This window comes from Bartonella sp. AP20NXHL (assembly GCF_042196165.1).
Classification (GTDB): Bacteria; Pseudomonadota; Alphaproteobacteria; order Rhizobiales; family Rhizobiaceae; genus Bartonella.
This window is the reverse complement of sequence record NZ_JBHIPV010000004.1, coordinates 107,935-156,189: the sequence shown is the minus strand read 5'-3', so window position 1 is coordinate 156,189 and position 48,255 is coordinate 107,935. Positions and strand designations below refer to the sequence as shown.

The following is a 48,255-nucleotide window of genomic DNA, read 5'->3' as shown; positions in this document are numbered from 1 at the left end:
TGGCGATCACGCCCCTCATGTCATACGACAACGCTTCAAACCAAACACACTCAAATTCAAGACACTTTGGTTGCCAACTCACATGCGTGTTTTAAAGAAACATCTCTCAAAACCCTCAAGCCCATTTTGCGAAAGCACCTACAAGAATATAAAATCTATAGAGCACCATCTCTACACTTCATAAAAGTGCAAGCTGGCACCATCCATCATACACTTTACCTCCAATGATGCCCTTGAAACGGCATAAGAGGCATTTTTATTCATTTTTTGTAAAATTTCACTCCACGCGAGCTCATCTAGCTTGTAACGTACGAGCGACATGATTTTGGTTGATTTACTATAAGCAGACTTGAAATGAGAGAATCCTACGGTATTCGAGGTTTTTCATTCAACATGCAAAACATTGAACACGGTCTATAAATCCCATGTTTTATAAATCCCCCCATGTTTTATAAATCCCATGTTTTATAAACCAAAGTGATGCGCCATAACAGGATCAAGGGAAATATTTATGAAGTGGTGCGGGTGGTCGGACTCGAACCGACACTCCTCTCGGAACCAGATTTTGAGTCTGGCGCGTCTACCAGTTCCACCACACCCGCACACTTTTATAAAAGACAGGACTATAAAAGATAGACTTGTCGATTATTCCTTTGCACTATATGAAGAAGCACAGATTCGTCAACAGAAGACTTCTCATTTTTTAAGAATTCATATCATTTTCTTATCTATTTTATGGAATATTTTCTTTATTGGATTTCTCTACCGGATTTATAGCAATCTCATTTGTAAAGTCTTTACCTCTTAAACTTATAAAAAGCCTCATGATATTAAACAAATTAAAGCTTTGGACGATTTCTTTAGCAAATCGGCGTACAGCACCACACTGGCTTGGTTTCATTGCCTTTATTGAAAGTTCTGTTTTTCCAATTCCCATAGATGTTTTATATATTCCGATGCTTCTTATCCATCAAAAGCGGGTTTATCGCTATGCTTTGATTGCGACAATCTGTTCTGTATTAGGAGGCATTGCCGGTTGGTTTATCGGACATTTTGCCTATGATACCCTTGCCAAACCCATTTTAGAAATTTATGGTAAGGTTGAAAGTTTTGAATCTCTGAAAAATAGTGCAACCCTGCAATTTCTAATCATTTTACTGATAACATCAGGTTTTTTTCATCTTCCCCCCATCAAGATTGTCACAATTTTGGCCGGTGTAATGAGTGTACGTCTTGAACTTTTCATGCTTATTTGTATTTTTTCTAGAGGCGCTCGTTTTTATCTTCTCGCGTGGCTGATTAAACATTTTGGACAAAAAGCAATGAATTTTTTAGTACAGCATTTCAAATGGATTGTTCTCATTGGTTGTGTTAGCCTCCTTTTAATTTATGGGATTTTCATAGCTTTTTTAAACAGGAAGCTTTTATAAGGAACAGACTTAATGGCATGCGTTTTGTCTTCTCACCCACTTTTACACAAGCACCTTCATCTTGAACCCAGCAGAAAAGAACAAAGTTTGTGGGCTTTTTTTCTTGCTTTTTGCTTGTCTGCCACAATAGGTATTGCCCTTGGTTTTGAACATTTCGGAGGGTATCTTCCTTGCGATTTATGTCTCATAGAGCGTTTCCCCTATTATGGTGCCATACCATTTTTGCTTTTAGCAGGTTTTGGGGCATATTTTTTTCGCATAACTGCTTGGGTACAACTTTTATTTTTGTGTGTTTTTGTCTTAATGTGCATCAGCCTTGTTTTAGCCATTTATCATGCGGGTGTTGAATATGGCTTTTGGGCTGCTCCCCTCAGTTGTGGTTTAAGCGCAGTCAGAAAAACCTCAGACATTAACCAGCTGCTCAGCCAATTAAACAACATTCATCCCCCTTCTTGTTCTGAAGCATCCGCACGCTTTCTTTTTCTTTCATTTGCCGGTTGGAATGTCGTCTCAAGCCTATTTTTCAGCCTTATAAGCCTCTATATTACTTCAAAAGGCATTCTTTCAAGCAATAAAAAACTCTAACCATAAAATAGAAACGAAACCGCGTTCACTCGTTCTCTCCAATCGCTTCCCCCCTAACCAACAACTCTCCAGTCACCAATCCCCACCCAAAACCACCCCACCGCCAAACCAACCCACCAACACCAACGAGTCACCAACATCCCTCCTCTAGCGTTGTACTCATAAAGACAAAAATAAGCAGATACATCCATTTTATGGTTTCACCTCTCTGTACTTATAAGCAACATTTTGATAAAAACTCGTGATAGAAAAGCCGTAAAATAATAAGTGAGGGGACCAATAAATATAAATGGTCTGCTATGGCTGAAGATAAGAATACAGAGCCTTCTACCCTATCACCTATTTCCTTAGATATAACCAAACTTGAAGAACCATGTGTTATGATGGAACATGATCATAATGCATGGCGTGAGCATATAAAAGAAAGAGATTTAAATGCGCCTTACGAAAAACCACCTCATATAAAACCACGAATCAAATCGGCACCACGCATCAGGCAAGTTTTTTGGTGCGATTTTCCTCATGATTCGATACTCCCTGAATTTTGGAAAAAGCGGCCTGTTTTAGTGCTTTCTAAGAATGCAAAATTATATGGAAATGTGACAGTTTTACCTTTTTCAACGAAATCACAACCCAATAATCCCGCTGCGTATCCAATACAATCTCCCATAGAGAATAAAAAAGCGTGGATTATCTGCAATTATGTCACAACAGTTTCTGTAAGTCGTTTAAGTTGCTCACGTACCGTTCCAAGGTTATCCTGCGAAGATTTTCATAAAGTTGTAGCTCTAATGCTCAAATATTTACCGCATTTACAGTATTGACTTTTGAGAAAAATAAGTGTACCTATATCAGCATACACGGCATCAGTAATGGTGGCCGCTTCCCCGCAAGGGGAGATAGGAACGAAGGAGTGGGAAACCGCTCCTTTCGTCATTTTTAGTATTTTTTTGAAAACTGCCATTTTTTGCAACCTTCCCTAGAACATATCCAACATTCATTCTCCACCGTTGTTGTTTTGCTCCACCGTTGTTGTTTTGAAATATCTGCGATTTGGGGTAAGCAGAAGACAATATCCACACCTTGGATCCGGTAAAGTTTCCCATGGAGATTACCGAGATATTGTACATACTTATCATTTCATTGCACAAAAAATCGTGCTGCCGTTGCTTAAACTTTATATGATTTTCCGCAATGGGAATATCTTTCCAAGATTGAAAAAAAGCTTCGCTTTATATGACCACACCTCAAACGATCGTATTTGACGAGATAACAAAGAAAATTCTCTAATAAACCAGAAATCAACACACGACCGATTTCTATCTCTTCACCAAAAACAATTGTTTATTGCCCTAACCACATTATTTCACCGGTCACATGACCTAACATAGTTTTTGCAGATAGATTTTCTTCCCTGTTCTCCTAGAAACGATCTATGCTATTTTGGGATTTACTGCTGAATTGCTTATGCTTGCACTTTGAATGCCTTTTTTCTCACCATATAAAAGGTAGATAAAAAAATAATTTCGTTTATCAGCTTTATTTTAAAGACACACCTATTTTTACAGGATACGTTTTCCTTTCTATCAGCCCTATCGCGTTCAATACACTTGTCGTTTCTAAACATGAACCACCAAGCATCACAATGGAGCAATAGACATCCATCACTTTCATGGGCACTTGCATTGACAAGAGATAAACAAGAGTATTGATCATCACACACGGAGCAAAAATCTATAGCGACTACGCCATAGACTTTCGCCACGCACGGGTTATTCTTAAAGCATATTTATGATGAGATAATCATTTATGACATCCTTTTTGTTACACCACAAAACGGGTTTTGCTAACGAGTTTTGCTATTGTGCAAATTTTTCAAGAGAAATCCTCACTCGCTCATAGATGACAAGATTTCTTTATGGAGAAAGCGTATGGCGCTCAGCTTTGACCTTTTCCATAACAAGGATAAGTTCAAACTTTAACCAACACGACAATACACCTACTCTAAACGATTTACGCACCACCTCATCGGCAACAGGCTGCTTCAATATTGGTGCATTTATCGGTGCATTGACTTGAGGATTTTTTGCACTTCCACGCACCGTAAAAAAAGAAAATATTTTTATCATTTTCAACTCCATTTTAATTGATTTGGATTTTAAAAATGACCAAAAAAATCAAACAAAAATAGAGAGGTAAGTTACGAAAACTACAGGGTAAATTTTACTGCCCCAAAATGTCTATTTTCCCCCGCCTGAACAGTCAGAGGAACACTATAAAAATTATTTTCATTGAAAAACAATTACTTATAATCTAGGGAAGAAAAGTAAAAATCTCCCCCAGAAAAAGAGATTACCTTCAAAATTATCAAAAAAAGCAGCACAATTTTAGTGATCTTTTTATTTTTTTTTGATAAAATTAATTGGCAGGTGTCTTAGGCGCCCCTCCGATAGGTTTCCAATTCGCAACAGCCGCTAATTCCTCAATAAGCTTCTCTCTTGGTAAATTATTATCATCCACCAACTTGTACTGAACGGCATTTTCACTAAGCCACTTTATAAGCGTTCTTTTAACAGTTTTACCACCCTCAGCCTCACTCACCGCTTCCCATGCCGCAACAATAGCTGCAAGCTTTGGAGCATAACGTGGATGCGTTGGATCTTGAAACTTATATTTTTGATCCTTAGTCTCAGCAGAATTATCCTCAGGGAAAAAAAATGGAGGGTACAGACCACGCGATGAAAGCCATTCTTTTAAATCTTCAACGAGAACATATGAGGAATCTGCATCTATATAACCAAAAGGAGCATACGACAATTTCATCTTTAATTGCCCTTCTTTTCCCGCTTGAACGATGGCATTATAAGCTCCTCGGAAATGAGCAGTTTTATCAAACGGTATTTGCCGCCCTCCTTCGTAAATACCACTTTTTTCTGGTTTTATTTCATTGTCAAACAGACATTTTCCTGGATTCAAGCCCGCTATCAATAACGCTGCCTGCAATAACGTTAGTTTTTCAGAAAGCCGCCAAAATTTCAAACTTTCATCAATTTCCATATATGCTCCCTTTTTTTCTGCACAATTTCGCTCTTTTTTAAAAACATCAAAAACGTTTGTTAACGCGTAGAGATTATGCACTTTTCACATTTCAACTCATCCCATACTTTAAATAAAAACACAGCACCCACACCCTTCCTTGTGATCCACAAGAAAATGATTTGAATTGCTTCAATATAAGAAGTTTTGAAATGAGAGAATCCTACTGAATTTTGGGCTTTCATACAAGATATCAGGCAAGTTACAAGGCGATAAATGCCCCTTCATAAAGTGTAAATTTTTATGCGTGATCAAACAATTTGATATGATAATATCTCTGTCATTTATACACTCCCACCCTTAAACCTGCCCCTGTAATTACAGCACAAAAGATAATTCGTTACACGCTAACAAATCCACCTAAATGCAAAAGCTGTAACAACGCTAAAATGCGCGTAAATATCATAAGAATACTGTCTTACACCTCCACAAGCAGAATGAGTGGCGTAAAACTGTACAATAAAATGCCATGCCTATAATGAACCGTGCTAAAGACTGTCGCAACACTGGGAGCTAAGGTGTATGATGATGCCAGCTTGCTCTTTTATGAAGCGTAAAGATTAAGAAGACTCAATGGAGTTTATATTATTTCATGGAAATTTTGCGGCTCTACCCTTCTATACTCTTCACGGGGGCCCCTCGCGAAATGGGCTTTTATCCCTTGAATAAAGATCTCCTTTAAAAGAATCATTTCAAATTCTAAGAGCTGTTACAGTCTTTTGAACGCATCAAATGAATGATGATGCTAGCTTATTCCTTTCCTATATTCTCGAGCATCAATACATTAGAATGCTCCATTCAAACGCCCCTGTAGCAAAATAAAGCACATTGTCTCTTAAATTTTTTCACGTAATTATTTCTTTCATGCACCCCTGTCGTCTCCATTTGATAAATCTCCTTGTACTTTCTCAACATCCCAGCACCTTTTTTCTCAGTGCAACCTTTTTGTAATTTGTCAGTTTTTAACTTTTAGATTGACTTTCGGTTTATTTTTCTTATGTTTTAGAATTATTCTAAAGTGCAGAGGAACAGAAAATGTTGAGATCGTTTTTTTCATTTGTACAACGTAAAGCTCTGTCCTTTCGTTCAGCACAAAACGTGATACTTAAAGCGCTCAAATTAAAAGAGCAACATGCGGCGCTCTATTTAAAATATGCAAAAGCTCTAGAACCTTATTCCTCTAAGGAAGCCGCGGTTTTTACCGCTATGGGGCTTCAAGAGCTTAAAAATTATAAGCAACTTTTGTGCCTTTCTTGTCATAATCGTGCAAACACTATCGGTTCATTATGTGACAAAACTTCTCTTGTGAAAGGAAAGAGCCGCCATCCCTCCCAAAAAACAACAGCGGCAAATCACACCATAAAAAAACCTTCAAAAATGCAAAGACAAACACTTTTGACTTGGATTCAACCAGGTCTTGCAGGATTAATGGATGGCTCTGTCTCTACCCTTGCCCCCATTTTTGCCGCAGCTTTTGCCACGGGAGACACGCATCAAACTTTTTTGATAGGGCTCTCAGCTTCAATTGGTGCGGGACTTTCAATGGGTTTTACAGAAGCAGCCCATGATGACGGCAAATTATCAGGGCGTGGTTCGCCATTAAAAAGAGGTCTTGCCAGCGGCATCATGACAACATTAGGAGGACTAGGTCATACTCTTCCCTATTTGATCAACTCTTTTTATGTAGCGACAATTATTGCTTTTATCATTGTTTTTTTCGAACTAGGCGCCATCGTCTGGATTCAGAACAAATTCATGTCCACTCCCTTTTGGCGCGCCTCTTTACAGGTCATCATTGGTGGTGCTCTGGTTTTTGCCACGGGTATTCTTATCGGTAGTATCTAAAAAATCTTATCTGTAACCATAATTTAGATCTCAAATAAGTGCATGCCCCTAGGCATAAGCCATCCTTGATGATGCCATTATTGAAAAATGCCATTGATAATGTTAGGTGGTGTTGTGGAATATTTTAAGTCAGTAAGAGATGATAAGCAAGCTCTGGGGACAACCTATATCCACACACCTTTATCGACTTGGTTTTATAGATATCTTTTGTTAAAGTATCATTTTCTTCTAGACCTCATATTTTGGAAATGCCTTGATCATGTCGCACACTGAAACCAACGCCTCTCTAAACAACCATCCTGTCTCTTCTCAATCTTCACGTGCCCAGACTTTATTTGTTCAGCGTCTTGCACACGGACAAGGTTTAGAACTTCCTTGCTACGCGACAGCAGGTTCTGCGGGTCTTGATCTACGGGCAGCAATTGGAGAAGAAGAAACGCTTGTTCTTGCCCCTGGGCAGCGGGCACTTATTCCAACAGGTCTCATTTTTCATTTATCTCTTGGGTTTGAAGCACAAATACGTCCACGCTCTGGCTTAGCCTTAAAACATGGCATCACATGCCTCAACACTCCAGGAACGATTGATAGTGACTACCGTGGTGAAGTCAAAGTCCTTCTTATCAATTTAGGACAAGAAGACTTTTCAATCCAACGGGGCATGCGCATTGCCCAAACAGTCATCGCCCCCGTATCTCAAGTTAATGTTTGCGCCATTGAACCAGAGCAAAATACCCAAAGCCATAACGAGAGCCGTGGAACAGGAGGTTTTGGTTCAACGGGACACACTTAAGAAGCTCTGAAAAATCGCTCCTCTCAAAATAACACATACTTATTCCAACCACTCTTTCACTTAAAACCCCTTGGGCTTTTAAAGTGCAGAAGGAGTGCGCATTTGCTTTCAAAGTTTTTTCACTAAACGCACCTCTAAACAATCATCTCTCAATTACGTCTCGTGCGCTATACAAAACTTCATTAACACCAGATACCCCTCCCCCATAACAAAAACATTGGCATTAACCATTGAGCGTTCACACACTGCTTGTAATGTCGACAATCTATACATCATATTGATTTATAATAATAATGAATTGTCTTTCAACTTAAATGAGAGATCTCAATACTGTAAGATTGTTTCATGGCAAGCCTATTTATATTAAATCAATCAAAAGCATGTTTCTCACATTCCAAACGTGGTTAGCATACAGATAAAAACTGAAAAAATGCCTACAATGAATACGTATATTAACACTGTCTTGGGAAAAAAATATAAATACGATAATGGTGCTCGCTTACTCTTTTATTAAGCATAAAGAGAGTGAGGTTCGATAGATTTTTTGATTATTTTACGGGGGCTTTACGGTTATACCATTTATGAACACCGCCGCAAAAAGGGCTTTAAGATGTATTAAGACACACAACAATCGCCTCTGCTGTTTTCTTGATCGCACCTCTTGCGGCAAGATGAGTAGTGCTTAATCCTAAAAAACCGATTCAATATATGAATCCCCTGCATAATATCAAACCCATGCGTATTTGGTTTAATAAATCCACGGAACCCTCATCAATTTCACTCTACGACTTTGAGTAATATGCTTTGCTTCCTGCAACAAAGGCTGTTTTTTATCACTGATCAGAGACATCGGCTGGAATATTAGCGTTTCCCGTAGTGCTCGTTGTTACGGCATCCACATGCCCCACAACGTTACCGCCCGCTCCATCGACAGCAGCGTTCGCTACCCCTGTTGTTTTATTATTGATCTCACCTCTTGAGACAAGATTGGTAGAGTTTTGCAATCCTACAAGACCGATTTTATGATATCCAGCCATGCGTATTTGATTTAATAAATCGATGACAGCACCATAATCAATTTCGCTATCCGCTTTGATTAAAATTTTTGTCTCTAAATTTTGCGTCGTTTCCCTCAACAAAGCTTCTCTCAAAGCTGCTTGTTCTACAAGATGATCACCAATGTAAAGAGAACGATCTTTTTGCAACGTAACATAAAGAGGTTCATCAGACTGAACCACTGAAGGTGCTTGAGTTATAGAAGGAAGCTGAACGGAAATGGCAGATGTTGCCAAAGGCGCTGCAACCATAAAAACAATAAGCAACACCAATACAACATCAATAAAAGGGGTCACATTGATTTCGCTTTGCAACCCACTCTCGTCTATATCCCAATCATTATTAAGGCTTGCTTTCATTTTTTATGACTTTTCTGTTGTCTTTGTCTATCAAGTTCACGGCTCAAGAGCCTTTCAAGAGCAGCAGCGATATCACCTAAATCACTACGATAACCACTCAAAGCACGCATAAGGCTATTATACATAACAACGGCGGGAATAGCCACAAAAAGCCCAACAGCCGTTGCGAATAAGGCTTCAGCAATTCCAGGCGCCACCACATCAAGTCGCGTTGTTTGAGACTGAGCAATCCCAATAAAAGAATTCATAATTCCCCAAACAGTTGCAAAAAGACCAACAAAAGGAGCAATTGCGCCAATAGTTGCAAGAACAGCGCTTCCACATGCAACACGGCGTGTAGCAGCCAGCAAGCAGCGTGACAAAAGTGAATGAACCCTTTCTTTTAAACCTTCATGAACATCACGAGCCTTAGCATCGCGAACATCGCGGGAAACATCTTCATATTGATTGCTCTCCTCATAAAAGAGAATATCTTCAATCGTTTGTGCCCTTTCCTCTGTACTGGTTTTTTCACCAGAGCTTTCGTTTATCCCTTCAGGAGCAGAAAAATGAACCTGTTGTGCAGAAAGATACACCTCTTTAAGGACTTCTTTGAGAAAAAACACACCAGCCCCTTTGCTTTCTTTCAAGCTCGCTGCCAAACGCGTAAGAGTTTGAGCATTTAGAACCAATTGAAGTTCATGACGTACTCTTCGTTTTACCAAAGTGATCTCAACAATTTTCACAAAAGCAATTGTCCAAGACATAAGAGAAGCAAGTAACAAAATAATGATAACGGCTTTCACCACCCAATCAGCAGCCATAAACATAGAAAGAGGAGAAAAATCATGCACTGTCAATACAGCAGACATATTATCTAAAGGGACTGTTTTATCTAAAGGGACTGTTTCAGATTCCATTTTTATCTCACATTCTTGTGCTCTTATCTTTATTTATGAGCTGGATCGTCACCCCGCATAGCATCACTGTTCCAAAATGCCACTACCCTTTTAACGTCACTTGTGTATTCCTCTTAAGAAAGAAAACTTGATAAATCAAGTATAGTTTTATTCCACAAGCTCTCTCTTAATTTTAAAGAAATTACTCAAGAAATTTTTCTCTAACAATTCAACAAGTTTATCTTACCCAATCAATTTATTGCATAAATTAGGCAAAATGATAAACTTACAAGAAGTATCGCATATAATATTTTAATTTATAAGAATAATTTATCATCGTTCCTGTTAAATAAATCTCTCATATCGCAAAGTTTCTCTCATTTCAGCGGCTCTTTTAAAGCCAACAAAATATTTTCTTACATGAAACAAGCAGCAAAAATATCATAAAACTCTTGAAGAAAAGGATACGCACATCTCTAAAAACCCGTGCACTGAAGTCCCTATCCTAAAATAAAAATATACCTTACGTTTAAAAAAAGAACTATCGCAATATCTTAAACTGACCAAAAGTATCATGGGGAGCGCGTGTTGCCCCCAAATACATAGAGAGCAAAGAGCCGCAATATTATTTTCTTTTTCTTCTGCAAAAGCATAAAAATGACATTATTTCTGCCGCAAAATCGCAACAACGATGTTTTTTACCTGTCACAAGCCTAAAAAATAAACCTCAACAGGCTTTTTAAAAAACTTTTATAAAAAACTGCGCCACGAGAAACTGAAGAATGGTGCTAAATTGCTGCAAAAGCATAAGACAATTCTCAACAGATGCGACCCTTTACAGACAAAGCATATCGTATAGGAAAGATTTATTTTATCAAAAACAGTTTTAAATTCGACAAAATGAAAGGAACCAAAAAAAGCTTTTGGCGTTACTCAAGCAGTGAAAATTTTCACTCCAATGCAAATGATCACTATGAACACACCAATACAAATATAATGAATCAAGAGGGAAAAATACCATGGCCCATAATAAAACAACACAGCACGATAAATCAGCCGTAGAAAAAGACCAACAAAAAGACCTACAAGGACAATTAGAAACGTTACGCACTGAAATTTCAGGGATTACCTCAACCCTAACAGATCTTGGTGCAAACAAATTCAACGCCGCCAAAGACAAAGCGGAAAAACTATATCACTCAGCGAAAGAAAGTGGTGAAGACATGATGTCTCAAGCAAAAGACAAAATCAGTGATCTTGAACAAACCATGAATCAATGCGTTCGCAAAAATCCTGGCAAAAGCGTTTTGTTTGCCGCAGGGGTTGGTTTTATTCTTTCTCAATTACTGCGTCGTTAAGCAATGCATAAGTTTATCGCGCCTCTTTTAAACCATCTTGTCGGTGGAGGGCTTAAAAGCACAGTCAAGCAAGTACGCCTTCAAGCAATTTTCTATGGGTTTATTGGCATTTCATTCTTCATGTCTTTGCTTTTTTTATGTACCATCGGTTTTATTGCGTTATGTTCTGTTATGAAGCCTCTTGCTGCCGCCAGTATCATGTTTTTAATTTGTCTTTCTCTTGCGGGATTAGGTCTTATTATCAGTCGCGTTCTCAAAACTTATCAACGCTATGACCAACAAAAAAAGACAGAAGAACAACGCCACAAACTCATGACAGATGCGACCGTTTCCAGCCTTGCAGCTCTCAGTCAACATCTCCCTTTTGCCAAATTGGGTGTTCCCATTCTCGGACTTGCAACTTATTTTTTGTGGAAAAAAGATAAAAAAGACCGCTTTTCAAAGTAAAATATGTAAAACTGTCACTCTAAATTCCCCCTCAGTGTGCTTTCTTTTATAGCAAAAGAAAGCACATTTTTTTCCTCATAGTCTCTTTAGCTTCTTCAAAAGCCTGAAAAAAAATCCCCTTCATTTTGCTAAAAATTCCATAGAACCGCTACACTCTCTTTCAGATTGCAACCCATATTTCATGAACATAACAACATAAGGCAAAACTTACATTAAAAATTCTGGTTTGATTTGAAGCAATTGGTTGTTTTTTGAAGGCAAGGTGTTTTCAGTTTTACCTTTTCTCTATTTTTTCATAAACCTTTTTTCATGACCATAGGTCACATCAGTAGTTTGCATGTGTTCAGATTTTTCTGAACACTCATGTTTGTTACAATGACTATTTTGTTTAGGGGAAGGAAACGCGCTCTCCCATAGCGCTGTAGTGAGCAACCTATATGCGTAAGCGAGCTTTAAACACAACAATTTTCCATAACGAGCGTTGTCCACCAAGGACTGTGTGGATTATAATTAACTTTTTTCTGATAAGATTTGCAGTAGAATATTGTCTTGATTTTTAAATAGCGCTTGAGAGAACGCTTTATCAATAATGGTCAATATTAATTATGGTCAATGGGATTATAGCTTCCATGATCTCTTCGCCAATCTTCTGGTTGTTGAAATTGGCTCGACCATAAACCATTTTGTGCTTTTTGAGCAGCAGATTGTAGGGTTTTATAGTCTGCTGGGGATGGAAAATGATGCTGATCTTTTGTCAACACCATCAACCCTTCAGCAAGCCCCAACCGCGCCAGATCAACCCCATCTACAAAACATTGTGCATAATGAACCTGTTGAACGACACGTGCTTGCCGACAAGTAACCTTTTTATCAATTGTTTTTGAAACAAGCCAAGCCGTAACAAAAGCACCGCAAGGCCACTTAACTCCGTTGCGTGAGGCAAATTGCCTCATTTCACAGCTTTCCACACCATATAAGCGGATATCACGGATGATCTTTTTTCTCCACCCATCATCTACAAGCGTAATCATTTTAAAGGTCACACCACTTGTAACCTGTATAGCACCGGAATAGACCGGCACATTTTCTTCATAAAATTGTGATGCGAGTGGTTCTGGATGCAATACCACATTTTGTTGGTTTACGTCTTGTTGGTTTGCATAATCTATCAATTGTGACTTCGGATTTTGAACGGGGTTTCCAATTGTCTTTTCTGATCCTTTTAAAAAAGAAGTTTGAGTAAGTTGTTCATTATGTTGACTTAAATAAAAGTATCCTAAAATAATAATACAAATTAAGATAATATATTTAGGCGCTGATCGAAGATATTTTAAAAGTATCATTTTGAATATTACTATATTTTTGTTCATTAAATAATAAAAGATTAAATATTATTAATTTATCGATAGAAAAATTTATTTTTTTCATTTATATGATTCCCGATTAATATTTTGAATATTAATTTTATGATCAACTTAAACATAAAGCGGGGGAATTTTCATGAAAAACATGAATAATTCGTTCATTAATGAACATACCTTACAAAAAACTATTCTATCCAACACACAAAAGAAATGGTTAACAGCAGCATTGATGCTGTTTATTGCCTTCATCGCACTGAGTGAACCAGCATTTGCCGCAGGTGACTTTGGAAAAATTGAAGGCGCTCTTGATAAATTAGTCAAAGCTTTAACAGGAAACATTGCAAAATCGATTGCGACGATTGCGGTTGCTGGTATTGGGCTTGCATGGATTGCTGGTTATGTTGAAATGCGTAAAGCTTTCTTTGTTTGTGTTGGCATCGGCATTGTTTTTGGTGCACCACAAATCGCATCAATGTTTATGTCTTAATTCGCTTAACTTTAGCCTTTCAAAGCCATGAAAGAGCACGACAAGCTAACAGAAGATACGTTATTTCTTGCTTGCACGCGCCCTGCAATGATCGCAGGCGTGACGGTGGAAGCTATGGGATTAAATGCGATAGGAACGATGATGTTGTTTATTATGACAGGCAATATTTTTCTTCTAACCTTTGGTGTGATGCTGCATTTCATATTCAAGGAAATCCTAAAGCATGACCATAACAAATTTCGTATTCTTCTGACATGGCAAAAGACATCTATTTTTGCCAGAAATTCGAGTCTATGGGGTGGGGGAAGTATTTCTCCATTACGATTAATTCGTAATTATGAGGAATTATAATGAATAGAACAGAGCGCAAACGTGAAAAGCAGCCAGAGGCGATCATTCCTTATGTGCGCCATGTCAATAAACACATCATTGCGCTGGATTCACGCGCTCTCATGAGCGTTATTAAACTTGAAGGCATTAACTTTGAGACAGCGGATATTATTGATCTGAATGTGCTTCACGAACAGCTCAATAATCTGTTTAAAAACATAGCGGATGAACGGATAGCGCTTTATAGCCATATTATCAGAAAGCGTGAAACTGTTTATCCGGATGGGACTTTCAGATCGGCATTTGCCAAGCAATTAGATGATAAATATCGCGACCGGATGATTTCACAGGAGCTTTATCGCAATGAGCTTTATCTTTCGATTTTGTGGAATCCACACGTTGATCAAACGGATAAATTAGTGGAGTTTTTCAAACGTTTAGGCAAAGCCAAGCAAGAAAAGACAGAAGTTGATGCAGAGTCCATTCGCAAGCTTGAAGATATTACAACAGATCTTATTCAAAATTTAGAGCGCTATGGTGCAAGAAGATTGAGTCTTTATGAACATGAAGGCAATATTTATTCGCAGCAAAGTGAGTTTATCCACCAATTGGTGGGAGGTCGTCGTGAACGTATCCCTCTCACATGGGGGACGATAGCTTCAACTGTTTATTCAGACCGTCTCATTTTTGGGAAAGAGATCATAGAAATACGCACCGAGGCGGCACAGCGGTTTGCGGGCATGTTTGGTTGGAAAGAATATCCAGCAAAAACCAGGGTAGGCATGGCGGATGGTTTGCTCACCCTTCCCTTTGAGTTTATTTTCACCCAATCTTTTATTTTCAAGAGCAAAAATGCTGCCAAGCAGATTATGGGGCGCAAACAAAACCAAATGGTCAATGCAGGAGACCGTGCGGGCTCACAAATTATGGAACTTGATGATGCGCTTGATGATCTTGAATCCAATCGTTTTGTTTTAGGGGAGCATCATTTATCATTGGCAGTTTTTGCTGATACGCCGCAAGAGTTAGCGGATAATCTTGCCAAAGCGCGTTCTCGTCTTACAGATGGTGGGGCTGTCATTGCGCGGGAAGACTTAGGGTTAGCGGCGGCTTGGTGGGCACAATTGCCTGGCAATTATGCTTATCGCACCCGCTCTGGTGCAATAACAAGCCGCAATTATGCAGCGCTTTCTCCTTTTCATTCTTTTCCGGTTGGGAAAATAGATGGCAATGTGTGGGGACCAGCGGTAGCCTTGATGAAAACCTCTGCTGGTTCACCATTTTATTTTAACTTTCACTTTGGTGATTTAGGCAATACGTTTGTTTGTGGTCCCTCTGGTTCTGGGAAAACGGTTATTGTCAATTTTCTTTTAGCGCAACTTCAAAAGCATGATCCCAATATGGTCTTTTTTGACAAAGATCGGGGCGCAGAACTTTTTGTCAGAGCGGGTGGCGGCACTTATATGCCCTTGAAGAATGGTAGACCGACAGGCATAGCACCGCTAAAAGGCTTAGACTATAACAATCCAGCAGATAGAGTTTTTTTACGCCAATGGATTATAAAGCTTGTTTCGTCTGAAGATCAAAAGATCAGTGAATCAGAAAGACAAGATATTTCTGCTGCTGTTGACCAACTTGCCTTGTTGCCAAAAGAACAACGGACGATCTCCGCCTTACAAATGTTTTTTGACACCACGCACAGGGAGGGGATAGCGGGTCGTTTAGAAAGATGGTGTAAAGGCAATGCCTTAGGGTGGGTTTTTGACAATCCTGATGACGACATTGGCATTGATGCAAAATTTATTGGTTATGACATGACGGATTTTTTAGACAATAATGAAATTCGTCCCCCCTTAATGATGTATCTTTTTCATAGAATTTTGTCTCTGATTGATGGGCGTCGTATTATCATTGTCATTGATGAGTTCTGGAAAGCCTTAGAGGATGATTCCTTTAAAGCCTTTGCGCAAGACAGGCTGAAAACTATCCGTAAACAAAATGGTTTGATGTTGTTTGCAACGCAATCTCCCAAAGATGCGATCAATTCGACCATTGCCCACACCATTATAGAGCAATGCCCCACACAGATTTATTTTCCCAATCAAAAGGGCAATCATGGGGATTATGTAGAAGGTTTTAAATTATCGGACAGAGAATTTAACCTGATACAATCAGAATTAAGCCGTGAGTCACGGCGTTTTCTCATCAAACAAGGACAAAGTTCAGTTGTAGCAGAGCTGAATTTACGCGGCTTTGATGATGAAATAGCCATTTTAAGTGGCACCACCAAGAATATTGAACTCCTAGAGACCATTATGGATGAAGTTGGACAATCTCCAGAAAAATGGCTTCCTATTTTTCAAGAAAGGTCAAAGCAATGAAAAAACTTTTATTGGCAACAACCGTCTATGCAGCTTCATTTGGCTTTCAAACAAATGCATTCGCTATCATGGTATATGATCCCGCGGCTGTAGGACAAATAATGAAACAAGTCCAGCAAGGCACACAACAACTTAACAAATTGCAAGAACAAATTCAACAAGGTGCACAACAGCTTGACCAATTAAAGAGCCAACTCGATCAAGCGAAACAGTTATATAACTCCTTAAATGTCAAGCCTGACATTTCGGGATTGAAAGAGATGTTTAACAAGCAAGGGAGCAGTGGCGCCCTTCCTTCAGATTTTAACCACTTTCAACAATCGATGGGCAGCGGCGGTGGTGGCGGTGGCGGCAGCAAAAACACGCAAAAATGGCAAGAAGAACTCTTATACAAAGAGCCCGCGGGGGGTGCAGGATCAAAAGAAGCAGTAGATGCTTTTTACGCACAAGAAGTGAAAAAAGCCGAACAGGACACGGTAGGACAGGCAGCCAAAGGCCAAGACGTCTACGAAGAAGCCAGTGAAACACAAAAAAACATTACCAAGCTCCTTGACGAACTTGGAAGTACTAAAGATGCGGGTAAAATTCAAGGCATTCAAGCACAATTATCAGCGGTACAAGCAGACCTCCAAGCAAAAATACTCCAAATGCAAGCCGCCATGATGATTCAACAAGCAGAAGAAAAAGCTGCAAAACAACGTGAAATGGAAGAATTTAAAGCGCGATACAAAGCTTTAGCCAAAACACTGCGTGGTCAATAAACGGGAGAAAAGAGGGGCTTGAATATGAACAAGATCATCATAACAACATTGCTACTTTGCACAGGGCTCATCACCACTGGATGTGAAAAAACCCACAGCGTAGAAGAACTTAAAAAAAATAAAAAACTGATGGAAGAAGTATTACTGAAATGTTTGACGTCAGGGGATTTGAATTCGAAAAATTGTAAAAATGCAGAGCAAGCTGAACTTGAAACCCGTAAAAAATGGGGAGGCTTTGGCTCAACAAATGACGATAAACAAGAATCTGAAAAGAAACAGGACAATAAATAATGAATAAAGTTCTCGTAACAACATTGCTACTTTGCACAGGGCTGATCACGGCTGGTTGCGAAAAAACCTACAGCGTAGCAGAATTTAAAAAAGATAAAAAATTGATGGAAGAATGGGGTGCAAGATGTGGATGGTCAGGAACTTCAAAAAATTGTGAAAACCTAAGAGTAGCAGCTTTAGAACTTGAAAAGGAACGTCGGAAAAAAGCTGAAGAAGAAAACCGTAAACTAGATGAAAAATTTAAAGCTGAACAAAAAGCTTGGATTGAAAAAATGAGAGCTGAGAATGAAAAATTCCGAGCCGAACAAGAAGCAAAGCGACGCGCTGAAGAACAACAAGAAGCAAAAGAGCGCGCTGAAGAAGAACAAAAAGCAAAAGAACAAGCCGAACGAGAAGCAGAAGAGCGCGCTAAAGCTAAACAACAGGACAATAAATAATGAATAAAGTTCTCATAACAACATTGCTACTTTGCACTGGAATTATCGCTGCTGGATGTGAAAAAACCTATAGCGTCGCAGAATTTAAAAAAGATGAAAAATTACGCCTAGAATGGGATGCTAAATGTGGATTCGCAGGAACTTCAAAAAATTGTGAAAACTTAAGATTAGCATTTTTAGAACTTGAAAAAGAATATGAAGCAAAAGCAGAAGAAAGAGAGCGTCAAGCGGAAGAGAACAATCGCAAAAGAGATGAAGAATTTATGGCTAAACAAAAAGCTTGGATTGAAAAAATGGAAGCTAATACTAAAAAAAAATTAGCAGAACAAAGAGCAAAAGAACGCGCTGAAGAAGAACAAGAAGCAAAAGAGCGCACGGCAGAAGAACAACAAAATAACCATTAAAACATAATGAAGAGCGGAGCATCTCAATGGCAGTAGTAACCAAAGGTGTATTTACTTGGATAGATAATACTGTAATGCATTCCCTTACAAAAATAATGGATAGCACCATTACACATCGCTATTGCGCTTTAGCTGCTCCACTTAAAGAGCTTTGTACACTCTATAATATATTTATGGCAACATTATGTCTCTGCCCTAGATTTATCATCACTGGTTATAAAAACCGATAACACAAGCATAATTTAAAGATTGTGCTCAAACCTTGTAAAACTGAAAGGAAAAAGGGGAAATACTATGAATAAAGTTCTCATAACAACATTGCTACTTTGCACAGGGCTCATCACCGCTGGATGTGAAAAAACTTATAGCGTCGCAGAATTTAAAAAAGATAAAAATTTACGCTTAGAATGGGATGCTAAATGTGGATTCGCAGGAACTTCAAAAAATTGTGAAAACATGCGGTTAGCATTTTTAGAACTTCAGAAAGAACGTCAGGCACAAGATGAAGAAAGCGATCGTAAAGCAATAGAGCGCTTCAACAAAAAGATGGAGGAACTTGTGGCCAAAGAAAAAGCTGAAACTAAAAAATTACAAGCCGAACAAGAAGCGAAAGAACGAGCCGAAAGAGAAGCAGAAGAGCGCGCTAAAGCTAAACAACAACAGGATAATAATTAAATCAGAAGTAATCATATTTACAAAAATTTGATGGAATGGATATGCAATGGCATTTGAAAATGTAACTGTATTTACTCAGATGGATAATGTTGTAATAGCGTCTCTTGAAAAGATAATGACCAAAACTATTAATAATCTTTCATCGGGTTTAAGTGCCCCGCTTAAAGCATCTTGTACAATTTACATTATATTTATGGGGTACAATATCATCTCAGGGCGTTTTTCCGTGCCCTTATGGGAATTTATAGCGACAGCTTTCAAACTTGGCATCATTGTTGCACTTGCCACAAACACTGCTCTTTATAATGCGTGGGTCAGGGATATATTTTTCAATGATCTGCCGAATGCCATTGCAAATGTCACACAAGGTGCAGTACACTCGGATCAAAATATATGGGACAATATGCTAAGACAAGCTGGTGCACACGTTTTTGACGCATCAGATCAATACACAGGATGGACTAACACGGGTAAGTTTCTTGCGACATGGCTTGCTGGTTTTGGCTGTTTAGTGGATGCTATTGTAATGTCTGCAATTGGTTTTATCGTCTCAATGTTTGCTAAACTTGGTTTATTTCTTGTCCTATCGATAGGACCACTTTTTATAAGCCTTGGTCTGTTTTCCCCAACTAGGCGCTTTACAGAAGCATGGTTAGGACAAGTTGCAAACTTCATTATTTTGCAGGTATTAGTCGTGTTGCTTGGCGGTATGTATGTCAATCTTGCAATGCAAATCTTCTCAGTAAATCTTAAAGATATAATGCTTTCCTTAATTAATTTCTCAGCTATTAGCTTTTGTGGTTGTTACCTTTTCACCAAACTCCCTGATGTCGCATCAGCTTTAGCCTCTGGGGCTGTTTCTTTCACAAGTGCAATAACGGGAACGCAACGTGCTGGGAAAGAAGCTTTTCGCGCTGCTAAAGCAACAGCCAACACGATAGCAAAGGGCGTTAAAAAATTAGCATCACTATTAGCAAAGGCCTAAGTTCAAATGCGGAAATTTAAAAAAATTGGGATTATCTTACCATTTCTCTTTCTCAGTGGCTGTATGTCCTCATCACACACACTGAAGTCACTCCCAAAATGTGATGGATATTCTAAACGTCCACTCAACAGATCAATGTGGAATTGGGAAGGGAAAAAACCCACGCCCACACCCATTATCATCAGTAACAACACCCCTTCAACCCTAAAAGAAGGTAAGCTGGAAATGCTTCTGGCACAAAAATTAACGGATGAAGAAATCAAATCTTACAAAAATTGCGGGCAAAAAGCATGAAAGAAAAAGACATAGAACAATACATTGCTGAAGCGCGCTCGTTCGATCAAGATCGCATGCTCGCCTCACGCCGCACCACCCGCGTCTCGCTTGCCATTGCCGGCATCGCGGTTGCGGTTGCAATACTGTCTTCTCTCGCGGTCATCACCCTCACACCCCTTAAAACCGTGGAACCTTTTGTGATCCGCGTCGACAATTCAACCGGCATCACCGAAGTTGTGGAAGCCTTAAAAGAAGGTCCCACCAATGTCGACGAAGCAATCACACGCTACTTTGCTGCAAAATATGTCCGCTCCCGTGAAGGCTTCACCACAGAAGAAACACAACACAACTTCCAAACCGTCTCTCTCCTCTCTTCTTCTGAAGAACAGGAAAGATTTGCCAGCTGGTATGGAGCAAGAAATCCCCAAAGTCCTCAAATTCTCTATAAACACGCCGCCGTTACAATAACAATAAAATCAATCTCCTTTATCAATGACGATGTTGCCCAAGTGCGTTACTACAGAACCATTCATGACAATGAAACCAACAAAGAATTCATCACCCACTGGGTTGCAACACTTACCTTTGAATATATCAATGCCCCTATCTCTGTCCAAAACCGTTTGATAAATCCTCTAGGGTTTATTGTTAGTGAATATAGAACCGATCCGGAAGTGGTCAACTGATCATGACAAAAAAAATTCTTTTTCTCATTCTTAACATCGCTATTACCCTTTCTTTAACGCCTAGCCATGCCAGTATTTTTCCCACCCGTGCGCCAAGCGATAGCCGCATTCGCTTTATCAACTATGATGCCTATAATGTCACAAAAATTATTGGCTCCATACGCTCATCGGTACAAATAGAATTTTCTCCCAATGAAGAAATTGCCCATGTGGCAATTGGCAACAGCGTTGCATGGGAAGTCGCCCCCGCTGGCAATATTCTTTTCCTCAAAGCGCGGGAAGTCCAACCCATTACCAATCTCCAAGTCGTCACCACAAAGCTTGATGGCTCAAAGCGCTCCTATCAATTTGAACTCATGGTCAAAGATGGGGAAATTTCATCTGGACAAGAAACATATTTCCTTGTGAAATTTCGCTACCCACAAGAAGAAGCAGAACAAAGAAGACTCGCAGCCCTTATGCGACAAGAAAAACAACAAGCCCAGCGTATCGATAATGTCTTCAACGCTTCTGAAACCTACGGACCACGCAATTGGGCTTACACCGCTCAAGGCTCGAGCGTGCTCGAACCCTCCTCCGTTTATGACAATGGCAAAACCACAACATTTACATTTCCAGACAACCAAGAAATCCCTGCCATTTACATTGTCAGCAATGACGGTACAGAATCGCTGGTTCCCAAAACCACAAGAGGCAACATGGTGATTGTCCATGCCATTAGCGCACGCTTCACCCTAAGACAGGGAAAAAACGTCCTATGCGTCTTTAACGAAGCCTATCAACCAAAAGGCACAAATCCAAATACCGGAACAACCTCACCATCTGTTGAACGTAAAATTGCATCAGATCTTTAAATAAGCGGGAATTGAAGGGGACAACACATGAGTGATAAATCAATCATCGAAGATCGCGGATCTATTGGGGATGGCAAAAACAATAGCGCCAAAAGCGCTGGCAAAAAAATAGTTGTCGCAATAGCTTGTATAGGAATCTGCGGCTATGTGCTCTGGAACATCTTATCCTCCCCCACAGAACAAAAAGACACCGCAAAAGCTCATAAAAAACAAGAAAAAAGCTTTCACAATTCCCTCGCCCCTTTAGAGCTCGCGCCCTCTGACCCGCGTGCAAACATAGCGCCAATAACCTTACCACCCCCACAACCACTCGCACAAGAACCCAAAAAAGATGACCCACTACTTGATGCCGCAAGACGTGCCCCTGTTCTTGCTTTTGCCAAAGGCTCTAAATCGCAATTAAAAGACATCGTCAACACTGCTCTAAACCCCCTTGAAAAATTCCATGCCCTTGAAAATCTCGCGAATGCGCAAAATTCTCCTGCCCTTCAAGACACACAAAATTTTGCAACCCTATTAAAGCCTACCAAAACAGAAGAAGCAAAAGCAAAACTCATCGGCAATAGAAACTTTATCATCGCCATGGGAACCTCTATTCCCTGTATCTTAGAAACCGCATTAAACAGTGAGCAACCAGGCTTTGCAAGCTGCATCATCAACCGTGATATCCTCTCTGACAATGGGCGCGTTGTTTTGCTTGATAAAGGAACCCAAGTGATTGGCGAATACCGCGGAGGGATAAAACAAGGTCAATCTCGCCTCTTTGTACTCTGGACAAGAGCAAAAACCCCAACCGGTGTCATCATCGACCTTGCCTCACCCGCAACCGACAGTTTAGGCAGAGCCGGTTTTGATGGCAACATCAACACCCATTGGTGGGAACGCTTTGGCTCTTCCCTTTTACTCACCGTTATTGATGGTGCCACAACAGTTTTAACAAATAAAATAGTAGGCAATTCCAATAAAGAAGGTTCAAACAACTCTGGAGGCGGCGGTTTTGAAGGCGCAAACAACACTGGAAAAGAGGCCGCCAGTATTGCTCTTGAAAATCAAATCAACATTCCTCCTACCCTAGAAAAATTTCAAGGCGAACTCGTCAACATTTTCGTAGCAAAAGATCTCGATTTTTCCTCTGTCTATAAACTAGTCGTAAAGAGCAAAAGAAACCGCTCTACTCCCAGCTATTCCTTTTTTCATTAAGCCAATAAAGTCACATTATGCCATCAGCAAAAAATGCAGAACGCGCCTCCATCGTTTTAACAAAATTAAAGATCTTAGATGACTTCCTCAATGATGACAATTTATTTGAAATTGTTATCAATCGCCCTGGCGAAGTAATCGTTGAGGGTCCCAATGGTTGGCAAACCCACATCTTAAAAGAACTAACCTACAGCGAACTAGAAGGGATTGCAAAAGTTGTTGCTGCCTACACAACACAAAAAATCAGTGTAGAAAATCCCGTTCTCTCCGCAACACTGCCAAACAACGAACGCATACAAATTGTTATGCCTCCAGCAGTTGCAGCCAATACCATTAGCATGACCATTCGTAAACCTTCATCACGCACTTTTTCTCTTGAAAGTTTACATGAAAACAATCTTTTTTCTGTTGCCCAAAACACCAGTTTCACACCCACGCAACAAATGACAGAACGGTTATCCGAACTCTCTGATACAGACAAAAAACTAACAGATTTGTTTCTGGCCAAAGACTTTTGCACCTTTTTAGAAAGAGCCGTTATTACACAACAAAATATCTTAATATCGGGCAAAACCGGTTCTGGTAAAACAACCCTCTCCAAAGCTTTGATTGCAAAAATCCCTGACTATGAACGAATTCTCACCATTGAAGACACACCAGAACTTGTCGTTCCGCACGCCAACAAAGTGCAGCTCTTTTATTCAAAAGATAACCAAGGCTTAGCAAAAGCAGGTGCAAAAGAACTGCTTGAATCAGGCTTACGCATGCGCCCCGACAGAATCCTTCTACAAGAGCTGCGTGATGGTACAGCCTTTTACTATATCCGTAATGTCAACTCTGGTCACCCCGGCTCCATTACCACCGTCCACGCCTCAACAGCCCTTGCAGCCTTTGAACAAATGACCCTTTTAGTCAAAGAAAGTGACGGTGGTGGTAATTTAGCACGCGATGATATCCGCGGCTTATTAATCTCGATGATAGATGTCATCATCCAATGTAAACGCCTCGAAGGCAAATTTCGTGTAACAGAAATCTATTACGACCCCTTCAAACGCCGTGATGCTTTTTAAAAAAACGCTACCCCTCACACCCTTTTTTATAAGCAAAAACTATACCAATAGAGCTTTCTTAAAAACACGATTAATCGCTTCAAGTTCAGTGTTAATAATCGAAAACAACAAGTAAAAAGAAGTAAAAATATCATCCCCATTCCCAATCACGAATGCGCCCCACAGGAAAACCAAAACGTGCCGAAAATGATATCTATAACCCTATATTTTTTCTGATTTTTTTTGACATCAACATTTGCAGGAATATAGATACCAAATTTAGTATCCGCTTCACCTTTAGCTTCAGACAAGAGCTTCACGAGCACCTTGTAATATACGAGATCCTGCTTTATGTGCCTTATCCATTATTATTCTTTTCGATATTCATCAAGGCGCAATATAAAAATTTTCTTCAACGCATTCCTCTCTGATTTTATCAAATTACCTCAAGATGATTGACTGTAAATATCTTCGATCAACACCGGAATATTTTAACCACCAAAAAAGGGTATAACCTTATATCCCCCACTTTTACTCTTATGCTTTTAAACCTAACTTTCCTTGGCTTTCTCTTAACCCTTGCATAAGACCACCAGCATCTGAATGAGTAGCAATAAAAGAAACAATATCAAATAATTATTCAAGCGATATGCCTTCTTCTTTCACAGAAATTCAATAAGCTGCCATTTCAATCACGGTTTGCATACATCATTCAATATACGGAAACACCCATAACGATAATGATGTAAATGAAAAGCTAATTTGAAGTGAATGATCAGAAATATCAAATATCCAAATGAAAAAACAAATCTTACCTATCTTCAGCAATACATATCTCTTTACCCTTGTCACTTCTCTTAACCCTTGTCACTTTTCTCGAAAGTTTTAAGCGTTTTCGCATTAGAAATAGACATATCAAACGGCAATCCTTTTTCATGAACAACTTTTGTCAAAGCAATACGGATGAAATCAGACACCGTAAGTCCTAAACTTGCTAATATCTCACCGGATTTTTTTTAACGCCCTATCTATGCAGGCACGTACAACATCTTTTGTCACACCCATATTAAACACCTTCTTTGATTACCTCTCTTTTACCGTATGGCTTAATAGGGCTTATACAGCATAAGGCTTTATCCTTGCCCTTACCGTATCATATCTATTGATCTTGCACGCGCTATTGCGTTGATTTTCTCCTGTTGTCTCTGTTGCAAAAACTTAACTGCCATTTGAAACTCTTTTATGCAATCTTGATCATGAGACTGTTCTTTGGGGATTGCTTTTGATAAATCATAATTTGTTTGCATAGCAAGCCAAGCACGTGCTGTGCTTACACCAGACATTTCAAGCCTAATAGCAAGATTAGCACTCATAGCGGCTTTTCCATTTAAAACTCTAGAAAGTGCTACACGAGATATACCAAGCTACTCTGCTGCTTCATTAACGGATAAACTAAGCTCTTTGATCACATCTTCTCACAATAATTCACCGGGATGTGAAGGATTCTTCATCATTGTTTAGACCTGCTTTTTGATGACAATCCAGATAATCAACCATTTCGACATCTATGCTATCAAAGCGAAATATTACGCGACAATTTCCATTTACAGTAATTGACTAATAATCCTTGAAATCACCTTTTAGCAGATGTAACCAAAAGGACGGATAACTCAAAATCTTTTGGCGATACATCTCCTTCAAGAGCACTTAGAATACGCTTTAATTTTTGAGCATGGGCGGTTCTAATCCCTTCAGTCGTACCAGTATTATAGAAGGCTTCAATCCTTTTATGTTTAAATCCTAAAATCATAAATGAATATAGAGTGTCCCCCTCCAAGATCCAAAAAATGTTCATTATTTTTACATCACACGGCTTTTTTTACTTTATAAACATTAGAACTGTCGTGAAAAAATTGCTTATTCTCATCTCTTTCTCATTATTCTACTAATTATTGGAAAAGTATAAGTTCATAATTAGGAGGAGCTAAACGTAATAGGAGCGTATCATATCTCCAATTGGCAGCGGCACTTAGAAACATCAAGATGATATAACCACAATGACCATTGCTGTTTGATGTTCATGGGGCGCTGCACCCGCTGTATGCCCAGTAAAAAGAATGAATAACACTAATAAACTCCCCCTACAAACTCTGTTAAACTAATAACCGGTTTACGAATAAGTAAAAGAAAAAGGAAAATCAAAAAAAGGCATATTTTTCATATCTTACGAACTATAGAGAAATCTATACGCATTGTAGTTATTAGAATTAGACTTTTCCCTTTTTTATTTAATTTGTTCGTAGATAGAGTATCCATTACCGTTATTACATCACTAACAAAGTTAATAATCATACCTTTTGTAATTGCCAAAATCCCGCATTAAAATCAGACCTTTATTCAAAGATGATCTGATAATTTTCTCAAAAAAATCAAGATTCCTCAAGTGCAGTCCCCATGCGTACATCATGATGAATAATAACATCCATCAACTCTGTCACGACAGTGTCCAATACTTCTCGTGCATCGCCTTCAGCCATAAGGCGGATAACCGGCTCAGTTCCAGAAGCGCGGATCACCAGCCGTGCCTCTTTTCCCAACCGCTTCTCTGCTTGATCAATGGCCGTTTTGACGGGATTTTTTTTCAGGATATTTTTATTTTTAATCGTTACATTTTTTAAAATTTGCGGTACAGGTTCAAACCGTTTACACAATTGGCTCATAGGGCTTTGACTTTCCTTCATACAGGCTAAAATCTGCAATGCAGCCACCAAGCCATCACCCGTTGTACCAAAATCACTGAGCACGATATGGCCAGAAGCCTCACCACCAACATTATATCCCTTTTGGCGCATGGCATCGACAACATAACGATCTCCAACTTTTGTCCTTACAAGGTGCAACCCTTTGCTATTCAAGAAACGTTCCAGTCCAAGATTTGACATAATCGTTGTGACAACACCATTACACCGTAATCGTCCCATTTTATGCCAATTTTCAGCAATTACAGCAATTAACTGATCTCCATCAACCGTTTGTGCTTTTTCATCAACAATGAGAACACGATCTCCATCTCCATCAAGAGCAATCCCCACATCAGCACGCACTTCATGCACTTTTCGTTTTAAAGAGCTTAAATCGGTTGATCCACATTTTTGATTAATATTGGTCCCATTGGGTTCATCATGAATAGCAAAAACCTCAGCCCCCAATTCCCATAAAGCACGGGGAGCCGCTTTATAAGCAGCCCCATTGGCACAATCCACAACAATACGCACAGTATCTAAGCGAACATCACGCGGCAAAGTTCGTTTGGCATATTCAATATAACGATAAATATCCCCCTCAACCCGTTTTGCATAACCAATTTCGGCAGAACTTGCTAAAGATTTTGAAAGATCTGTATCGATCAATTGTTCAATTTTGGCTTCCATATCATCTGAAAGTTTAAAACCATCAGGACCAAAAAGTTTAATTCCATTATCATAGAACGGATTATGAGAAGCAGAAATCATCACCCCAAGATCCGCTCGCAAAGAGCGGCAAAGCATTGCAACAGCAGGGGTTGGCACTGGACCCAATAAAAAAGCTTCCATCCCCGCAGCAGTCAATCCTGAAACCAAAGCGTTTTCCAACATATAACCAGATAATCGTGTATCCTTGCCAATCACCACACGATGAGATTGATGTTGTGAGCGAAATAAAACCCCTACAGCCATCCCCACCTTCATGGCAAAATCGGGTGTCATAGGAAATGAATTGGCTTTCCCCCGAATTCCATCTGTACCAAAATATTTTTGCACCATGCCTCTTTCCTTTAATATATAATTCTTCCCTTGGCTTTTCCTTAAACCCCTAACAAGCCCCCTTGGTACAATAGTCCCCCCGCTCCCCGTATAAAATCAGATCATTGATCTAAACCTTCATGCATTTAAACAATCAAGCCCCCTATTCACCATCTACACATCTAAACCACTCTCAAGCAATTATGTTTACACCCTTCCACATAAAAGCAATATTATCTCCTCAAAATGCTCTATACACCCCTTTAATACAACCAACGGATAATCTCACACACTTGCTAAATCCGTAAAGAAACCCAGCACCAAACCTCATACCCTACAAAATCAGCAAGGAAATCTATCGCCTAACCTCACAACCCTACCACATTAGAAAAGCAACAGTCCACCTCGCCTTGTAGCATGCTAAAGCCGTCATAATACAACGGCTTTGCTTAATTTTTTGCTTCCATATTTTTGCAAATATTACAAGAAAGGCGCAAACAAAACTTGCGCCTTTCTCAAAAAAATTAGAAGTTTTCCTAAAACATCGTCACTCAAGCGGTATTAAATAATTCTTATTTTTCTTTATCATCTCCCGCAGTATTGAACTTCTTTTCAGCATTACTTTTAGAGCGGTTGACTGATTTTGTAGTACCTTTTGTGCTTTGTGCTTTTTTCTCAGTCTCATCCGATTGCACTTCTTTAGACTGAGCCTCCTTAAGCGCAACATTACTGGATTTTGCTGTTTTTTTTCCAACAGCTGCCTCTGCTTTGTCTGCCTCGCCTTTATCGGTCTCTACTTTATGAGGCGCTGTTTTAGAGACTGCTTCAGCGTTTTTTTCATCTACCACTGTTGTCTCTGTCTTCATTTTTCCAGTTTTTGGAACAGAAGACCCCCGTGGCGCAGCACCCTCATCTTTCTGTGTGCGTGAAGGAGGCTTTCCTGCAATAACTTCGTTAATTTCAGCTCCCGTTAAAGTCTCATATTCCAACAAACCTTGTGCCAAAGCAAACCATTCTTTTCTTTTTGTTTTCAAAATGTTTGTCGCATTTTTATAGGCATCATCAATAAGCTTACGCACTTCCATATCAATCATGCGTGCTGTTTCTTCAGAGACATTTTGTGTTCGCGCAACAGAATGACCCAAAAAGACTTCATCTTGGTTATCGCCATAAGCTACATTTCCAAGCAGATCAGAAAATCCCCACCGTGTGATCATTGCACGTGCTAATTTCGTTGCTTGCTCAATATCAGAAGAAGCACCGGAGGTGATATTTTCCTTTCCAAACTTTAATTCTTCAGCCACACGTCCACCCATCATAATAGCCAAACGAGAAATCATCCACCGATAACTCATAGAATAGCGATCGCCTTCAGGCAATTGCATCACCATTCCCAATGCTCTTCCCCTTGGAACGATTGTTGCTTTGTGGACAGGATCAGCAACCGGCACATTAAGAGCCACAATAGCATGTCCTGCTTCGTGATAAGCAGTGAGTTCTTTTTCCTCTTGTGTCATAGCGGTTGAACGACGTTCAGCCCCCATCATCACCTTATCTTTGGCATCTTCGAATTCTTGCATCGTGACAACTCTTTTATTACGGCTCGCAGCCATAAGAGCAGCTTCATTGACCAGATTCATCAGGTCCGCACCGGAAAATCCTGGTGTTCCCCTTGCCAAAATTTTCAAATCAACGTTAGGCGCTAAAGGCACGTTGCGCACATGCACTTTCAAGATTTGCTCACGCCCAGAAACATCAGGGTTTGGCACAACAACTTGCCGATCAAAACGCCCTGGTCTCAATAAAGCAGGATCAAGGACATCAGGACGGTTTGTTGCGGCAATAAGAATAATACTTTCATTGGGCTCAAATCCATCCATTTCGACAAGCAACTGGTTTAAGGTCTGTTCACGTTCATCGTTTCCACCGCCAAGACCAGCCCCCCGATGGCGTCCAACAGCATCAATTTCATCGATAAAGATAATACAAGGTGCATTTTTTTTAGCCTGTTCGAACATATCGCGCACACGGCTTGCCCCAACACCAACAAACATTTCAACAAAATCAGACCCTGAAATGGTAAAGAATGGCACATTGGCTTCACCTGCCACAGAACGTGCTAGCAAAGTTTTACCGGTTCCTGGAGGACCAACAAGCAAAACACCGCGTGGGATACGCCCCCCTAAGCGTTGAAATTTTTGTGGTTCGCGTAAAAATTCAACAATTTCTTGAAGATCTTGCTTTGCTTCTTCAACGCCAGCAACATCTTTAAAGGTAATACGTCCTTGCGCTTCATTAAGCAATCTTGCTTTCGATTTCCCAAATCCCATTGCACCACGTGATCCATTTTGCATTTGCCGCATAAAAAAGACCCACGCCCCCACGATAATAATAACAGGTAATAAGGAAAAGAGGAGATTGAGGAAAATGCTATTTCCAGAGCTTTCAGGAATAGCTTTAACATTGACGTTTTTGCTTTCCAACTTTTGTATCAAACCTGGATCGCGAGGAGCATAGGTTGAAATAGCTCTATGTTCAATGGTTTTCCCTGTTAATTTTTGACCTTGAATGGTCACAGATTTCAACTCATTATTCTCAACTTTTTGCAAAAATTCAGAATAGGAGACTTCTCCACCACCAGAACGTTGGCTATCTCCATTAAAGAGAGAAAACGACACAATCAAAATCAAGGCAATAACTCCCCAAATAAGGAGAGAGCGGTAATTGGAATTCATATTCAGCCCACTTAATCAAATATAGATTTCAAACAGTTCCCCTTAACATATAACCTTGTCAGCCCCTTGCCAAGAGATGAGAAGCTGTTTATTTTCTTTTAGAGTAATTTTCCTTTATCTTTTCACCTTAATATTAAAAAAAGGTTCCACAACATTTACCAAGGCAGCATCTTCTCGTGAGGAAAGCCAATCGAAAGGTGCCATAATCCGCTTGACGATAACATGTTTATGAACAACTTCTTGAGAAATCAACTCTGGAATATCATACCCTTTATGATTTGAGATCATCAGCAGCGATTGTAAAGAGGGAAAATGAGGCTTTTCAAGCTCAAAATCGCTATTTTTTAATAAAAATTTCAGCTGTTCTAAATTTGCGGCTCCAACCTTTATAGCCTCATATCCATGATTTGTGATATGATAGCGCCCATCCCATATAAAAGTTTTATCTGGCTCAACGATAGCCTCTTTCATATTTCGCCCTTCACGCCACAAAGAAATTCCGTGCTTGTTATATTCAATAACAGAACCCGCATAAGTAAAACGCTTCTTTTCTGGAGAATCGAGACAGAGTTTTTGAACAAGCATGCTTAATTTCTGATTGGGGAGCAAATAAAATCCCCCTCCCATCAGCACAGCAAAGAGCCCCACCACGAAAGGAAAACTGGAATGTTTCTGTAAAAACAGCGCAGGCTTTGCTATGAAACAACGCCCATGTTGGACAGTAATATCCAGCGCTAAGATCAAATCAGCAATATTTTTGGCTTGTTGACGACGCTGCAATGCGGCTTCATTTATTTTTTGAGCAATATAAGCCAATTTTTGTGGAGAAAGAGATTGACGCACGCGCACACGTTCAAAATTGCGATCTTCATTGGTTGGATCATCAATCCATGTTTGTCCTTGTAAGCGTAAATAATTCCGTAATGTTTGGCGTTTTACACCAAGGAGTGGCCGAATCAAACGCACTTTTCTATGCAACAACGCCTCACGCGGAATACAGGATAAACCGCGCTCATAAAGGGGACCATAGTTTTTTTCGGCAATATTTTTTCTCGTTTTTCTGGTATGATCCTCATCACGTATACCCTCGGCTTCACCGCGCAAAGCACCAGCAAAACCACTGGCATAAACCTCATCGCGCATAGCAACAGCTTCACTATATAAAGCACCTCTATTCTTTTGGAGACGTTGATACCGCATATGATAGGTCTCAACCTGATCATTGAGTGTATGCCCCGTCATAATAAGTGATGCGCCTTGTTTTTGTGCTTCTTTAACCAAGAGATCATAGCGTGCAACACGCGCGCTGGAAGCAATATGCGTCTTTGGCTTTTCGCCTTCCCATCGCACAGTGATATGTTGAATATCATGGACACGACAAATTTTCGCAACAGTTTCTGCTTCACGCATCGATTCTTTACGCAATTGATGATCAACCGTGACAACAATCATTTCTGGAGGAAATGCGAGAGTTTCCAAATGCTCTTTGACCAAAAACATCAAAGCCAAAGAATCGCTTCCCCCTGAGACGGCAAGAATCAACTTCTGACATTGAATAAAATCCGATGTTTTAAAGAGATTTCTTGCCAGTCTAACGCACACCGAAAACGACCTCGCTGTTTATTTTGCAGGTTTACAAAAAACAGATGCTAATGTTTGTTGACGTTTTGATTTTTTCACAAAATGAGCACAATCGTCTTTATTTGGCTCAAGAGCGACCATACTTCTTGCTAATTTCAGCAAAATCTCAGAGGTATAGAGCTTCTTTTTATCTGCATACCATGCGGTAAGATAAACTTGTGCTGCTTCATGATAGCGTTTTTGCCCCAACAAAGATTCGGCCAACCAAAATAAAGCATCATCACTCAAAGAATCTTTTTTGTAACGATTTTGAAAAGCGCAAAAGCTTTTTTCAGCATCAACATAGTTAGCAGAACGAATAAAATCATACCCTTCCTTATACAAAGCTTTAGAAGAAGAAAGATTGTCACTCTGATGTGCTTCAATTGGAGCACTTACTTCATGCGCTTTGTTAAAAGGTTGACTGTTTTCATGATCATGGCTCTCCACCTTAGCTTCCACAGCAGCAACCTTTGTCTGATCACCTGTACTATGGTCCTGCTCTATCTCTTCTTTTACAGTCTGAGATTTTTCATCTACAGCAGACTTTTCAAAAGAACAAGAATAAACAGAAGAGGCTTCTGTATCAAAAAGCTCGTGAAACTGCTTGTTAACATTTTTTAGACTGTTATGCTCAAGCACCATTCGTATCTTATGCAAAAGCTTATCTAAATCATAATCTTTAAATAAAGCCTGTTGATTCTCTAAAATAATCCCTTGGTGCTCCGCAACACTAGTGGCTTTTTCCACCGCGCTAGATGCTGCTTTATCGGCTGCTTCAGGTGCTTCTTTTACAGCATCGACAGCCTTATTAACAGCGTCAGTGGCTTTTTCTATCACATCAGATGCTGCTTTATCAGCTGCTTCAGGTGCTTCTTTTACAGCATCAATTGCCTTATCAACAGCGTCAGTGGCTTTTTCCACCGCGCTAGATGCTGCTTTATCGGCTGCTTCAGGTGTTTCTTTTACAGCATCAACAGCCTTATTAACAGCGTCAGTGGCTTTTTCCACCACGCTAGATGCTGCTTTATCGGCTGCTTCAGGTGCTTCTTTAACAGTATCAACAGCCTTATTAACAGCGTCAGTGGCTTTTTCCGCCGCGCTAGATGCTGCTTTATCGGCTGCTTCAGGTGCTTCTTTAACAGCATCAACAGCCTTATTAACAGCGTCAGTGGCTTTTTCTATCACATCAGATGCTGCTTTATCAGCTGCTTCAGGTGCTTTCTTCACATCATCAACAGCCTTATTAACAGCGTCAGTAGCTTTTTCTATCACATCAGATGCTGCTTTATCAGCTGCTTCAGGTGCTTTCTTCACATCATCAACAGCCTTATTAACAGCGTCAGTAGCTTTTTCTATCACATCAGATGCTGCTTTATCAGCTGCTTCAGGTGCTTTCTTCACATCATCGACAGCCTTATTAACAGCATCAGTGGCTTTTTCTATCACATCAGATGCTGCTTTATCGGCTGCTTCAGGCGCTTCCTTCACATCATCAACAGCCTTATTAACAGCGTCAGTGGCTTTTTCCACCGCGCTAGATGCTGCTTTATCGGCTGCTTCAGGTGCTTTCTTCACATCATCGACAGCCTTATTAACAGCGTCAGTGGCTTTTTCTATCACATCAGATGCTGCTTTATCAGCTGCTTCAGGCGCTTTCTTCACATCATCAGTTGCCTTATCAACAGCGTCAGTGGCTTTTTCCGCCGCATCAGATGCTGCTTTATCGGCTGCTTCAGGTGCTTTCTTCACGTCATCAGTTGCCTTATCAACTGCATCAACTTTATCCGTATCATGTGCAGGATATTCGGAAGCCTTTCGTGCCGCACTTTGAACAAGTGAAGTAGAACAAGCTATGAAAACCCCCATATAAAAGAGTGTTTTCCAATTGATTTTACGATACATTCTTTTTTCCCCTTAAGAGCTTATTAAATAGTTGAAACAAACAATCTTCTTTTTAATGACTATTCATGTCATTCAACGTTGTCACAGCACGTCGATTTTGATTCCAACAGGAAATATCATCACATACTGCTACAGGTCTTTCTTTTCCGTAAGAAATTGTTTGAATCCGTTGTGCAGACACACCTAGAGACACCAAATAGTTTCGCACAGCAACAGCACGGCGCTGTCCAAGTGCCAAGTTATATTCACGTGTTCCCCTCTCATCAGCATGACCTTCGATCATAATAGAATAATAAGGATAATGAAGCAACCATTCTGCTTGGCGCGTTAAAATACGTTCAGCATCAGCATCAAGTGAAGAAGAATCGAGACCAAAAAACACGCGATCACCCACATTAACCGTAAATTCTTGTCCTGAACCTGGTGACATCTGATTCAAACCAGCATCATTCATATAAGCGCCATTCATACCGTTAAGTGCACCAACATTTTTTTTGCCACACCCACCCAAGCATAGTGAGAAAAGAAAGAGGATAGCTAAGGAATGAGAGATAGTTTTTTTGGTAGAGCGCATAGTCCGTTTCTCCTTGAATTTGGTAAAGAAGGGTCAATTCTTAAAAATATTTTTAAGAATAACCGTTAATTCCTAATGAAGACGAAATTTTTTCTGTTTTTTTTCGTCCTCATTTTTACTTTTAAGTCTCTGCCAATTTTTCTTCTCTTTGGCCATTCCTCTAACATTTCCATAAGAAATGTTTCCCTTATGCGTCATGGCTTTTTATGCATCATCTTGATCTTGATCTTGACGATTTTTTTGCAGCGCGTTCAGCTTTGCAAAAACTTTATCAGCGTCAAAAGTCTTATGCAGATTGTCTTCACTCTCATTTTCCTCTAGAGCAGCGTTTTCCGTCACAGAAGCGGGAAGCAACGACCTATCTTCTTCTGCAGCAACAGGGCGATTTTTCGCCGCACGCTGGAGCTCAAAATCTAAATCGATTTGCGAACACAAACCAAGTCCTACAGGATCAAGAGGAACCAAATTCGCACTATTCCAATGGGTTCTAAGGCGGATTTGTTCAATTGTCGCTTTTGTTGTCCCAATCAACCGTGCAATTTGTGCATCTTTCAACTCGGGATGGTTCGTCACCAACCATAGGATACCATTGGGACGATCTTGGCGTCGAGAAAGAGGGATATAGCGCGCCCCTTTACGTTTTTTTTCAGGAATATGCACCCTAGATTGAGAAATTTTCAATCGTGCGTTTTGATCAGCCTCCACCCGTGCAATTTCACTGCGCGTCAATTGCCCAGAACTAATCGGATCTAAACCTTTAATACCATAAGCCGCATCACCATCGGCAATAGCTTTTACTTCCAAGACATGCAATTTACAAAATTCTGCAATCTGATCAAAAGAAAGAGCTGTATTATCAACCAACCAAACAGCTGTTGCTTTGGGCATCAAAAGTTGCGTTGCCATTTTTATAAATCCTCTTCTGCGCCTCTTCTATGAGGCAGGTTACCGCCCACTCAAGAGCACTGGAACTTTTTTATATGTTTAGGTCTCTCCAACCACTCCTAAAACAAAGCGCGGCATGGAATAAACCATTTTGCTATGAGATTACATTCTGTTATAGCGTTATTTTTGCTCAACGACAAGAGATCTCTCTTGTAATGATCCTCAACTAAGGTGTCTTTACCTTTAAGATGAATTTTCTTATAAAGGGTTTATTCGATTATTTCACCTCATGCTGTGGCACATTTATTCTGGTGGGATGCATGCTTTATCGCCTTAAATTCTAAGAAGTATCCAACTGGAAAGAAAGCCCTCAAATAGGAAGGAAAACTATGGCAGGCCATTCACAATTTAAAAATATTATGCACCGTAAAGGGCGTCAAGATGCAATGCGCTCGAAAATATTTTCTAAGCTTGCACGCGAAATTACCGTAGCAGCAAAACAAGGTGCTCCTGATCCAGCCATGAATCCACGTTTAAGGCTGGCTGTTCAAAATGCCAAAGCACAATCGATGCCGAAAGATAATATTGAACGCGCGATTAAAAAAGCGTCAGGCGCCGATGTCGAAAATTATGATGAAGTACGCTATGAGGGTTATGGACCAGGTGGCGTTGCCGTCATTGTTGAAGCTTTAACCGATAACCGCAACCGCACCGCTTCAAATGTGCGCGCCGCCTTCACAAAATCAGGAGGAGCCTTAGGGGAAACAGGATCGGTCAGTTTCATGTTTAATCGGATTGGTGAAATAATCTATAAGCCAGAAGCAGGGACAGCCGATAACATCATGGATGCAGCAATTGAAGCCGGTGCCGAAGATGTGCAATCAGAAGAAACCGGACATCATATTACCTGCGCCTTTGAAGATATTGGTGAAGTTTCCAAAACACTTGAAGCAAAACTTGGTGAAGCAGAATCGATTAAAACGATTTGGAAAGCCACCACCCTTGCACCAATAGATGAAGAAAAAGCTTTGTCCGTTTTACGGCTGATTTCAACATTAGAAGAAGATGATGATGTGCAAAATGTTTATGCCAATTTTGATGTCAGTGATGAGATTTTGGCAAAATTGTCTGTATAATTCCCATCATTTGCATAAGCCCTCTCTTCATTCATGAGGGCTTCAAAAGCATCTGTCACCTCTCCTCTTTATCCGCACATATAAAAGCCCCGCGTCAATAGCGGGGAAAGGCTGTCAGTGCAACAAGAAAACCGCAATTAATTTCAGAAAACATAACCAAAAAAAGAAAGCATACAAAACTCTGTAGCCTCACGCCTTTCTTACATGCCCCAAAAATTATCCCTATATCCCCTCTCTCATTTGATCTTTTTGTTCTTTAAGATGAACCTCCTCTCCGCTCTCAAGTGATGAAAATGATCTAGCCTCTAAACAATTGGGATTTTCCTAACGTATTCCTATGACGAATCACCCATGGAATTCACTTGAAACTTAAGGCTCAACAAACATGCACTCCCCTAAATATTCGCCACGCACTTAAAAACACTTAGAATATATCAAGGAGGTTTATACGTCCTATTTATACGCCCTATATCACCACACTTCAAAGGACAGTGTTTTTACAACATCACAGAATAAAAATAAGCAAATAGAAAGCCAGAGCTGATTGTTTAGCAAAGTATTGTACAAAAAGGCGGTACATCTCTCTAATCTGTTGCGGATAAATTTTTGACTTTATGGCATTAACTTTATGGCATCGTATATTTCTAAAATAACGTCATTTATCTTAAAAATCTGTCCTTTTGCTCTTACCAATCAATCAATATTCAGACCTAAAACAACCGCGTACTTGAATAAAACACATCAAAGAGCAACAGCCCCCCCTGACAAGAGGACTCTTCACAAACAAAATCGAAGAGGAAGTTTAAAAAAATATATATAGCGACACTTTGAATAAAAAATTGAAATCTAGAGATCTCAAAATTTTCGACTCTATTTTTTCAAGGTATTGTTTTGAATTTTTTTAAGCATTTTCCCCCAAGGAAATTCCATTATCGATCAACAACCGTAGATGATAGATGAAACCTACATAACTCCCCATGCACACTATAATCAATTCCTTCTTTTAAATAATTTAAAAACTATTGAGATTGTTTAAACTTGAGACTGTATAGACTATATTCCTTCTATATTCTATTTTTAAGCATTTTGTTTTATTGTATATTGAGCAAAGGCGACCATGCTGGATCTGAAGCATCATTGGGGGTGGGTAATTGACGTTCATTGCGACCCGTAATATCAATCGTATAAATTTTTGGTCCCATACCGGGATTTTTGCGAAAGAACATCAGCACACGACCATTAGGGGCCCAAGTTGGTCCTTCATTGTGAAACCCCGTGGTTAAAATTCGTTCTCCTTGTCCATCAGGGCGCATAACACCGATAGAAAATTGTCCGTTTAATTGTTTTGTAAAGGCGATATAGTCACCCCGTGGAGACCAAATAGGTGTTGAATAACTCCCATCGTTTGAAGAAATACGCTGAATATCACTCCCATCCGCATTCATTTTATAGATTTGCGGCTTTCCACTACGATCTGAAGAAAAGACGATTTGTTTTCCATCCGGTGAATAAGAAGCAGAAGTATCAATAGCAGAAGTTGTTGTAAGTCGCGTCATCGTACGGGTTCGTAAATCCATGGTGTAAAGATTGGCACTCCCATCATTTTGTAACAAACTCATGATAACTTTTTGTCCATCAGAAGAAAAACGTGGAGCAATTGTCATGTTATTAAACGTTCCGATCAACTCTCTTTGCCCCATTTCAATTTGTTGGAGATAAACATGAGGTACTTGATTGTCCTCATAAGCCATATAGGTCATTTCTTGTCTTGTTGGGGAAAAACGCGGTGTAAGCACCAATTCACTTCCATCAGACATATAAATCAAATTTGCGCCATCTTGATCCATCATTGCTAAGCGTTTAATGCGTGCATTTTGGGGTCCTGTTTCATCGATAAAAACAATTCGTGTATCAAAATAACCACTTTCTCCTGTCATCTCACTATAGATCTCATCTGCGATCATATGTGCCACACGCCGCCAACGTTCTGTCGCGGTATAAAAACGCCGTCCTTTCAATTGTCTTTGTCCAAAAACATCCCATAAACGAAAATCGACCCTCAAACGTCCATCGATTTCTCTCATGACTTGCCCAGTAACTAAACCTTGCGCTTTTATTTTCTGCCAAGAAGCAAAATGCGGTTGTTTATTAGGATTAGAAATGTTTTCAAAAAAATTTGCTTTATCAAGCGGTAAAAAAAGCCCCGACCGTTCAAGATCGGCTGTCACCACAGCAGATATTTTCAACCCAATCGAATCATTGGAAATAAAGTCTGTAATTGCAATGGGAATGGGATTAAAATCAGCGCTCGAAATAGTTCCTTTCAATTGCGCATAACCCGATGAATTACTTGAAAGCCACAACCCACAAGTGACAATAAACCAAGCAAAAACTTTATGTCTCGTTATAGTCATCATGGAATGTGTCCTTTCGTTAAGCGCTTTTTTCTCGTTTATCATCTTATTTCTTGGAGGGGATCAACATTAAAGTCAAAACCTTGCCCCCATAGATCATATTGATCACGTGGGAGATCTGCATAAGGTTGGCATGAAAAGACAGCAGCGTACACCTGCCTTATCATAATAGCTTGTTGACTCTCAAGGCCGCTTACGGGATCAATGATAGGATCACCCACAACCATCCCTTCACGGTCTAAGTAAAATCGCAACCGCACAACCGGACGGTTTTTTAAATCGCCGCCAAGCGCCACAAGTTTAAGCTTCTGTTGAATACATCCCCCCGCAATATTGACCAATGTTTGTGCCATTTTTGTGGTATCATTAATATTTTTTCTTGCACCCAAAGCTTCTGGTGTATGAGAACGTTTTGCCCCCCCTCCTTGTGACCGCGCACGATTAAGCAAATTATTTTCCTCCAGAGCTAAAATATCTTCAATGGTCTGTTTCTCTTGGTTTTTCTTGTTAAGCTTTGGCGTATTTTGATTCAATGCAGCCTCATTCTTCCTTGGAGATTTTTCGTCAAACTTTGGTTTAAACTGTGGAAGAAGAGATTTTTCTGGAAGTACAATTTTGGGCGCTTGATGAACAATCTGCTCTGCTGGTACTTTTGGGACCGTTGGAGCCAATTCTTTTGGCAATATCATCTCTTCATTTTTGTGCGCAGGCTTGAGCGCAACCTTAGAGGCATCTTCCGGCACTCTCAAAGGCATCTCAGGCGCAACCTTGGACGCATCCTCCGGTGGTGCCTCCAAAGGCATCTCAGGTGCAACCTTGGGCGCATCCTCTGGTGCCTCCAAAGGCATCTCAGGCGCAACCTTGGGCGCATCCTCTGGTGCCTCCAAAGGCATCTCAGGTGCAACCTTGGGCGCATCCTCCGGCGGTGCCTCCAAAGGCATCTCAGGTGCAGCCTTGGGTGCATCCTCTGGTGCCTCCAAAGGCATCTCAGGTGCAACCTTGGGCGCATCCTCCGGTGCCTCCAAAGGCATCTCAGGCGCAACCTTGGGCGCATCCTCCGGTGCCTCCAAAGGCATCTCAGGTGCAACCTTGGGCGCATCCTCCGGTGCCTCCAAAGGCATCTCAGGTGCAACCTTGGGCGCATCCTCTGTTTTTGCTTCTAATAATTCTGGTTTTGTAAGTTCTGGTGCAAATGTTTCTGATGTGTTCTCGCTTGATGGTGGCGATGCTGTTTCAACAGGACGCGGCTTTTCCTTTGGTTGAAATGGTGCAAGACTATCTATTTGTCCCTCTCCAATATGGCGTGCATCTTCTTTCTCTTGTGGCTGCATAGTTGGTTTGACGGCAGGGACAGCACGGATAGGAGCCTTCACGGCTCCTTGTTGAGAAGAAAACTCGTCCACTAAAGGAGCAAGAGTAATGGGAATTGCTTCCAATGGTTGTGGTAAAGAGACAGAGCTTGTAAACTGAATGGCTCCCCAACTGAGAAAAATGACATGGACCACAAGGGATAAAGCCAAGCCTCGTTTCATACTATGATAGGAGTCTTTGTTCATTCTTTATGCCTTATTTATGCCTTACATTTTTTCATTTTTAATCACTCTATGCTCTTTTTAAAAAAAAATTAAAAACAACCGGTTATGCGCAATTTTATTACTTATTATTTATTGTGCTAGACTTGCTAACGCAACTTGAGAAAACCCCGATTTTTGAATATCCGCCAGCAGTTTTAATACCTGCTGATATTCAACAGTTTTAGCAACCCGCACAAAAACCCGTTGATCTTTTTGTGTAGCATCTGCTTCCAGAAGAGTTTTAAGGTGTGCAATCAGGGCCTGTGACGTTTCATAATAATCTTGATTAATGGCAAAGCGCCCTTGCGCGTCAAGTGAAACCGTAAGGGGTGTTTTTTGAGCTCGTACGGGACCCGCTTGACTACGAGGCAAATCTAGAGGAACACCGTTCACTAAAAGGGGAGCAGAGACCATAAAAATAATCAACAAGACCAGCATGACATCCACAAAAGGAGTGACATTGATCTCACTCATCAGTTGGCTTCGTGAATGATGCCGCCTACGTGTATTTTTGCGAGAAGAAGAAGCAACAGAAACGCCCATGGATAAGCTCCTTTTTATAAAGAGGAAGGTGCTGTGCGTGTTTCATCAATACGCCGCGATACAATTGTTGAAAATTCATCGGCAAAATTTTCTATTTGTGCAATGATGCGCGCACTTTCATGAGTCAACTTGTTATAAGCAATAACGGCTGGAATTGCTGCAAACAAACCAATAGCGGTTGCCAAAAGCGCTTCTGCAATCCCCGGCGCGACAATGGCAAGTGATGTATTTTGAGAAGCTGAAATAGAAAGAAAAGACTCCATAATACCAATAACTGTTCCAAAAAGTCCGATAAAAGGTCCAGCAGACCCCAGTGTCGCAAGAAAACTTAATTTTGATTCTATTTTTTCACTTTCACGTCCCAGCGTCAAATCCATAGCCTTATCAATTCTGCTCTGCAAACTTTTCGATGTATGGGTCCCTTTTTCAAGAGATTTTTTCCATTCAACCATTGCTGCTATAAAAACTGCGGATATACTATTTGTACGTTGACTTTTGCATGATGCATAAAGATCTTCTAGCGCTTTGCCGGACCAAAATGTACGTTCAAACTGCTTTATTTCACGCCGTATTCTCCGATACGTAAAAATTTTATCAAAAATAATTGCCCAACTCCAGATGGAAGCGAGCAGCAACCCAATCATAACACCTTTCACGATCCAACTCGCTTGCATAAACAAATGCAACATTCCAATTGTTTCCGGATTTGTTAGTTCACCATGCGGCATAATTTTTGTCCCTCTAAATGAAAGGTGTATTTTTAAAAGTTTTATAAAACAGATTATTTTATAGTTTCTAAATTTAAGTAAAAACTCTAGTCTCACATAAATCCATGCGCTAAAACAAGACTTGTTTCTTAAATTTCCTTAAAAAGTGATGACGAGAGACATCCCTCAATGCAGGCCCCTCCTCATTTCACAACAGCATTTATGAAAAATATAACGATAAGAACTTCTCCATAAATACTATAAAAATAAAAGATATAAAAATGCATAATATAAAATCTATTATGCACCACCATCTTTACGCTTATGATAAAGAACGCTAAACCATCATACGCGTTTTAAGCTTAAAATGCTGCAATAAGTCTTAGCACTTGAAAAGATTCATAAGAAGCATTTTATTCCTTTCTTAAGTGTTTTTGTACCCACTCATCAACCCCGCTTGTGACATGTAAGAAAATGTTTTTAATTAATTCGCAGCAATAGAGCTTGAAAAGAAAAAATCTTACAAGTTTCAGAATTATCTAAAAATTGCAACGCAATGAATTATCATTATAAATAAATATGTTATCATCATGAAAAATTATGCTTTGCCTCAGGCTATTGTTTCTCTCATTCTTTAATAAGATCACACCATCAGGCAAAAAAACGACACTAAACCACCCTACCACACCTCACAACAATGCGCCTCCCCCACGCACCCCTACAAGTCCTATATAATCTAGTGTAAGTCTCATGTAATCTCATTGTGTTGTGAATTTGCCTCTTTCAATGCCTATCATCTCTCTGGCACTATGGTATAACGTAAAAGCTTCTGTGATATGAAAAAAGCCTTTTCACGTCTTTACTTCATGAAAACCAGCTTCTTCGCTCACTTGCGATATTTGATCGCTATTGCATTGAAAATGATACATAAGGAACATTTTTACAATTTTTTCAATGATTTATATTGCTCTCTTATGATGTGTAAGCAAATGATTTTAATTGTTTCAACATGAACAGATTTGAAATGAAAGTATTTTATTCCTCTATTAGGGTTTGTACCCGTGAGAAGTGATAATTTATCTTTCTCAGTCAATATATTATATAGAATAATATGCTTTTGAAACTTTAAATCAAGAATGCATTTCTGCTTTATATACATTGATCTCTCACTCATTTACTACGCTTAGAAGCGCACATAAAGTGATGCATTATAGATAGAAATGGATGAAACACGCGCTCTTGTGATGCCAAATGACAATCCAGTAAAAAAACAAATCAAATTGCTTAAAAACACCCTTTGGGTGTTTTGAGACAATTTTCGACCTAATGGCTTATTATCACTTTATTGCAATATTGCGCTGGGTATGTGCATTTTTATAAAAACAAATCTTAATCCATTTTTTATTTATTTTTTTTGTACTTTTCGCTGTTTTCCGATGCCAACAAACCTTTCTTCAAAAGAAAGAAAATATCTTGAGTTTATAGCAGAAAATGGATGAGGCGACATTGTTTTTGAATCATAACATGGATGAGGCGTGTTTAATTTTGTGAAATATCATCTTCAATTTATTGTAGTGTTGTAGCAGAGCTGTTTTCTTTTGCTGTATCGTGTAACCTTGTTGGAAAACATTTAGGCTATGATAAATGTATAGTTTTAGATTGTAGATTACTTTATATCTGCCGATCTCTCCTAAAGCTGCTGGTTCAATGAATAATACTTTTAACCAAGAATTTTTGCAAAAAGTTCTTTGGGTAAACGTCGCGGTTTTGCCTCCTCATTAATCAGAGCAATTTCAACTTTGGCTGTTACCAACGTGGTCATCTCATGCAAAATAGATTGCTCCATAAAAAAGCGTGCCCCTTGGATATGAGTAACACGTGTTTTAACGACTAAAAGATTATCAATTTTAGCTGGTCTTGAAAAATTAATTTCCATATGACGAACAACAAAAAACAGTTTTTCTCCCTCAACCCCTGCTGCTAACATCTTATTATTAAAACCGGCATCTCGTAAAAACTCTGAACGTCCTCGTTCAAAAAACTCAAGATAACGCGCATGATAAACCACACCGGAAAAATCTGTATCAGCAACATAAACGCGGACCTGAAAATTATGAAAAGCGTTTGTATGATTGCTCTTAAAAGGTGTTATTTCTGTCATCGACTTCATGCCCCATAAAATCATCTAATATAGCTAATATAGCAAATTGTTTATCAATCAAAAGATTGAACACATTTTTGTGTTGAAGTTGTGGAAAGCAAAAGCAAAAAACCCTCAATAGTGCCAAACTTTTTCGACCAGAATATGTTAAAGGAAGCACGTCTCTTGTATTTTATGACCTTGCTATAAAATGTTCAAATAGTTTCTTTTAATGAAGAAATGCCTTAGTCATCTTCCCCATCCCATAAAGACGTCTGAAGTAATGAATTGTCTTGAGCATCAGAAAGTTGAGAACGCCTTTGTATAGACGTTGTAGAGGCTGGAGCAGAAAGCCCTAAATGGCTCCAAGCCTTTTCAGTTAGAATGCGTCCACGAGCAGTTCTTTGAATAAAACCTTGTTGGAGCAAATACGGTTCAACAATATCTTCAATGGCATCGCGTGGTTCTGATAAAGCAGCAGCAATCGTTTCAATCCCCACCGGTCCCCCTAAAAAAGTTTCCGCAATCAGAAGCAAGTAGCGACGGTCAAGCGGATCAAGACCAAGATGATCGACCTCAAGGCGCGAAAGCGCTTCATCGGCGATTTTTTGGTCAATTTGTTTTGCCTGTTTAACCAAAGCAAAATCACAAACGCGCCGTAAAAGCCGTCCGGCAATACGAGGGGTCCCCCGTGCTCGGCGTGCAATTTCATGGGCACCATCATCACTAATCTTGACGGCAAAAAGCCGCGCATTACGCTGCACAATATATTCCAATTCTTCTATCGTATAAAAATTGAGACGAATTGGGATGCCAAAACGGTCTCTCAGCGGTGTGGTCAAAAGCCCCAAACGTGTGGTTGCCGCTACCAAAGTAAATTTAGCCAGATCAATTTTCACCGAGCGTGCGGCCGGCCCCTCCCCAATGATCAAATCCAGTTGATAATCTTCCATGGCTGGATAAAGAATTTCCTCAATCGCCGGATTTAAGCGATGAATTTCATCAATAAACAAGACATCACGTTCTTCAAGATTGGTCAAGAGAGCGGCTAAATCTCCTGCTTTAGCGATGACCGGCCCTGAAGTAGAGCGAAAATTAACGCCTAATTCTTTTGCCATAATCTGTGAAAGCGTTGTTTTTCCCAACCCCGGTGGCCCTACAAACAAAACGTGATCCAGCGCTTCTTGCCGCGTTTTTGCTGCTTCAATAAATATTTTTAAATTAGCCCGTGCCGCTTCTTGACCAATAAAGTCATCGAGAACTTGTGGTCTTAAGGAACGATCTGGATCGTTAGGAAGGGAGGCGGAACCCAGAAGGCGTTTATCTTCATCTTTATGCATTGTTACCTTGATTTTAAGTAGGAGAAGAAAGCAATTTGAGACTATGGCGGATCAGCAGGGCAGAAGAAACAGTTTCCCCCTCAAGAGCGTTCATCGCAAGAGCAAGAGCACGGGATGCATGCTCCCGTTCAAACCCTAGCTTCATCAACGCGGAAAGCGCATCATGCGCAGGTTGATTGGTCATCTCACGCTGAGGAACCGAAACAGTCTTGAGCGCTTGTTCAAAGGGGAGTGTTTTACTTTTCAACTCACCCACAATTCTTTCACTGACTTTTTTACCAACGCCCGGCGCTCGACTAATCATCGCAACATCGTTTAAAGCAATAGCCTGTGCAAGTTCATCTGGCGATAAAGTACCCAAGATTGCCAAAGCAACCTTTGCCCCTACTCCAGGAACATTTTGTAGAAGACAAAACCACTCCTGTTCAGCTCTTGTAGCAAAACCAAAAAGGCGGATTGCGTCTTCCCGAACATGCGTTTCAATAAAAAGGCTTAACGCCTCCCCAACAGAGGGTAAAGAAGGACGCAGCCGATTTGACACAAAAACAACATAACCCACACCGTGCACATCAAGAAGGATATGATCATCAAAGATATGTTCAAGAGTGCCCTTTAATTTGCCAATCATGTTGCCACCCCACTCATATCGCTATCCTTGCCTGATAAGATCGGTCAATACTGTTACGGTGCATACTATGACAAAGAGCAAGAGCAAGAGCATCAGCCGCATCACTGCTATCAAATTCAGCCCGTGGGAGGAGAACTTTGACCATCATATGGATTTGTTCTTTAGCCCCATGTCCAACACCAATAACCGATTTTTTCACTTTGTTGGGCGCATATTCAAAAACAGGAAGATTTGCTTGCGCAGGAACCAGCAGTGCAATTGCACGTGCTTGCCCAAGTTTTAAAGTTGCTGTAGCATCTTTATTGACAAACACATGTTCTACAGCAGCTTCATGGGGCATAAATTGATGCACAACCTCTGAAAGACCTTTGTGGATCTGACATAGTCTGGAAGCCAGCTCACACTTTACATCAGAAGAAACCGTCCCTGCTGCAATAAACTGAAGACGATTACCCGCAACATCGATAACGCCCCACCCTGTACGCCGTAATCCGGGATCAATGCCTATAATACGAATCGTCTCTGCCATAAACTACAGTCTATACACTTTTCCCCCCTGTGAATAAAGATGTGAATAAAGACAAGACCACAAAGAAAACAGCAACCCAAGACAAAACCAGTAAAAAGATAATCATCCCCCCAAATTTATACAATTATAACACGCAACGAACAGCATCTTTATGAAGCATAACTGAAATCAATCAAAACCATTCACACATCACAAGCAAGCACCTTATCAAGCACCCTCTAAAGCATAAAAATTCCCTTTCTATATCATATCCAATGCCATAACGGTTAAACATCGCAAGCGAGAAAATAGATCAGTGCTGGATTGCACATTCATAAGTGTAAAGAGGCTATGAAACAGATGCTACACACTTTGCGAAAACTTTTTACATTATAGCATGACGCTACCATAACACGACAACACGTTGATTTATAAAGATAATTAATTATTTTGTATGTTGCATAAGAATCCCGAATATCCTAAGATTTTCTCATTACAAATCTGTTTATATTGAAGCAATCAAAACCATTCTCTTACATATGAAACGTGGGATTGCCGTATAGAGTGAAACTGTACAAGAAAGGACTAAAAATAATGCTTCTAATGAATTGTCTCAAGTTCCAAAGGCTGCCGCAACATTGGGGACTGGCAAAGATGATGATAGTGCCGGCTTTCTCCTTTGCAAGCATAAAGATGAGAGAGGCTCAACGGATATGAATAAGAACTAAGAGATATTTTTGAATATACTCATCACACCACAATGACATTGCGTAGAGAGGGACATTTCATAGAGAGGAACATGCATAGGGGCACAAGGAACCCATGGGACATTCATTATATGGCACTATATGGCATTTTATTTTGGATATTTTATTTTACGCGAGGGAAAATACCTTCCATTCAAAACAAAAGAAGCCCAAAAACTGTAACAATGTGTATCATCCTCATTAACACACGCTTTACAGCAACTTTATAGGCATAAATTATAGAGCATAAATAAATTGATGTACAAGCCCCTACTCTATCTTAGAGCCAGATCATTATCATAACCAAAACAAAATCACACGATAGATCAACAGAAAGTGTTCCAGCTGCAATCAACCAAAGCCGATTTCCCACAAAACCAACCATACTCCATCCCATGCCATAATTTACAATCAATACCTATACCCTTCAGCTATAAGCTCAAGATATTTCCTACGCTCAAATAGAAATTAGGCAGAAAAAAGCACTCTAGATTAGTTTTAGTTGTGAAATTTCGGTTGTAAAAAAAAATGGGTATACTGCTCTAAATATCGCAAGAAAGAAGCAAGGAGCTATTCTTCTCAGCACGCCCAAAAGCTGTTTTCAGTAATTCGATTTATTTTCCCACTAGATTATCATCGTTCAAGATAAAGCCGCCGCTTATTGACCAAAGTGCTTAAACTATAGCAGCATCTCTAAATGAAAAAAATGCACGCTTCTAAACGCAATGAATGAGAAACAAATTGGCGAAAAACTTCTGGCAATTCATGCCAATGAGGGGTTTCAAGTTCCAATGCTCAGTGTATGAAGTGACACTTTTACAATTTCTTTTTATTTGTTCTGATGACATTTCCCCTTCGCACAAAGCAAGGGAGTACCTCTAAGAACGCCCAAAGGCTGTTTTGAGCAATTCGATTTGTTTTCCCACTAGATTATCATCGTTCAAGATAAAGCCGCCGCTTATTGACCAAAGTGCTTAAACTATAGCAGCATCTC

General features: G+C 39.9%; 46 protein-coding genes, 1 tRNA gene and 1 pseudogene. 23 read left to right on the top strand and 25 right to left on the bottom strand.

Annotated features, from left to right (window positions below):
* Window positions 1-517: 517 nt before the first annotated feature.
* Window positions 518-602, bottom strand: a tRNA-Leu gene (locus ACFILL_RS03880).
* Between the two features lie 222 nt (window positions 603-824).
* Here ACFILL_RS03880 and ACFILL_RS03875 point away from each other — a divergent pair.
* Both ACFILL_RS03875 and ACFILL_RS03870 read left to right on the top strand, forming a co-directional pair.
* Entirely contained in the window at window positions 825-1,430 is a 606-nt protein-coding gene (locus ACFILL_RS03875) for a YqaA family protein (RefSeq protein ID WP_273790911.1), read from the top strand.
* Window positions 1,431-1,442: 12 nt separating this feature from the next.
* Window positions 1,443-2,015: a disulfide bond formation protein B gene (locus tag ACFILL_RS03870; RefSeq protein WP_273790912.1), complete on the top strand. Its 573-nt coding sequence runs from the start codon at window positions 1,443-1,445 to the stop codon at window positions 2,013-2,015.
* Between the two features lie 53 nt (window positions 2,016-2,068).
* Here the strand turns inward: ACFILL_RS03870 and ACFILL_RS03865 are convergent, their stop codons facing one another.
* The gene (locus ACFILL_RS03865) at window positions 2,069-2,206 is read right to left on the bottom strand and encodes a hypothetical protein (protein WP_375643294.1); all 138 of its coding nucleotides are present in this window, start codon (window positions 2,204-2,206) and stop codon (window positions 2,069-2,071) included.
* A 108-nt stretch (window positions 2,207-2,314) separates the two neighbouring features.
* Between ACFILL_RS03865 and ACFILL_RS03860 the strand changes: the two genes are divergently transcribed.
* Window positions 2,315-2,839 (top strand): type II toxin-antitoxin system PemK/MazF family toxin, encoded by a 525-nt coding sequence (locus ACFILL_RS03860; protein ID WP_273790913.1) that lies wholly within the window; start codon window positions 2,315-2,317, stop codon window positions 2,837-2,839.
* A gap of 42 nt (window positions 2,840-2,881) precedes the next feature.
* Here ACFILL_RS03860 and ACFILL_RS03855 read toward each other — a convergent pair whose 3' ends face one another.
* The 3 genes from ACFILL_RS03855 to ACFILL_RS03845 form a co-directional block, all read right to left on the bottom strand.
* Window positions 2,882-3,088: a hypothetical protein gene (locus ACFILL_RS03855; RefSeq protein WP_375630961.1), complete on the bottom strand. Its 207-nt coding sequence runs from the start codon at window positions 3,086-3,088 to the stop codon at window positions 2,882-2,884.
* A gap of 843 nt (window positions 3,089-3,931) precedes the next feature.
* Window positions 3,932-4,144 (bottom strand): hypothetical protein, encoded by a 213-nt coding sequence (locus ACFILL_RS03850; RefSeq protein WP_375643293.1) that lies wholly within the window; start codon window positions 4,142-4,144, stop codon window positions 3,932-3,934.
* Window positions 4,145-4,433: 289 nt separating this feature from the next.
* Entirely contained in the window at window positions 4,434-5,072 is a 639-nt protein-coding gene (locus tag ACFILL_RS03845) for a hypothetical protein (RefSeq protein ID WP_375643292.1), read from the bottom strand.
* A 1,074-nt stretch (window positions 5,073-6,146) separates the two neighbouring features.
* Between ACFILL_RS03845 and ACFILL_RS03840 the strand changes: the two genes are divergently transcribed.
* Window positions 6,147-6,956, top strand: coding sequence for a VIT1/CCC1 transporter family protein (locus ACFILL_RS03840; protein ID WP_375643290.1), 810 nt, complete (start codon window positions 6,147-6,149; stop codon window positions 6,954-6,956).
* 259 nt (window positions 6,957-7,215) lie between these two features.
* On the top strand, window positions 7,216-7,746 hold the full coding sequence (gene dut, locus ACFILL_RS03835; RefSeq protein WP_375643289.1) for a dUTP diphosphatase: 531 nt from the start codon (window positions 7,216-7,218) through the stop codon (window positions 7,744-7,746).
* Window positions 7,747-8,579: 833 nt separating this feature from the next.
* Here dut and ACFILL_RS03830 read toward each other — a convergent pair.
* On the bottom strand, window positions 8,580-9,161 hold the full coding sequence (locus ACFILL_RS03830) for a biopolymer transporter ExbD (protein ID WP_375643288.1): 582 nt from the start codon (window positions 9,159-9,161) through the stop codon (window positions 8,580-8,582).
* Window positions 9,158-10,060 (bottom strand): MotA/TolQ/ExbB proton channel family protein, encoded by a 903-nt coding sequence (locus tag ACFILL_RS03825; protein ID WP_375630956.1) that lies wholly within the window; start codon window positions 10,058-10,060, stop codon window positions 9,158-9,160. Before ACFILL_RS03825 ends, ACFILL_RS03830 begins: the two co-directional genes overlap by 4 nt.
* A gap of 998 nt (window positions 10,061-11,058) precedes the next feature.
* On the opposite strand from ACFILL_RS03825, the gene ACFILL_RS03820 reads away from it, so the two are divergent.
* Both ACFILL_RS03820 and ACFILL_RS03815 read left to right on the top strand, forming a co-directional pair.
* Window positions 11,059-11,397 (top strand): YqjD family protein, encoded by a 339-nt coding sequence (locus ACFILL_RS03820; RefSeq protein ID WP_375613241.1) that lies wholly within the window; start codon window positions 11,059-11,061, stop codon window positions 11,395-11,397.
* A 3-nt stretch (window positions 11,398-11,400) separates the two neighbouring features.
* Window positions 11,401-11,844, top strand: a complete 444-nt coding sequence (locus ACFILL_RS03815) for a hypothetical protein (RefSeq protein WP_375630955.1) — start codon at window positions 11,401-11,403, stop codon at window positions 11,842-11,844.
* A gap of 599 nt (window positions 11,845-12,443) precedes the next feature.
* Here ACFILL_RS03815 and ACFILL_RS03810 read toward each other — a convergent pair.
* Window positions 12,444-13,187: a nuclease gene (locus ACFILL_RS03810; RefSeq protein ID WP_375643286.1), complete on the bottom strand. Its 744-nt coding sequence runs from the start codon at window positions 13,185-13,187 to the stop codon at window positions 12,444-12,446.
* Between the two features lie 157 nt (window positions 13,188-13,344).
* Here ACFILL_RS03810 and ACFILL_RS03805 point away from each other — a divergent pair, with 157 nt between their 5' ends.
* The 15 genes from ACFILL_RS03805 (at window position 13,345) to virB11 (ending at window position 24,045) form a co-directional block, all read left to right on the top strand.
* Window positions 13,345-13,695 (top strand): TrbC/VirB2 family protein, encoded by a 351-nt coding sequence (locus tag ACFILL_RS03805; RefSeq protein WP_375630953.1) that lies wholly within the window; start codon window positions 13,345-13,347, stop codon window positions 13,693-13,695.
* A gap of 27 nt (window positions 13,696-13,722) precedes the next feature.
* Window positions 13,723-14,046: a type IV secretion system protein VirB3 gene (locus ACFILL_RS03800; RefSeq protein ID WP_375643285.1), complete on the top strand. Its 324-nt coding sequence runs from the start codon at window positions 13,723-13,725 to the stop codon at window positions 14,044-14,046.
* On the top strand, window positions 14,046-16,406 hold the full coding sequence (locus ACFILL_RS03795; RefSeq protein ID WP_375643284.1) for a VirB4 family type IV secretion/conjugal transfer ATPase: 2,361 nt from the start codon (window positions 14,046-14,048) through the stop codon (window positions 16,404-16,406). The genes ACFILL_RS03800 and ACFILL_RS03795 overlap by 1 nt, the downstream gene beginning before the upstream one ends.
* Window positions 16,403-17,167, top strand: a complete 765-nt coding sequence (locus ACFILL_RS03790; protein WP_375643283.1) for a type IV secretion system protein — start codon at window positions 16,403-16,405, stop codon at window positions 17,165-17,167. The genes ACFILL_RS03795 and ACFILL_RS03790 overlap by 4 nt, the downstream gene beginning before the upstream one ends.
* Window positions 17,168-17,191: 24 nt before the next feature.
* Complete coding sequence (locus ACFILL_RS03785) at window positions 17,192-17,458, top strand: EexN family lipoprotein (protein ID WP_375630950.1); 267 nt, start codon at window positions 17,192-17,194, stop codon at window positions 17,456-17,458.
* A complete protein-coding gene (locus ACFILL_RS03780) occupies window positions 17,458-17,895 on the top strand; it encodes an EexN family lipoprotein (protein WP_375643282.1) in 438 nt (145 codons plus the stop codon). The genes ACFILL_RS03785 and ACFILL_RS03780 overlap by 1 nt, the downstream gene beginning before the upstream one ends.
* Window positions 17,895-18,299, top strand: coding sequence for an EexN family lipoprotein (locus ACFILL_RS03775; RefSeq protein ID WP_375643281.1), 405 nt, complete (start codon window positions 17,895-17,897; stop codon window positions 18,297-18,299). Before ACFILL_RS03780 ends, ACFILL_RS03775 begins: the two co-directional genes overlap by 1 nt.
* A gap of 26 nt (window positions 18,300-18,325) precedes the next feature.
* The gene (locus tag ACFILL_RS03770) at window positions 18,326-18,529 is read left to right on the top strand and encodes a hypothetical protein (RefSeq protein ID WP_375643279.1); all 204 of its coding nucleotides are present in this window, start codon (window positions 18,326-18,328) and stop codon (window positions 18,527-18,529) included.
* Window positions 18,530-18,593: 64 nt separating this feature from the next.
* Window positions 18,594-18,974 (top strand): EexN family lipoprotein, encoded by a 381-nt coding sequence (locus tag ACFILL_RS03765; RefSeq protein ID WP_375643278.1) that lies wholly within the window; start codon window positions 18,594-18,596, stop codon window positions 18,972-18,974.
* Between the two features lie 46 nt (window positions 18,975-19,020).
* On the top strand, window positions 19,021-19,959 hold the full coding sequence (locus tag ACFILL_RS03760) for a type IV secretion system protein (protein WP_375643277.1): 939 nt from the start codon (window positions 19,021-19,023) through the stop codon (window positions 19,957-19,959).
* Window positions 19,960-19,965: 6 nt separating this feature from the next.
* On the top strand, window positions 19,966-20,253 hold the full coding sequence (locus ACFILL_RS03755; RefSeq protein WP_375643275.1) for a type IV secretion protein VblB7: 288 nt from the start codon (window positions 19,966-19,968) through the stop codon (window positions 20,251-20,253).
* Window positions 20,250-20,921, top strand: coding sequence for a virB8 family protein (locus tag ACFILL_RS03750; RefSeq protein WP_375630945.1), 672 nt, complete (start codon window positions 20,250-20,252; stop codon window positions 20,919-20,921). Before ACFILL_RS03755 ends, ACFILL_RS03750 begins: the two co-directional genes overlap by 4 nt.
* 2 nt (window positions 20,922-20,923) lie before the next feature.
* A complete protein-coding gene (gene virB9, locus ACFILL_RS03745; protein WP_375612502.1) occupies window positions 20,924-21,775 on the top strand; it encodes a P-type conjugative transfer protein VirB9 in 852 nt (283 codons plus the stop codon).
* A 27-nt stretch (window positions 21,776-21,802) separates the two neighbouring features.
* Complete coding sequence (gene virB10, locus ACFILL_RS03740; RefSeq protein WP_375643274.1) at window positions 21,803-22,975, top strand: type IV secretion system protein VirB10; 1,173 nt, start codon at window positions 21,803-21,805, stop codon at window positions 22,973-22,975.
* A 17-nt stretch (window positions 22,976-22,992) separates the two neighbouring features.
* Window positions 22,993-24,045: a P-type DNA transfer ATPase VirB11 gene (virB11, locus tag ACFILL_RS03735; RefSeq protein WP_375643273.1), complete on the top strand. Its 1,053-nt coding sequence runs from the start codon at window positions 22,993-22,995 to the stop codon at window positions 24,043-24,045.
* Between the two features lie 836 nt (window positions 24,046-24,881).
* Here the strand turns inward: virB11 and ACFILL_RS03730 are convergent.
* The 9 genes and pseudogenes from ACFILL_RS03730 to ACFILL_RS03690 form a co-directional block, all read right to left on the bottom strand.
* On the bottom strand, window positions 24,882-25,001 hold the full coding sequence (locus ACFILL_RS03730; protein ID WP_375630941.1) for a type II toxin-antitoxin system RelB/DinJ family antitoxin: 120 nt from the start codon (window positions 24,999-25,001) through the stop codon (window positions 24,882-24,884).
* A 285-nt stretch (window positions 25,002-25,286) separates the two neighbouring features.
* Window positions 25,287-25,493, bottom strand: a pseudogene (locus tag ACFILL_RS03725) (HigA family addiction module antitoxin); the annotation flags it as partial.
* Between the two features lie 164 nt (window positions 25,494-25,657).
* On the bottom strand, window positions 25,658-25,879 hold the full coding sequence (locus ACFILL_RS03720) for a hypothetical protein (protein WP_375643271.1): 222 nt from the start codon (window positions 25,877-25,879) through the stop codon (window positions 25,658-25,660).
* Between the two features lie 574 nt (window positions 25,880-26,453).
* Complete coding sequence (glmM, locus tag ACFILL_RS03715) at window positions 26,454-27,827, bottom strand: phosphoglucosamine mutase (RefSeq protein WP_375643270.1); 1,374 nt, start codon at window positions 27,825-27,827, stop codon at window positions 26,454-26,456.
* Window positions 27,828-28,378: 551 nt separating this feature from the next.
* Window positions 28,379-30,541: an ATP-dependent zinc metalloprotease FtsH gene (gene ftsH, locus ACFILL_RS03710; protein ID WP_375643269.1), complete on the bottom strand. Its 2,163-nt coding sequence runs from the start codon at window positions 30,539-30,541 to the stop codon at window positions 28,379-28,381.
* A 114-nt stretch (window positions 30,542-30,655) separates the two neighbouring features.
* On the bottom strand, window positions 30,656-32,143 hold the full coding sequence (gene tilS / locus ACFILL_RS03705; protein WP_375643267.1) for a tRNA lysidine(34) synthetase TilS: 1,488 nt from the start codon (window positions 32,141-32,143) through the stop codon (window positions 30,656-30,658).
* Window positions 32,144-32,161: 18 nt separating this feature from the next.
* Window positions 32,162-34,066, bottom strand: a complete 1,905-nt coding sequence (locus ACFILL_RS03700; RefSeq protein ID WP_375643266.1) for a tol-pal system protein — start codon at window positions 34,064-34,066, stop codon at window positions 32,162-32,164.
* A gap of 52 nt (window positions 34,067-34,118) precedes the next feature.
* Window positions 34,119-34,640, bottom strand: coding sequence for a peptidoglycan-associated lipoprotein Pal (gene pal / locus ACFILL_RS03695; RefSeq protein WP_273790460.1), 522 nt, complete (start codon window positions 34,638-34,640; stop codon window positions 34,119-34,121).
* A gap of 204 nt (window positions 34,641-34,844) precedes the next feature.
* Entirely contained in the window at window positions 34,845-35,546 is a 702-nt protein-coding gene (locus tag ACFILL_RS03690; RefSeq protein WP_273790461.1) for a DUF1013 domain-containing protein, read from the bottom strand.
* Between the two features lie 368 nt (window positions 35,547-35,914).
* Here ACFILL_RS03690 and ACFILL_RS03685 point away from each other — a divergent pair, with 368 nt between their 5' ends.
* Window positions 35,915-36,661, top strand: coding sequence for a YebC/PmpR family DNA-binding transcriptional regulator (locus tag ACFILL_RS03685; protein ID WP_254492472.1), 747 nt, complete (start codon window positions 35,915-35,917; stop codon window positions 36,659-36,661).
* Between the two features lie 1,091 nt (window positions 36,662-37,752).
* Here the strand turns inward: ACFILL_RS03685 and tolB are convergent.
* From tolB to ruvC, 8 genes are all read right to left on the bottom strand, one after another.
* Entirely contained in the window at window positions 37,753-39,078 is a 1,326-nt protein-coding gene (tolB, locus tag ACFILL_RS03680) for a Tol-Pal system beta propeller repeat protein TolB (protein ID WP_375643264.1), read from the bottom strand.
* A 38-nt stretch (window positions 39,079-39,116) separates the two neighbouring features.
* Window positions 39,117-40,631: a cell envelope biogenesis protein TolA gene (locus tag ACFILL_RS03675; RefSeq protein WP_375643263.1), complete on the bottom strand. Its 1,515-nt coding sequence runs from the start codon at window positions 40,629-40,631 to the stop codon at window positions 39,117-39,119.
* A 108-nt stretch (window positions 40,632-40,739) separates the two neighbouring features.
* Complete coding sequence (tolR, locus tag ACFILL_RS03670; RefSeq protein WP_375643262.1) at window positions 40,740-41,192, bottom strand: protein TolR; 453 nt, start codon at window positions 41,190-41,192, stop codon at window positions 40,740-40,742.
* A gap of 14 nt (window positions 41,193-41,206) precedes the next feature.
* Window positions 41,207-41,920: a protein TolQ gene (tolQ, locus tag ACFILL_RS03665; RefSeq protein WP_273790464.1), complete on the bottom strand. Its 714-nt coding sequence runs from the start codon at window positions 41,918-41,920 to the stop codon at window positions 41,207-41,209.
* 1,699 nt (window positions 41,921-43,619) lie between these two features.
* On the bottom strand, window positions 43,620-44,060 hold the full coding sequence (gene ybgC / locus ACFILL_RS03660; RefSeq protein WP_273790465.1) for a tol-pal system-associated acyl-CoA thioesterase: 441 nt from the start codon (window positions 44,058-44,060) through the stop codon (window positions 43,620-43,622).
* A gap of 224 nt (window positions 44,061-44,284) precedes the next feature.
* Entirely contained in the window at window positions 44,285-45,379 is a 1,095-nt protein-coding gene (ruvB, locus tag ACFILL_RS03655) for a Holliday junction branch migration DNA helicase RuvB (RefSeq protein WP_273790466.1), read from the bottom strand.
* 13 nt (window positions 45,380-45,392) lie between these two features.
* Entirely contained in the window at window positions 45,393-46,007 is a 615-nt protein-coding gene (ruvA, locus tag ACFILL_RS03650) for a Holliday junction branch migration protein RuvA (RefSeq protein ID WP_375626548.1), read from the bottom strand.
* Between the two features lie 13 nt (window positions 46,008-46,020).
* Window positions 46,021-46,536: a crossover junction endodeoxyribonuclease RuvC gene (gene ruvC / locus ACFILL_RS03645; protein WP_375637576.1), complete on the bottom strand. Its 516-nt coding sequence runs from the start codon at window positions 46,534-46,536 to the stop codon at window positions 46,021-46,023.
* Window positions 46,537-48,255 lie beyond the last annotated feature (1,719 nt).

Excerpts from the sequence above, each read along its gene's own strand:
- ACFILL_RS03845 (WP_375643292.1), bottom strand. The coding sequence starts at position 5,072 with ATGGAAATTGATGAAAGTTTGAAATTTTGGCGGCTTTCTGAAAAACTA.
- tolB (WP_375643264.1), bottom strand. The coding sequence starts at position 39,078 with ATGATGACTATAACGAGACATAAAGTTTTTGCTTGGTTTATTGTCACT.
- ACFILL_RS03815 (WP_375630955.1), top strand. The coding sequence starts at position 11,401 with ATGCATAAGTTTATCGCGCCTCTTTTAAACCATCTTGTCGGTGGAGGG.
- ftsH (WP_375643269.1), bottom strand. The coding sequence starts at position 30,541 with ATGAATTCCAATTACCGCTCTCTCCTTATTTGGGGAGTTATTGCCTTG.
- ACFILL_RS03750 (WP_375630945.1), top strand. The coding sequence starts at position 20,250 with ATGAAAGAAAAAGACATAGAACAATACATTGCTGAAGCGCGCTCGTTC.
- ACFILL_RS03865 (WP_375643294.1), bottom strand. The coding sequence starts at position 2,206 with ATGGATGTATCTGCTTATTTTTGTCTTTATGAGTACAACGCTAGAGGA.
- ACFILL_RS03830 (WP_375643288.1), bottom strand. The coding sequence starts at position 9,161 with ATGAAAGCAAGCCTTAATAATGATTGGGATATAGACGAGAGTGGGTTG.
- tolQ (WP_273790464.1), bottom strand. The coding sequence starts at position 41,920 with ATGCCGCATGGTGAACTAACAAATCCGGAAACAATTGGAATGTTGCAT.
- virB11 (WP_375643273.1), top strand. The coding sequence starts at position 22,993 with ATGCCATCAGCAAAAAATGCAGAACGCGCCTCCATCGTTTTAACAAAA.
- ACFILL_RS03875 (WP_273790911.1), top strand. The coding sequence starts at position 825 with ATGATATTAAACAAATTAAAGCTTTGGACGATTTCTTTAGCAAATCGG.
- ruvA (WP_375626548.1), bottom strand. The coding sequence starts at position 46,007 with ATGATTGGCAAATTAAAGGGCACTCTTGAACATATCTTTGATGATCAT.
- ACFILL_RS03790 (WP_375643283.1), top strand. The coding sequence starts at position 16,403 with ATGAAAAAACTTTTATTGGCAACAACCGTCTATGCAGCTTCATTTGGC.
- ACFILL_RS03690 (WP_273790461.1), bottom strand. The coding sequence starts at position 35,546 with ATGGCAACGCAACTTTTGATGCCCAAAGCAACAGCTGTTTGGTTGGTT.
- ACFILL_RS03820 (WP_375613241.1), top strand. The coding sequence starts at position 11,059 with ATGGCCCATAATAAAACAACACAGCACGATAAATCAGCCGTAGAAAAA.
- virB10 (WP_375643274.1), top strand. The coding sequence starts at position 21,803 with ATGAGTGATAAATCAATCATCGAAGATCGCGGATCTATTGGGGATGGC.
- ACFILL_RS03770 (WP_375643279.1), top strand. The coding sequence starts at position 18,326 with ATGGCAGTAGTAACCAAAGGTGTATTTACTTGGATAGATAATACTGTA.
- ACFILL_RS03700 (WP_375643266.1), bottom strand. The coding sequence starts at position 34,066 with ATGTATCGTAAAATCAATTGGAAAACACTCTTTTATATGGGGGTTTTC.
- ACFILL_RS03850 (WP_375643293.1), bottom strand. The coding sequence starts at position 4,144 with ATGATAAAAATATTTTCTTTTTTTACGGTGCGTGGAAGTGCAAAAAAT.
- ruvC (WP_375637576.1), bottom strand. The coding sequence starts at position 46,536 with ATGGCAGAGACGATTCGTATTATAGGCATTGATCCCGGATTACGGCGT.
- ruvB (WP_273790466.1), bottom strand. The coding sequence starts at position 45,379 with ATGCATAAAGATGAAGATAAACGCCTTCTGGGTTCCGCCTCCCTTCCT.
- ybgC (WP_273790465.1), bottom strand. The coding sequence starts at position 44,060 with ATGACAGAAATAACACCTTTTAAGAGCAATCATACAAACGCTTTTCAT.
- ACFILL_RS03685 (WP_254492472.1), top strand. The coding sequence starts at position 35,915 with ATGGCAGGCCATTCACAATTTAAAAATATTATGCACCGTAAAGGGCGT.
- ACFILL_RS03785 (WP_375630950.1), top strand. The coding sequence starts at position 17,192 with ATGAACAAGATCATCATAACAACATTGCTACTTTGCACAGGGCTCATC.
- tolR (WP_375643262.1), bottom strand. The coding sequence starts at position 41,192 with ATGGGCGTTTCTGTTGCTTCTTCTTCTCGCAAAAATACACGTAGGCGG.
- ACFILL_RS03860 (WP_273790913.1), top strand. The coding sequence starts at position 2,315 with ATGGCTGAAGATAAGAATACAGAGCCTTCTACCCTATCACCTATTTCC.
- ACFILL_RS03780 (WP_375643282.1), top strand. The coding sequence starts at position 17,458 with ATGAATAAAGTTCTCGTAACAACATTGCTACTTTGCACAGGGCTGATC.
- ACFILL_RS03800 (WP_375643285.1), top strand. The coding sequence starts at position 13,723 with ATGAAAGAGCACGACAAGCTAACAGAAGATACGTTATTTCTTGCTTGC.
- ACFILL_RS03805 (WP_375630953.1), top strand. The coding sequence starts at position 13,345 with ATGAAAAACATGAATAATTCGTTCATTAATGAACATACCTTACAAAAA.
- virB9 (WP_375612502.1), top strand. The coding sequence starts at position 20,924 with ATGACAAAAAAAATTCTTTTTCTCATTCTTAACATCGCTATTACCCTT.
- pal (WP_273790460.1), bottom strand. The coding sequence starts at position 34,640 with ATGCGCTCTACCAAAAAAACTATCTCTCATTCCTTAGCTATCCTCTTT.
- ACFILL_RS03775 (WP_375643281.1), top strand. The coding sequence starts at position 17,895 with ATGAATAAAGTTCTCATAACAACATTGCTACTTTGCACTGGAATTATC.
- ACFILL_RS03810 (WP_375643286.1), bottom strand. The coding sequence starts at position 13,187 with ATGATACTTTTAAAATATCTTCGATCAGCGCCTAAATATATTATCTTA.
- ACFILL_RS03795 (WP_375643284.1), top strand. The coding sequence starts at position 14,046 with ATGAATAGAACAGAGCGCAAACGTGAAAAGCAGCCAGAGGCGATCATT.
- ACFILL_RS03825 (WP_375630956.1), bottom strand. The coding sequence starts at position 10,060 with ATGGAATCTGAAACAGTCCCTTTAGATAAAACAGTCCCTTTAGATAAT.
- glmM (WP_375643270.1), bottom strand. The coding sequence starts at position 27,827 with ATGGTGCAAAAATATTTTGGTACAGATGGAATTCGGGGGAAAGCCAAT.
- ACFILL_RS03870 (WP_273790912.1), top strand. The coding sequence starts at position 1,443 with ATGGCATGCGTTTTGTCTTCTCACCCACTTTTACACAAGCACCTTCAT.
- ACFILL_RS03765 (WP_375643278.1), top strand. The coding sequence starts at position 18,594 with ATGAATAAAGTTCTCATAACAACATTGCTACTTTGCACAGGGCTCATC.
- dut (WP_375643289.1), top strand. The coding sequence starts at position 7,216 with ATGTCGCACACTGAAACCAACGCCTCTCTAAACAACCATCCTGTCTCT.
- ACFILL_RS03840 (WP_375643290.1), top strand. The coding sequence starts at position 6,147 with ATGTTGAGATCGTTTTTTTCATTTGTACAACGTAAAGCTCTGTCCTTT.
- ACFILL_RS03675 (WP_375643263.1), bottom strand. The coding sequence starts at position 40,631 with ATGAACAAAGACTCCTATCATAGTATGAAACGAGGCTTGGCTTTATCC.
- ACFILL_RS03760 (WP_375643277.1), top strand. The coding sequence starts at position 19,021 with ATGGCATTTGAAAATGTAACTGTATTTACTCAGATGGATAATGTTGTA.
- ACFILL_RS03755 (WP_375643275.1), top strand. The coding sequence starts at position 19,966 with ATGCGGAAATTTAAAAAAATTGGGATTATCTTACCATTTCTCTTTCTC.
- ACFILL_RS03720 (WP_375643271.1), bottom strand. The coding sequence starts at position 25,879 with ATGAACATTTTTTGGATCTTGGAGGGGGACACTCTATATTCATTTATG.